The 51503-nt window shown below is 62.9% G+C and carries 49 protein-coding genes and 3 pseudogenes; 30 read left to right on the top strand and 22 right to left on the bottom strand.

What is annotated here, in order from left to right:
- Positions 1 to 96 precede the first annotated feature (96 nt).
- The 5 genes and pseudogenes from LDO29_RS26895 to LDO29_RS26875 all read right to left on the bottom strand — a co-directional run.
- Positions 97 to 1296 (bottom strand): TOTE conflict system archaeo-eukaryotic primase domain-containing protein, encoded by a 1200-nt coding sequence (locus LDO29_RS26895; RefSeq protein WP_318035535.1) that lies wholly within the window; start codon positions 1294 to 1296, stop codon positions 97 to 99.
- Positions 1289 to 1852 (bottom strand): hypothetical protein, encoded by a 564-nt coding sequence (locus LDO29_RS26890; protein WP_224082787.1) that lies wholly within the window; start codon positions 1850 to 1852, stop codon positions 1289 to 1291. The genes LDO29_RS26895 and LDO29_RS26890 overlap by 8 nt, the downstream gene beginning before the upstream one ends.
- A gap of 114 nt (positions 1853 to 1966) precedes the next feature.
- Positions 1967 to 3145, bottom strand: coding sequence for a PDDEXK nuclease domain-containing protein (locus LDO29_RS26885; RefSeq protein ID WP_224082786.1), 1179 nt, complete (start codon positions 3143 to 3145; stop codon positions 1967 to 1969).
- The gene (locus LDO29_RS26880) at positions 3142 to 3426 is read right to left on the bottom strand and encodes a hypothetical protein (protein WP_224082785.1); all 285 of its coding nucleotides are present in this window, start codon (positions 3424 to 3426) and stop codon (positions 3142 to 3144) included. The genes LDO29_RS26885 and LDO29_RS26880 overlap by 4 nt, the downstream gene beginning before the upstream one ends.
- A gap of 131 nt (positions 3427 to 3557) precedes the next feature.
- A pseudogene (locus LDO29_RS26875) lies at positions 3558 to 4379 on the bottom strand (tyrosine-type recombinase/integrase); the annotation flags it as partial.
- A gap of 814 nt (positions 4380 to 5193) precedes the next feature.
- Here LDO29_RS26875 and LDO29_RS26865 point away from each other — a divergent pair.
- The 3 genes from LDO29_RS26865 to LDO29_RS26855 are packed head-to-tail and all read left to right on the top strand — an operon-like array spanning position 5194 to position 8819.
- Positions 5194 to 7191: a transposase family protein gene (locus tag LDO29_RS26865; protein ID WP_224082783.1), complete on the top strand. Its 1998-nt coding sequence runs from the start codon at positions 5194 to 5196 to the stop codon at positions 7189 to 7191.
- 28 nt (positions 7192 to 7219) lie between these two features.
- A complete protein-coding gene (locus LDO29_RS26860; protein WP_224082782.1) occupies positions 7220 to 8197 on the top strand; it encodes an ATP-binding protein in 978 nt (325 codons plus the stop codon).
- The gene (locus LDO29_RS26855) at positions 8166 to 8819 is read left to right on the top strand and encodes a hypothetical protein (protein WP_224082781.1); all 654 of its coding nucleotides are present in this window, start codon (positions 8166 to 8168) and stop codon (positions 8817 to 8819) included. The genes LDO29_RS26860 and LDO29_RS26855 overlap by 32 nt, the downstream gene beginning before the upstream one ends.
- A gap of 90 nt (positions 8820 to 8909) precedes the next feature.
- Here the strand turns inward: LDO29_RS26855 and LDO29_RS26850 are convergent, their stop codons facing one another.
- The 3 genes from LDO29_RS26850 to LDO29_RS26840 all read right to left on the bottom strand — a co-directional run bounded on the left by LDO29_RS26850 (position 8910) and on the right by LDO29_RS26840 (position 10458).
- Positions 8910 to 9227 carry a hypothetical protein gene (locus LDO29_RS26850; RefSeq protein ID WP_224082780.1) on the bottom strand — a complete coding sequence of 106 codons (318 nt, stop codon included), beginning with the start codon at positions 9225 to 9227 and terminating at the stop codon, positions 8910 to 8912.
- Positions 9228 to 9796: 569 nt separating this feature from the next.
- Positions 9797 to 10216, bottom strand: coding sequence for a type II toxin-antitoxin system VapC family toxin (locus LDO29_RS26845; protein WP_224082779.1), 420 nt, complete (start codon positions 10214 to 10216; stop codon positions 9797 to 9799).
- Entirely contained in the window at positions 10213 to 10458 is a 246-nt protein-coding gene (locus LDO29_RS26840; RefSeq protein ID WP_224082778.1) for a FitA-like ribbon-helix-helix domain-containing protein, read from the bottom strand. The genes LDO29_RS26845 and LDO29_RS26840 overlap by 4 nt, the downstream gene beginning before the upstream one ends.
- A 417-nt stretch (positions 10459 to 10875) precedes the next feature.
- Here LDO29_RS26840 and LDO29_RS26835 point away from each other — a divergent pair, with 417 nt between their 5' ends.
- On the top strand, positions 10876 to 13812 hold the full coding sequence (locus LDO29_RS26835; RefSeq protein ID WP_224082777.1) for a Tn3 family transposase: 2937 nt from the start codon (positions 10876 to 10878) through the stop codon (positions 13810 to 13812).
- Between the two features lie 58 nt (positions 13813 to 13870).
- On the opposite strand, the gene dsbD is transcribed toward LDO29_RS26835, so the two are convergent.
- From dsbD to cueR, 10 genes are all read right to left on the bottom strand, one after another.
- On the bottom strand, positions 13871 to 15793 hold the full coding sequence (dsbD, locus tag LDO29_RS26830; RefSeq protein ID WP_396022721.1) for a protein-disulfide reductase DsbD: 1923 nt from the start codon (positions 15791 to 15793) through the stop codon (positions 13871 to 13873).
- A 202-nt stretch (positions 15794 to 15995) separates the two neighbouring features.
- Positions 15996 to 16325, bottom strand: a complete 330-nt coding sequence (locus LDO29_RS26825; protein ID WP_224082775.1) for a P-II family nitrogen regulator — start codon at positions 16323 to 16325, stop codon at positions 15996 to 15998.
- 59 nt (positions 16326 to 16384) lie between these two features.
- A complete protein-coding gene (gene petA / locus LDO29_RS26820) occupies positions 16385 to 16990 on the bottom strand; it encodes a ubiquinol-cytochrome c reductase iron-sulfur subunit (protein WP_224082774.1) in 606 nt (201 codons plus the stop codon).
- A 59-nt stretch (positions 16991 to 17049) separates the two neighbouring features.
- Positions 17050 to 17184, bottom strand: coding sequence for a hypothetical protein (locus tag LDO29_RS28260; protein WP_290369624.1), 135 nt, complete (start codon positions 17182 to 17184; stop codon positions 17050 to 17052).
- A gap of 300 nt (positions 17185 to 17484) precedes the next feature.
- Positions 17485 to 17733, bottom strand: a complete 249-nt coding sequence (locus tag LDO29_RS26815; RefSeq protein ID WP_224082773.1) for a DUF2933 domain-containing protein — start codon at positions 17731 to 17733, stop codon at positions 17485 to 17487.
- 46 nt (positions 17734 to 17779) lie between these two features.
- Positions 17780 to 18082 carry a hypothetical protein gene (locus LDO29_RS26810; protein ID WP_224082772.1) on the bottom strand — a complete coding sequence of 101 codons (303 nt, stop codon included), beginning with the start codon at positions 18080 to 18082 and terminating at the stop codon, positions 17780 to 17782.
- Between the two features lie 150 nt (positions 18083 to 18232).
- Positions 18233 to 18478, bottom strand: a complete 246-nt coding sequence (locus tag LDO29_RS26805) for a hypothetical protein (RefSeq protein WP_224082771.1) — start codon at positions 18476 to 18478, stop codon at positions 18233 to 18235.
- A gap of 121 nt (positions 18479 to 18599) precedes the next feature.
- Positions 18600 to 18986: a hypothetical protein gene (locus LDO29_RS26800; protein ID WP_224082770.1), complete on the bottom strand. Its 387-nt coding sequence runs from the start codon at positions 18984 to 18986 to the stop codon at positions 18600 to 18602.
- A gap of 99 nt (positions 18987 to 19085) precedes the next feature.
- Positions 19086 to 21476 (bottom strand): heavy metal translocating P-type ATPase, encoded by a 2391-nt coding sequence (locus LDO29_RS26795; RefSeq protein ID WP_396022722.1) that lies wholly within the window; start codon positions 21474 to 21476, stop codon positions 19086 to 19088.
- 59 nt (positions 21477 to 21535) lie between these two features.
- Entirely contained in the window at positions 21536 to 21970 is a 435-nt protein-coding gene (gene cueR, locus LDO29_RS26790; protein WP_224082768.1) for a Cu(I)-responsive transcriptional regulator, read from the bottom strand.
- Between the two features lie 359 nt (positions 21971 to 22329).
- Here cueR and LDO29_RS26785 point away from each other — a divergent pair, with 359 nt between their 5' ends.
- The 6 genes from LDO29_RS26785 to LDO29_RS26760 all read left to right on the top strand — a co-directional run bounded on the left by LDO29_RS26785 (position 22330) and on the right by LDO29_RS26760 (position 30116).
- A complete protein-coding gene (locus LDO29_RS26785; RefSeq protein ID WP_396022720.1) occupies positions 22330 to 22620 on the top strand; it encodes a hypothetical protein in 291 nt (96 codons plus the stop codon).
- 70 nt (positions 22621 to 22690) lie between these two features.
- The gene (locus LDO29_RS26780) at positions 22691 to 23992 is read left to right on the top strand and encodes a TolC family protein (protein WP_224082766.1); all 1302 of its coding nucleotides are present in this window, start codon (positions 22691 to 22693) and stop codon (positions 23990 to 23992) included.
- Positions 23989 to 25527, top strand: a complete 1539-nt coding sequence (locus LDO29_RS26775) for an efflux RND transporter periplasmic adaptor subunit (RefSeq protein ID WP_224082765.1) — start codon at positions 23989 to 23991, stop codon at positions 25525 to 25527. Before LDO29_RS26780 ends, LDO29_RS26775 begins: the two co-directional genes overlap by 4 nt.
- Positions 25524 to 28694 (top strand): efflux RND transporter permease subunit, encoded by a 3171-nt coding sequence (locus LDO29_RS26770; protein WP_224082764.1) that lies wholly within the window; start codon positions 25524 to 25526, stop codon positions 28692 to 28694. The genes LDO29_RS26775 and LDO29_RS26770 overlap by 4 nt, the downstream gene beginning before the upstream one ends.
- Positions 28691 to 29056 carry a copper-binding protein gene (locus LDO29_RS26765; protein ID WP_224082763.1) on the top strand — a complete coding sequence of 122 codons (366 nt, stop codon included), beginning with the start codon at positions 28691 to 28693 and terminating at the stop codon, positions 29054 to 29056. Before LDO29_RS26770 ends, LDO29_RS26765 begins: the two co-directional genes overlap by 4 nt.
- 385 nt (positions 29057 to 29441) lie before the next feature.
- Entirely contained in the window at positions 29442 to 30116 is a 675-nt protein-coding gene (locus LDO29_RS26760) for a c-type cytochrome (protein WP_224082762.1), read from the top strand.
- Positions 30117 to 30380: 264 nt separating this feature from the next.
- On the opposite strand, the gene LDO29_RS26755 is transcribed toward LDO29_RS26760, so the two are convergent.
- A complete protein-coding gene (locus LDO29_RS26755) occupies positions 30381 to 31877 on the bottom strand; it encodes a tyrosine-type recombinase/integrase (RefSeq protein ID WP_224082761.1) in 1497 nt (498 codons plus the stop codon).
- Positions 31874 to 32812, bottom strand: a complete 939-nt coding sequence (locus tag LDO29_RS26750; RefSeq protein WP_224082760.1) for a DNA-binding protein — start codon at positions 32810 to 32812, stop codon at positions 31874 to 31876. Before LDO29_RS26750 ends, LDO29_RS26755 begins: the two co-directional genes overlap by 4 nt.
- Before the next feature lie 442 nt (positions 32813 to 33254).
- Between LDO29_RS26750 and LDO29_RS26745 the strand changes: the two genes are divergently transcribed.
- The 11 genes from LDO29_RS26745 to LDO29_RS26695 all read left to right on the top strand — a co-directional run bounded on the left by LDO29_RS26745 (position 33255) and on the right by LDO29_RS26695 (position 42457).
- Entirely contained in the window at positions 33255 to 33851 is a 597-nt protein-coding gene (locus LDO29_RS26745) for a carboxymuconolactone decarboxylase family protein (RefSeq protein WP_224082759.1), read from the top strand.
- Between the two features lie 20 nt (positions 33852 to 33871).
- Complete coding sequence (gene arsS / locus LDO29_RS26740; protein WP_224082758.1) at positions 33872 to 34837, top strand: arsenosugar biosynthesis radical SAM (seleno)protein ArsS; 966 nt, start codon at positions 33872 to 33874, stop codon at positions 34835 to 34837.
- A 10-nt stretch (positions 34838 to 34847) separates the two neighbouring features.
- Positions 34848 to 36368 (top strand): dihydrolipoyl dehydrogenase family protein, encoded by a 1521-nt coding sequence (locus LDO29_RS26735; protein ID WP_318035534.1) that lies wholly within the window; start codon positions 34848 to 34850, stop codon positions 36366 to 36368.
- Positions 36369 to 36421: 53 nt separating this feature from the next.
- The gene (locus LDO29_RS26730; RefSeq protein ID WP_224082757.1) at positions 36422 to 37093 is read left to right on the top strand and encodes a TVP38/TMEM64 family protein; all 672 of its coding nucleotides are present in this window, start codon (positions 36422 to 36424) and stop codon (positions 37091 to 37093) included.
- Positions 37093 to 37803 carry a TIGR04283 family arsenosugar biosynthesis glycosyltransferase gene (locus tag LDO29_RS26725; RefSeq protein WP_224082756.1) on the top strand — a complete coding sequence of 237 codons (711 nt, stop codon included), beginning with the start codon at positions 37093 to 37095 and terminating at the stop codon, positions 37801 to 37803. Before LDO29_RS26730 ends, LDO29_RS26725 begins: the two co-directional genes overlap by 1 nt.
- A gap of 5 nt (positions 37804 to 37808) precedes the next feature.
- Positions 37809 to 38423 carry a TIGR04282 family arsenosugar biosynthesis glycosyltransferase gene (locus LDO29_RS26720; RefSeq protein WP_253074150.1) on the top strand — a complete coding sequence of 205 codons (615 nt, stop codon included), beginning with the start codon at positions 37809 to 37811 and terminating at the stop codon, positions 38421 to 38423.
- Between the two features lie 11 nt (positions 38424 to 38434).
- The gene (gene mtnP / locus LDO29_RS26715; RefSeq protein WP_224082754.1) at positions 38435 to 39286 is read left to right on the top strand and encodes an S-methyl-5'-thioadenosine phosphorylase; all 852 of its coding nucleotides are present in this window, start codon (positions 38435 to 38437) and stop codon (positions 39284 to 39286) included.
- 190 nt (positions 39287 to 39476) lie between these two features.
- Positions 39477 to 40757, top strand: coding sequence for a radical SAM protein (locus LDO29_RS26710; protein WP_224082753.1), 1281 nt, complete (start codon positions 39477 to 39479; stop codon positions 40755 to 40757).
- A gap of 22 nt (positions 40758 to 40779) precedes the next feature.
- Positions 40780 to 41565 carry a DUF547 domain-containing protein gene (locus tag LDO29_RS26705; RefSeq protein ID WP_224082752.1) on the top strand — a complete coding sequence of 262 codons (786 nt, stop codon included), beginning with the start codon at positions 40780 to 40782 and terminating at the stop codon, positions 41563 to 41565.
- A gap of 206 nt (positions 41566 to 41771) precedes the next feature.
- Entirely contained in the window at positions 41772 to 42035 is a 264-nt protein-coding gene (locus tag LDO29_RS26700; protein ID WP_224082751.1) for a thioredoxin family protein, read from the top strand.
- Entirely contained in the window at positions 42032 to 42457 is a 426-nt protein-coding gene (locus LDO29_RS26695; RefSeq protein WP_224082750.1) for a heavy metal-responsive transcriptional regulator, read from the top strand. Before LDO29_RS26700 ends, LDO29_RS26695 begins: the two co-directional genes overlap by 4 nt.
- A gap of 38 nt (positions 42458 to 42495) precedes the next feature.
- On the opposite strand, the gene LDO29_RS26690 is transcribed toward LDO29_RS26695, so the two are convergent.
- Complete coding sequence (locus tag LDO29_RS26690; RefSeq protein WP_224082788.1) at positions 42496 to 42810, bottom strand: hypothetical protein; 315 nt, start codon at positions 42808 to 42810, stop codon at positions 42496 to 42498.
- On the opposite strand from LDO29_RS26690, the gene LDO29_RS26685 reads away from it, so the two are divergent.
- The 6 genes and pseudogenes from LDO29_RS26685 to LDO29_RS26660 all read left to right on the top strand — a co-directional run bounded on the left by LDO29_RS26685 (position 42800) and on the right by LDO29_RS26660 (position 47164).
- A complete protein-coding gene (locus LDO29_RS26685) occupies positions 42800 to 43105 on the top strand; it encodes a mercuric transporter MerT family protein (RefSeq protein ID WP_449720084.1) in 306 nt (101 codons plus the stop codon). The two genes, LDO29_RS26690 and LDO29_RS26685, sit on opposite strands and share 11 nt — an antisense overlap.
- Before the next feature lie 12 nt (positions 43106 to 43117).
- Positions 43118 to 43393 carry a mercury resistance system periplasmic binding protein MerP gene (merP, locus tag LDO29_RS26680; protein ID WP_224082748.1) on the top strand — a complete coding sequence of 92 codons (276 nt, stop codon included), beginning with the start codon at positions 43118 to 43120 and terminating at the stop codon, positions 43391 to 43393.
- A 7-nt stretch (positions 43394 to 43400) separates the two neighbouring features.
- Positions 43401 to 43628 (top strand): GDCCVxC domain-containing (seleno)protein, encoded by a 228-nt coding sequence (locus tag LDO29_RS26675; RefSeq protein ID WP_224082747.1) that lies wholly within the window; start codon positions 43401 to 43403, stop codon positions 43626 to 43628.
- Between the two features lie 28 nt (positions 43629 to 43656).
- Entirely contained in the window at positions 43657 to 44649 is a 993-nt protein-coding gene (locus LDO29_RS26670; RefSeq protein WP_224082746.1) for a DUF3179 domain-containing protein, read from the top strand.
- Positions 44650 to 45151: 502 nt separating this feature from the next.
- Positions 45152 to 45586: pseudogene (locus tag LDO29_RS26665) on the top strand (transposase); the annotation flags it as partial.
- A 231-nt stretch (positions 45587 to 45817) separates the two neighbouring features.
- Complete coding sequence (locus LDO29_RS26660) at positions 45818 to 47164, top strand: IS110 family RNA-guided transposase (protein WP_318035533.1); 1347 nt, start codon at positions 45818 to 45820, stop codon at positions 47162 to 47164.
- Positions 47165 to 47349: 185 nt separating this feature from the next.
- Here the strand turns inward: LDO29_RS26660 and LDO29_RS26655 are convergent, their stop codons facing one another.
- Positions 47350 to 47613, bottom strand: a complete 264-nt coding sequence (locus LDO29_RS26655) for a hypothetical protein (RefSeq protein ID WP_224082744.1) — start codon at positions 47611 to 47613, stop codon at positions 47350 to 47352.
- A 1063-nt stretch (positions 47614 to 48676) separates the two neighbouring features.
- Between LDO29_RS26655 and LDO29_RS26650 the strand changes: the two are divergent.
- The 3 genes and pseudogenes from LDO29_RS26650 to LDO29_RS26640 form a co-directional block, all read left to right on the top strand.
- Positions 48677 to 48916, top strand: a pseudogene (locus LDO29_RS26650) (DUF2242 domain-containing protein); the annotation flags it as partial.
- A gap of 340 nt (positions 48917 to 49256) precedes the next feature.
- On the top strand, positions 49257 to 49649 hold the full coding sequence (locus tag LDO29_RS26645; RefSeq protein ID WP_224082743.1) for a SpoIIAA family protein: 393 nt from the start codon (positions 49257 to 49259) through the stop codon (positions 49647 to 49649).
- A 289-nt stretch (positions 49650 to 49938) separates the two neighbouring features.
- The gene (locus tag LDO29_RS26640; protein ID WP_224082742.1) at positions 49939 to 51309 is read left to right on the top strand and encodes an APC family permease; all 1371 of its coding nucleotides are present in this window, start codon (positions 49939 to 49941) and stop codon (positions 51307 to 51309) included.
- Positions 51310 to 51503 lie beyond the last annotated feature (194 nt).

Genomic DNA, 51503 nt, shown 5'->3' with positions numbered 1-51503 from the left:
AAAACTGATCTGTCGCTTCATCACAGGACCTGAACCATGAACACGCTTATGACAACGCGCTCACCCAATGCCTCGATGACTCGCGCACTGATTTAATCAGCGATTCCCTAGCGCGGCATTAAGACAGCCGCGCGGCAGGGCAATGTGCTGCGGATAGTTTTCTGCGTTGCCGATCACGCGTGGCTTGTCCCACACCGACATCCGCATCGCTTGCGCCCTATAGAACTCGGGGTTCTGGAATGCCGCCAGGCGAATCAGGCGGTTGGCTAGAGGCTGCGGCAGTTGCGCCTTCTCAAAATAGATTAGGTTGGCCAATGTCACGGTCAGCGACTCCGGCATTTTGCCTCTGAGCTTCGTTGCCGTCGAAGCTTCGTGCTTCCATGGTGTGGCCAAATCCTCATCGCCGATGAAGGTGACATCCAGCGGGTGGACGCTACCGGTGGCACGAAAGATGGTTGGCTCGATGTCGTGCGGCGCCATCGGCTGGACTGACGCCAGGAACGCCCACTGGTCGGGATAGAGATGAAAATTGGCATCGACGAACACGCTACAGCCCTGCTCACGCGGTCGCTTCTGCAGTGGCAGGGCAATCAGATTGCCGAAGCCACCTTTGGGCATCGTGTCCTGGTTGGGAAACAGACGGTCATAGGACGCCAGCTTGAGCTGTCGGGTGCGCGAGCAGGTGTGACTGATGATGGCTGTGCCCAGGCGGCGCGCATCGCGCGCCGACACCTTGCCCGCAAAGAAGACCCAGGCATGCGCGCCCTGGCCGGAACGGGAAATCTCAAGCGCAACCGGTACACCGAGTTCACCGCAGGACTGCACGAAGGCACGGGCATCGTCCCGCCACTCGGCCTCATCGAAATCGACGGCGAGGAGATAGCAGGTGTCGTCTTCGAGCAGCGGATAGATGCCCACCGTGTGCTCACCGGCCAAATGGTCGTAGATAACCTGATCCGAGAGCGGAATCAGCAATCGGTTGCCGCAGTCGCCGCACTTGATGCGCGGCTTCTCGCAAACGCCGGCGCGCCATTCGTTGGCGCAAGCCGGCGCGTAGCCAGACTTGCCTGTGGACTTGCTTTCCCAACGGATCGGGTAGGCATCCGTGCGGCCGCGAAACAACCGGCGGAACAGCGCCACCTTGTCGACCGTGGAAAAGTGCGACCGCTCCGCTTCCTGAACGCCGGGCGCGGCCTCCTTCGGTGACAAGCGCCACGCGATGCCATGCGATTCCAGTAACGCGATCAGACGGGCGTTCTCGGCTTGCAGCGCGGCGAACGCATCACGGTCAGCCATCGACTCCATACTCGGCAAGCAATGCATCCATGTCATCGCCCACCCCGTAGCCGAACTTGTCACTGATGCGGCGCACTTGGGCAAGACGTGCCCAGAGTGCCCGCCGCTGTGTATCGGGCAAGGCAGCGATCATTTGCAGCGACTGCTCGAACATCCGTACCAAGGCGTCGAAATAGCCATCGTTCTGGAATCCAATGTCGGCGCTGAAGCCGGACGCCCGTTCGCAATAGAACACCATCAGCTCGACTAACCCATCAGGCTGGCCAATGGCCTTCTTGTCCTCCGAGATCGCCTTCTTCGCCTTGGCTACCGAGGTGTCCTGGTTTCTGAACACATCCGGCCACAGCCAGCGGTCGATGGTCACTTTGTATGGCTTGAGCACATCCTGGCCTAGCGTAAACCGGGCGTGCAAGAAGGCCTGGTTGTCCTTACTCGCCACGTACAGGGCCTGTACCAGCTCGATCAGGCCGGCACTGTCGAAGTCGGCCAGCTTGGTTTTGACATCGCTCCAGGAGGGCGAGGTTTTGCGGGCGGGCTTTGGATTTACGTCCGGCATTGACATGCTCCTACTGTGGAAGAACCGTGCCAGCGTCGCCGATAGCAAGCGCGGACGCACACCGGTTCGCTTCGGATTGCGGCGCGCTCGACAGCATAGTCTCTGGCCGCGCATTCATTCGCCGCCCTCTACGTCGCTAGCCCGGCCAAGCCGTGCCTCCAACTCCCGCCTTGTCCTAGCCAGTTCCGCGGCCAGCAGATTCTCGTTAGGCAACACGGTCTGGTATTCGGCGGCCAGCACCTTATTCGGCAGGCCCTCCAGCGCGTAGTGCGCCTCGTTGCTACCCTTGCTCGCACACAGGATCAACCCGACGGGCGGGTTTTCGCCCGGCTTCATCCAGTGCTCGCGGGCGTAGTTCAGGTACATGTGCATCTGGCCGGCATCAGCATGGCTGAATTTGCCGATCTTGAGGTCGATGACCAGCAGGCATTTGAGCTGGCGGTGGAAGAACAGCAGATCGACGCGAAACCAGCTGTCGTCGATGCGTAGACGGCGCTGACGCCCGACGAAGGCGAAGTCGTCGCCCAGCTCCAAGAGGAAGTCCGCCAAGTGCTGGATCAGCGCCTCTTCCAAGTCTGATTCGGAATACTCGTCCTTCAGGTTGAGGAATTCCAGCACGAACGGGTCCTTCAAGGCCTGCTCGGGTGTAATGACATCGCCGCTTTCGGCTGCTTCAGCTTTCTGCAACATGGCGGCTTTGTTGCGTGACAGGGCAATCCGTTCGTAGAACTGACTATTGATCTGCCGGTCGAGTTGCCGTACCGACCAGCCGCAGCGCAGGGTTTCAGTTTCGTAGAATCCGCGCGCCATCTCATTGCGCACCGAGAGCAGTCGGACGTACGCCGACCAGGGCAGCGGGAAGGCTTTGGCTAGCTCCGACAGGTCGACGGAATTCCGGGACAAGGCTTTGGCAATCTCGTCACCCGTGGAAATGGCAGACGATGTCTGCGAGATGCGGGCGGTGGGCAATTTCGCAGACGCTGTCTGCGAAATGTGGTCAATGGGCCAAGCCTGGTAGAACAAGCGCATCTGTTCCAGGTTGCGCTCCGAGAAGCCACGCCCGAACCTCCGTGACAGATCAGCCGAGAGCCGCTTGAGCAAGGCTTGCCCATAGCCAGCGCGGTCCTGCCCGCCTTGCTCAAACTCAATGATGCGGCGGCCGATTTCCCAGTAGGTGGCAGTGATCAGCACGTTGACACTGCGGGCGGCGGCACGACGAGCGGCTTCCAGCAAGGTGACGATGTCGCCATGCATGCTGCCGTAGTCGCCATTGCCCGGAATAAGTTCGGTCATGCCGGCACCTCGTTCACCAGTTCGTCGTCCTTGCCAAGGAGGCGCACCTTCTCGGCCACGTGGCCGCGCATCAAAGCGATTGAGTCTTTTGGGTTGGTATCCTCGAGGCCGGCCTTGGCGTTCGGGCTCTGCAGTTCGCCGGCTTCGCGGGTGGACGTTCGTTGTTTGCCGATGGGGGACAGTGCTGTCGTCCACCCGCCCTCGACCAGTTCCCGCGTGCTGCATTCGCGGCAGGTGTCCGGTGCGGTTATCCCCCATTCGCGCGTCGCCACCTTTGCCATCGTCCTCTTAGTCGATAAGTAGATCGAGATCGATTGTATCAATGTGGGATACCTACGACCGGCATTCGTCGCCCAACGAGGATTGTCCGGTCGGATTGCTGATCGAGCAGGGCGACCGAATCTTCATTGAGTCAGGCTCCTTGCTTGTTGGCGGCGCCCCAGCCGATCCGGTGCCGCTCCTGTGTTGCTTGATGCCGCGCATCCTCCTCGCTGTGCAGGTACGCGCTGGTGATCGCAATCGAGGCATGGCCAAAATTGTCGCGCACAAAACGCAGGTCGACCTGCCGGTCGGTCATGTGCGAGCCGGCGGTGTGGCGCAGCCAGTGGGCCGAGGCGCTGGCCAGCACCGCGGCTTGCGGTGCCCACTCGGGCCCGCGCGCCCGCAGGCGCGCGGCGGCCATACCGAACACCCCTTTCAGGATCAGGTGCAGCGCGCCGCGTGACAGCGGTTTCTCGCTGCCCGCTTTTCCAATCACCGGCAGCACCAGTGGACGCGTCTCCCCGAACTGCGGGGTAGGCGGCAACTCGTGGGCGCGGCGGTAGCGCGCCAGTTCGGCAATCAGCTCGTCGGTCGCCGGCACCAGTCGGGTCTTGTTGCCTTTGCCGGTCACCTCGAGCCACCAGCGCTCGATGCCCTGGGCATCGCGCCGGCAGAAGAACGCGCCCATGGTGGTGGCGGTCAGCTCGGAGGCGCGCAGGCCGCCCAGGTAAAGCACGGTCAGCACCCACCGGCAGCGCGCCGCGTGCAGGCGCTCGCGTGCGGTGTCAGTCGGCATGGCCGCCACCGTGTCCTTCACCGTCTCCCACAGGTCGTGGCTCAGATACCGCGTGATGCGCGCCTTCGCGGGCGCGCGCCGGCGGCGGGCAAGCGCGAGCGGGTTGCCGGCCAGGTAACCCGCCTCCGTCAGCCAGGCGAACAGTGCGTTCAGGATGACCAGCGCCTGGCGCACGCTGCCGTAGAGCGAAGCCAATGTGCCACCACGGGACGCTAGACATCTCCGGCCTCTCGGCAAATCCGGTGGCGCTTTTGCTTTCGTTTGTTTCAGAAGTGAAAGTGCAATTTCTCACACAGTGCCGCTGAAGTTTGCCACCTCGCATCCTAGACTTCGAAACCTGTTCGTAAGGTCTTGATCCGATGGAACTTTCTCCGCAATTCACGGAGCCGGTTGCGCTCGCCCGCCCTGCTGGCGCCCACCGGCTTGAAGCCTTCAGCCCGAAGCTGGGAAGACGGCTGACGTTCTATCGTCGTGCTTTGCTAGATTTGTGGCTGCTACTCGAGGCGGATCCACTGGTGACTGCCTTTTGCGAACGCCCCGGCTACGTACAGTTCGGTGGAAAGGTCCGGATCGCGGACTTCTGGGTTCGATACGGGGATCGTCAAGAATTGGTGCTTCTTGCAGACGCCGGCCTGGATCTGAAGGCAGGACCTGCTGGGAATGAACTGGACGAGGGGGCGTTCTCCATCCGCAGAGTGACATCGGCCGACCTGGCTGCCGCAAGGGTTTGGATTTGCAATTGGCAGCGGATGCTGCCGTGCATTGTGGCAAATCGAGGGCTCGTTACATGGTCACTATCCCGAGCGGTCGAGCGCTGCCTGGAGAGTCCGCAACAACTAGTGACACTCGAGCGCAAGTGTTCTCACGCGGATCCCGTGTTGCTCCGCGCAGCACTCTTCGGCCTACTGCATGCCGGTCAGGTTGCTGCGCCAGACCTACACACTCACTCGCTGTCCTTGCAAACGTCGTTCGCTGTAGTAGGCAAGAACTCATGAACCGCCGCAAATCGGAGTTGCAAGCTCTCGACCTCGCGTCATGGCCGGAGGTGGCCTATACAGAGCTCGATACCGTGCAGCAGCGTGCGTTTGAGAGACGCAGGCAGGCTCTAGTGCGCTATGCCGAAGGTGATTCGCTCAGGCAGATCGAGAAGGCGACTGGGGTGAACCGGCGCGAGCTGTATCGATGGCTGGAACGAGCCATGGCACCCCACTCGGATGGACGGCCATACGGCTTTCGCGCGTTAGGGCGCTATATGCGGATCGCAGAATACGCGCGAGTTAGCTCAGTAAACTTCGGTGGAGAGCGCGGGAATTCTGGCGGAGCCGGTGCGTTGTCGCAACTTTTTGAGCGCTACCCGCCGCTTAGTGATTGGCTGCGCTTGCAGGTCAAGCGGCGCCGCCGGGGCCTGCTCGAGCAAGTCAATACCGACGGGAGATTGCAGACACGGCTGCGCGGACTACAAGCCATTCATGACGAATTCCTGCGGCAGTGCAGGGCGGTAGGCCTGAAGGCGACAGATTATCCATTCAATACGGCAGGACGTGCCATTCGCTCATTGTCTGGGTTTCTCAAATCAGAAATGTTACGCAGCTTTGGTCTGGCGGCACGCGCAGCTGGAGCCACGCATCTCAAGGGGTTGCCACATCGGGAAGCCGGAGAGGGTAGTCCAGCGGCGACGCGTCCTTACCAGATCGTCGAGTTCGACGGCCATCGGCTCGATCTTAGGCTTAAGGTGGTCGCCCGCGATCCGCTTGGATTTGAACATGAGTTTGAGATTGAACGAGTATGGCTGTTAGCAATCATTGACGTCTGCACGCGTGCGGTCCTGGGCTACAACCTTGTGCTGGCGCGAGAATATTGCCGTTACGACGTGATCAAGACAATCGAGAAGGCCTTGGAGCCCCATCCGGCCCGCGCGTTCTCTCTAGACGGACTTGGCTATGAGCCGGAATGTGGACTTCCATCGCAGAGGTGGCCAGAGCTTTCGTATGTCACCTGGGAATGGATGAAACTCGACAACGCAAAGGCAAATCTGACGAGCGAAACCCTGAGGGCGATGTGTGAATTCACAGGCTGCATTGTCGATGCCGGTCCAAGATACTCTCCGGATGAGCGTCCATATATTGAGCGCTTCTTTGGCACGATGGCGCAACGGCTGTCCTCTCGCTTACCCGGCTACACGGGTTCGCATCCCCGTGATTTGCGCCGCGCGCTTGCCGATCCGAAGGGCGATCTTCGCCTATACGTGTCGCTCGACGAATTGGAGGAGCTGGTCGAGTATGCGATCACGACGTACAACGGTACGCCGCATACCGGTTTGAACAACGTGACTCCGCTTGAGGCGATCGAGTACCACGTGAGCACGCGACAAACCGTCCTGACGCGGCTCACTGAGCAACATCGGCGTACTCTATGTTTGATGCAAGCGGCGCGTCGTTGTCGTGTACGCGCTTATCTTGAGCAGGGTGTGCGGCCGCACATCAATCTATACGGCGTGCGCTACACGAGCGGCGTACTTGCAAGAAGCACGCGATTGGTCGGCAAGGAGATTCTCGTCTACCTGAATGCAGACGATCTGCGATGCGTACGAGCCTTTCTCCCGGATGGGTCGGAGCTAGGTGTCCTCGACGCACAAGGTGCCTGGGGCGTCGTACCCCACAACCTGAAGCTGCGCCAGGAAATCCGTAAGCTGCGGGACCGGCGCCGAGGCCATCAGGACGAATCGAATCCGATAGAGGCATATCTGGAGGCAAAGCTCGCGCAGGCGAAGACGAGTCGGAAAGCGGCGACCGAATACGCGCGGACCGTGCGGACGCTTGCCAGTGCCCCGACAACGCGTACGCCTGCCAAGGCGCCGCCCACCATGCGGCAAGCCTGCGCGTCTACGGCAGCTGCACCGGGCGCCGCAGCGCCTCACAGTGTCCCGATTGCGCCTCAACCACCGGCGCAGCCGCGTAAACTTACTATCGGGACTGGACAAGTCTTCTAACCCTGTCTCTTCCATTTCGAGGTGTGCCATGGCCTCTCAGTTTCAGCGCGCGATTGACCCGTCGCTTCACCCACTTGTTACAGGCAACTATCGTATCGCCACGCCTGCGATCGAAGCCCTCTATGAATTGGTTGATCGATGTCTACGCTACCGGGTCATGGGAGCGCTGATACATGGCCCTTCCCGCGTCGGCAAGACCCGGGCGATCGAATACGTGCGGTTACTGCTTGCGCGCGATCATCCGAAGATGACGAGCTACCACGCGCAATGTGAACACAAGCCGCGGCATGCCGAAGGCCCGTTCTTTGCGAATCTGCTAGAGGCCGTTGGCGATCCGGATCCGAACGCAGGTTCCAATCCATCCAAACGTATGCGTCTTGCTCTGCGGATCCGCGAGGCCGCAGCACGGGCGGGAAGCGGAACGGTGCTGCTTTTCTGCGACGAGGCACAGCGCTACAACGATAACGAGTACGAGTGGCTGCGTGATGTCCACGACTGTCTCGATCGGCAGCAGATCAAGTTGTTTACCTTCCTCGTCGGTCAGCAGGAACTCCTCGCACAGAAGACCGCGTTGCAAGTTGCCGGGAAGACCCAGATCGTCGCGCGCCTGATGGTGGAAGAGTTGGTTTTCCATGGTATTCGCAATGCGGAAGACGTGGCGACGTGTCTTAATGGGTACGATCAGACCGCATATCCTGCGGATAGCCAATGGAGCTTTACTCGCTTCTATGTACCCGCGGCTTTCGACGCTGGTTACAGGCTGGTCAGCGACGCCGGCGTGCTGTGGCAGGCGTTCGAGAGCGCGCATAACAGAGCCAATCTCCCGGGGCAACTTTCGATCCCGATGGAGTCATTCGCGCGGGCAGTCGAGATCGTGCTCAAGGAGAGCGAACTGAAGGACGATTCCGCCTATCGTCCTGACCCCGCCTTATGGGCGCACGCGGTACGGCATTCCGGCTATGTCCAGTCACGCCATGCAACCGGACGCGTCCTTGCTGCCGCCTAGCGAAGTGTTGCTCAGCCCGCCGAGATTTCCGATTCTCACTCTCGACGAGGCTAAGCTATCGCCAGCCCTGGGTTACCTATTCCAGCGGAAATGGATCGAACCCTATGAATCGCTCGTTTCGATCCTGTGGAAGTTCCAGAAGGCGAACGCGCTGTCGGGGACGGTTGTCGCCAATCTAATGGGCCCGGACATCGATCCCTATGAGGGCATAGTGCCGGAGCTCAGTGTCGTCGACATCGATCGATTACACGGCACACTTGGCCTGCCGAAAACAACGCTGCGCGAGGCGCTTCTGGCGCCAACTGAGCGGCGACGCTTCGCGCCGGCGTTTCGCCACTGCCGTCGCTGCATCGCGCTTGGATATCACAGTGTTGTACATCAGATCGAGACCGTCTATCGGTGTCCAGCGCACCGGGACGCGCTTGAATCGGCATGTCGGAACTGCGGTTATGAAGCGCCGTACCGCGTGAACGTACAGCTTCTCGAAACACCGTACCGTTGCTCGCAGTGCCGTGAAAGCTATGGCGGAAATGGATGGAGGCCCACGGAAGCTCGGCCAATGAGAACGGGGTACCGCAAAGCGCTGTCACGGAAGTATGTCGGGAGTGCGCTGGGATTGTGATTCTTCGGGGTTGCCCGTGCCCTGACCGCCACCTCACGTTGACCATCGTGTTTGCTCGGTGGCGACGTTTTGCCGACCGTCGTATCAAAGCTAGAAGCTGGTCCAGGCTGATTGATACGAAGGGCGGTGGCACTTTCGCTTCGCTTCGATTAAGTATTTGATCGGAAAGAAGATTTTGATCTCGCCGTCAATGCTTGGACTGAGGTGACACTTTTGCTTGCGAACTGGTTGACACTCTTGCTTCGGTATACGCATGCCGTCTTCGACGCCATGGCGCAGGCCATGGCGCAGACACCCCGAAGCAGCGCCATGGTTGAAAACCTGAACTCGAGGCTGCGCAACTACTTCACGCTGCGCCGTCAGCTCGGTGGCTCGTACCTGGACCTGCTTCAGTTTTTTCTGAACCATCGGTGCTTCCTGCGCAGCCGGGTCCCGCAACGAGTCGGTAAAAGTCCGACCCAGCTCATGACTGGCCAAGAGCATCCCCACTGGCTCACGCTCCTCGGCCTGGGCCCGCTTCAACCACTGCGAGCCTGAGCTGTGGGAGGCCGCAAGCCTCCCGGTGCGACTCCCAAATCATTAAAATTCCATTGCTTCGGTGGAAGTATTTCGCTCGCCCGTGTGACCCAAAATAAGCCGTTCTTGAACCACGCCCAATTTCGACCGTTACGGACGCGTGAAAATCCTTAACGTACTATTTTTTCCGTTTCCCCTGTTCTCCCCGCACGAACGTTTTTGCTGGTCCCCGGCGGCCTGTCGCCAAACACCTGTTTTACGACACGCTTCATCAGCGTCAAAAGGTCAAAAAACCAGCGACTGGTTCAAATGGCGGCTGGTGACACGACTGCTTGCTCTACCCCGCATTGGAGTACGTGAAAAAGGGAGACCGCGGCAGCGGGCCAGTTTGGCCATCAGTTCGTCGGTAGCGATCAAGAGCCGGGGCTTGTCGCGCTTGTCGATGACTTCAGCCGCCCCGATCAATTCCCCCAAGGATTGGCCAGCATCACGCCGATCCCGTCGAAGTCCTTGCCGTTGCGCGTGGCCAAGGTGGCCGCGTGGTGCCGACAGATGGCGGCAATTTGCGCATCGGCCATGCTGATCGGACGACCCGCTCGTTCGCGCTGGGACACGAGGGCGGCGTAGTGCACGGCGGCGTTCTCGTCGAATGGCAGCACCCGGTCAGCGAATTCCTCGTCGAGCATCTGTACCGCGGCGTCCCGTAACCTGGACTTGCGGCGTCCGTCGGGCAGACGAGCAATGCCGTACAGCAGTTCAGCAACGGTCACGGCAGTAATGGTCAGGGTATCTGATGCCCGTTGATCGAGCCAGTCGATGACGGCCGGCTCCGCCTCGGCCCGCATCAACTCTGACAAGACATTGGTGTCAAGCACGATCATTCAGGCAACTCCGGGGACCGTGGTGGTTCGACCCGCGCGGGCAGTTCCAGCCCGGGATCGGCCAGCGTGGCAAAGCGCTGGCGCAGCCGGCTGCCCAGGCCACCGCGAGCGGGCGGCTTGCTGAGCGCACGCCGCAAGATTTCACGCACCTCCTCCTCCATGGAGTGGCCGTGCTGAGCGGCTTCGATCCGCAACCGGGCCTTCAATTCGTCATCCACGTTTCGAATGGTCAGCGTCGCCATCACAGTCTCCTGCTTGCATTGATTGCAATGCTAGCACGTTTCAGCCCAAGGCCCGAGGTGCAAATTGGGGCGGCAGCCGGTTGAGAAATATAGACATAAGCGCAGTTATGTCTAAAGTATTGCCAAGAAAATTGGATTTATGACGTATTACGGTGTAATATTTATCATCACTTTTCCGTTTTTCTCCCGATGGGGTGTCTCCTTGATTTCGCTGCAATTTACCGGGGTAGCCACCCCTAGCATTCACGCGGGTTCCCGGGCAGCGTCCGGGAAAATACCCCGGTAAATCAATAAGTTGCTGTCTACTGTCGCCAGTTGGGCGCGATTGCCTCATAGCGCACTTATTGTGTCGAAACGTTGCGTCCCGGTCTCATTGCCGATAACCTCGGCGGTCCGTCTTACGCTTGGGAGAGCGCGATGGATCACTGGCAACTTGCGTATCTGGGCATGCGGCAGATTCCGAGCGAACTCAGCGAGTTTGAGCTTGCCACGTTCTTCACCTTCTCCGCCAAAGAGCGGGCCCTGATCGACGCGCGGCGCAGCCATTTGTACCGCTTGGCCTGTGCCGTTCACATTGGCTTTGTCCGCATGACGGGGCGCACCCTCGATGCCTACAAGCAGGTGCCAAAATTCCTCTGGGCCTTTGTGGGCGCGCAACTCGGCATCACGCCGCCGGACATGGGCACGCTGAGCGCGCTGTATGACGGGCGCACCGATACCTTGGTGGACCATCAGATGCTGGCCTACCAAGCCCTGGGGTTCAGCCCGATGGCAGAGCATCAGCGACGTTACGTGACGCGCTGGCTCAAGGAGCGGCTGGCAGGGCAACCGAGCCGCAGTGACCTGCTGCACGAGTTGAAGCGCTGGCTCTATGAGCATCGCATCCTGATTCCGCATGACCGAGCGCTGAAGCGGCTGATCAGCCAGGCCGGAGAGGCATTCGAGTCGGCCCTGGCTGACGCGCTGGTGCAGGCCTACGGCGAGGTCTCCCTCGATGCGTGGGGTGCCCTGCTACCGCGGCCAGAAAACGACCGGCCGAGCCTACAACAATGGCTGTGGGCTGTCCCGCTACGCAATTCGACCCATCAGATGGGCGAGTTGTTCGACAAGATCGACCGCCTGTACAAGCTGGGCATCCACAGCGGTTGGCCGGCGGCCTGCAATGAGGCGGTGGTGCGGCACTATGCGCGGCGCTGTGCCAACCGCCCGGCGTCGGTCAGCAAGCGGGTCGCGCAACAGTCCCGCCGCCTGGAATCGGCTTGCTTTTTACGCTATGCCTTATGCGCGGCCACGGATCAATTGTCGTCCATGCTGCGGCACTGGATTCGCAAATGCGTCAACGATGCCGGACGCCTAATTGACGCGGGCCGACCGGACCCAGGTACCAAGTTGCGGGAATTCGCTGCCGCCGTCAAAGCGCTGGTCGCAGACGAGACGCTGACAAGGGATGCCCTCTGTCAGCAACTGAGCACTCTGGCTGACGAGGCAGCTGGTCAGCATCTATCGAGCCGTGCCAGCCTCATCCGCGCGCAACTCCTGTCGCGACACAGGCTATCCCGTGCCTTGCTGGGCAGACTGGTTCATCTGCCATTTGCGGCACAGTCGGCCCACCCGGTGATCGAGGCAATGGAGGTACTGCGCAAGCTCTATGCGCGCAGGGCCGACTGGCTCCCTGATCGGGTGATGGTTCGATTGGGACGCGCCTGGCAGCCAGCACTGGAGGGCTTGGATCGCAAGCGGGCCCTGGCCGCCTTCGAGTGGGGGACGCTGTTTGCCCTGCGGGTGGCGATGCGCAATGGCTCGGTCTTCCTGGACCACAGCTTCGCCTTCCGCAGTCAGGCGGCCCTACTCATCTCCAAAGAGGATTGGCAAGCCCGGCGTAACCATTTCTACGGTCATCTCAAGCTGCCGCAGGACGCCAAGGCATTCCTCGATCCTGTGGTGGCGCACCTGGACGCGGGGCTCGCCAGGTTGCGCGATGCAGTCCAGCGTGGGGAGCTGAACATTGATAGCGCCATCCATATCGATCCGCTCACGGCAAAGAAACCGGAAGCCTCCGTGGAGGCGCTGCGACGCGCGCTGTTCGAGCGGCACCCCGGTGGACAATTGCCCGAAATCCTGCTGGAGATTGACAGCAGCACCCACTTCAGCTGGCTCCTGCTGGGTCGGGAACCGCATTCGCGCAGCGAGCTGCTGATGGTCTACGCTGCAGTGCTGGCGCACGGCACCTCAATGTCGGCGGCGGACCTCGCACGGATGGTACCGGAGTTGTCGCCCAGCGCGATCCGGCAAATGATGCATCGCATCGCGGACGAGCGCAAACTGCGCCAGGCCGCCGATGCCGTCCTGATCTTCATGCATCAGCACCCGATCGCCCAGCACTGGGGGCGCGCCGATCTGGCGTCGTCGGACATGATGTCGCTGGAGACCACGCGCACAGTCTGGCGGGCACGGGCTGATCCGCGCCGGCGCACGGCATCGATCGGTATGTACACGCATGTCCGGGACCGTTGGGGCATCTTCTATGACCAGCCGATCCTACTGAACGAGCGGCAGGCCGGTGTCGCCATTGAGGGCGTCATCCGCCAGAGCGGATCGGAAGACGTGGCACAACTAGCGGTCGATACCCATGGCTACACCGATTTCGCCATGAGCCTGTCCCGGCTACTTGGCTTCGATCTCTGCCCGCGACTTGCCCACCTGCGCGATCGCCGCCTGCATGTGCCCAGGGATCACGAGATACCGGCGGAATTGGCTGCGGTGGCGGACGCGGATGTCCGGCTGGTCTTGATCGAACGTGCCTGGGACGAACTGGTCCGGATCGCGGCATCGGTGCAAAGCGGGCAATGTACGGCAGTGCAGGCGCTGATGCGTTTCGGTGCAGCGGCGAAAGGTCAACCCGTCTATGAGGCTGGCGTGCATCTCGGGCGGCTGTTTCGCACGATCTTCCTCATCGACTATTTCACCAATCCCGCGTTCCGCCATGAGATGCAGCATGCCTTGAACCGCGGCGAGGCGGTCCACACGGTGCAGCGGGCCATCCACTATGGCAAGATTCCGTTGGAATTGACCCGGCACGATGCGTCGCTGGCGGCGGTGTCGTCGGCTCTGACCTTGTTGTCCAATGCCGTGATGGCCTGGAACACGCTGCACATGCAGCGCGCGCTGGACGCGATTGAGGCCATCGGCGGCGAATCCATGCGTGCCGAGGATTTGCGCCAGATTGCGCCGACTCGTCTGGAAGGCATCAATTTGCGTGGTACTTTCGATTTCCCGATTGCACGTTACGCCCATCGGCTGCTGCCGAGTGCGACGAGCACGCCGGACTCACCATCGCAGTGGCGCACTGCATAGCCCATTTTTTTTCGGATTGTGCCGTTATCCTCGCGGGTTGGAGTCGGTGATGTCATCCTTAGGGCCTGCCTTCCTTACCGAACGCGCGCTCGAGGCTATCAAGGAAACGCGATGCGGATTGATAGCCGATGACCCGCACCGGGCTCTCTCGCCCATCGGCGCCGAACAAGATGATGCCGGGCGGCCCGAATAGGCCGAAGCGCTTTAGCAACGCCTTGTCGTCGGCGTTGTTTTGTGTCACATCAGCTCGAAGTACGACAACCCCGGCCAACTCCGTCTGAACTCTGGGATCGTTGAAAGTCGTCTCCATCTCCTTACAGCTGACACACCAGTCGGCATAGAAATCGAGCAGTACCGGCTTGCGGGCCGCAACGGCCTGCGCCAGACGTGCGTCGAGCTCGGCCACCGAGCGGATCCGCGCGAAGTGCACCACCGCGTGGTCGGCGGCGGTGGCTGGCGACGACTGGCGAGTGCGCAGGTGCGACAGAGGCTGCAGCAGATCCCGCCCGCCCGACGCCAGCCCGACCAACAGGATGGTTCCCGCCAGCGCGGCGATCAGGCCCAGGCCCTTGCCCAGCCGGGCCACGCCATGCGGTTTGGGGCCAAGCGAATCGAAGGCGCCCAGGAAAACTGCGGCGATCAGCAGCAGCGCGGCCCACGTTGCCATCACGGCCCAGGGTGGCAATAGCGGGGTGATCACCCAGATCGCCTCGCCCAGCAGCAGAAAGCCAAGGCAACGCTTGGTCACCTCCAGCCAGTGCCCGGCGCGCGGCGGGAGATTGCCGGCGGCGACGCCGGCCAGCACCAGCGACACCCCCATGCCGATCGCCAATGCGAATAACGCACCGCCTCCGGTCATGGCATCACCGGTTCGTGCGAGATAGGCGAGCGTGCTCGATAGCGGCGCCGGCATGATGCGCGCGACGGCCAACGCGGACATCGCCCCCAGTGCTGCGGCAGCCCGACGATCCAGCTGCCGTGCGGATGTCGTCGATCGGGGCTGCCGCAGCAGCGCGCGGAGCCCGAACATCGATAGCGCCAGGGCCACGAGCAACGTGGCGAAGGCCCCGAGCGCCCAGGGCGTCTGCAGCCCTGTCAAGACCCTCTCACCGAGCCACCCGGTGGCCATGCCGACGCCGGCATAGGCTACCGCCAAGCCGAGCACGTAGTCTAGCGAGATGATCAGCGCACGGCTGCGTGTCACGTGCTCGCCCACGACGATGGACCACAGGATCGGCACCATCGGCAGCACGCTCGACGTGACCGTCAGCAGCAGGCCGAAGCCGAGGAAGAGCAGCGCGATTGCCCCAAGCTGGTGGCTGGTCAGCGCGCGAATGATGCGGTCGCCGTCATCGCCATGTGGCACGATCTCCGGTATCGCATGCCCGCCCTGGTATTCGCCCGCTCCGGGAGAGGTTACTGCAGTCGGTGGCACAAGCATCGCCATTGGCGTGCCACCCTCGCGCTTATCAAATAGGCCGCCGAGCGGGCTGCCGCCCACCTTGTACACGCTCTCCATCGGTGGATAACAGATTCCCTTGTCGGCGCAGCCTTGCGATGTCACGACCAGCGTCCATTCGCCATCCGCAGGAGTGACCTCCACTGGCACGCGAATCTTGACGCCACCATGGTAGATCTCCATCTCCTTGCCAAACGCCTCGTCGTACTTAACCTGCCCTGGTGGAAGCACAGGTGTACCGAGCTTCACCCCTGCCGGCCGGGCAGCAAAGGCGAATCGCTCACGGTAGAGGTGATAGCCGTCCGCGATGTCGAAGTGCACCTCGATGGCGTGTTCGTCGAGTTGCCGGGCCGCAAAGCGGAAGGCCCGCTCAGGCGGCAGAAGATCTTCCTCGCCCACGGCGCGGGAAACGCCAGCGGCGCCCGCGATACAGAGCCACGTGACGAGGAGCAGCCCCAGGAGGAATTGCCCCGGAGCCAAGCGCCATACTCGCCCGGTGTCGCCCGTACGCGCCACTGCCATGCCAATTTGCATAGCCCACCTCTGGAACTGAATTACCGGCCACGCAATGCCGCGGCTCGTGCCACTTGCATTCCGACCGGTGCCACGTGCCGCCGCAACTCCGTTCAACGGGCATCGTTATCTGGCCCTGCGGCCGATCTGTGCCTCGCCGCATTCATGGGCGCTCATCCCCGCCGGCACCCAACGCACCAGCCGATTCGGGTCATTCGGCTGTATCCACTGACGCTCCCGGGGGAACGTGTAGATGCAAGAACCTCTCGACGGCGATTACCGCCACAATCCCGGCGCCTGGCACGGTGGATTGTCCTACCTCGATGATCGCTTTGGTGATGGCCTCGACGTCGCTTTCCTCCGCGAAGATCTCGATCTTGGTGTGCACGGTGGTCAGATCGCTCGAGAAGAAATTCCGATACTCGCCGTACCCCTTGACTTTCGTTGCGGTCAATCCGGGCGCGTGGACGGTTGCGAGGCGCCTCTCCAGCTTCTCCAAAAGCTCAGAGGGCACGATGGCAATAACACATTTGGTACTCATGGGCGCCTCCTTGACAACGCAGGGTTGGACGATCAGCAGTGCACTGTCGGGGTAAGTCATCATCCGGTTCCATTGCGATCCTGGCCGATCACCAGACGGGTTTCGCCTTGATACGCGTGCGGTGGGATCTCCAGATTGAGCGGCGCTGGGACGTTGCGGAACACGCGGCCGGCCAGGTCAAACTTGGAACCATGGCAAGGGCAAAAAAAGCCACCAGGCCAGTCATCCCCCAAGTCCGCCGCGCCGACGTCCGGGCGATAGGTCGGTACGCATCCCAGATGGGTACAGATGCCTACCGCCACAAAGAAGTCCGGGCGGAGCGAGCGTGTCGCATTACTCGCATACGCGGGCTGCTGGTCCTTCTGGGACAGGGGATCGCTCAACAGGCGATCGTGCCTGCCCAGACGCGCCAGCATGTCGCGGGTCCGGTGCAGTATCCAGACGGGCTTGCCGCGCCAGGCGACGGTGACGAGTCCCCCTGGCTCCACGGCGCCGAGGCTCACATCGACGGGCGCGCCCCGCGACCTTGCGGCGTCGCTTGGCGCCATGCTGGCCACGAATGGCACCATGGCGCCGACCAGGCCTACGCCTCCCATGGCGCCGGTGGCCAGCAGAAGCAATCGGCGCTGGCGTGCGTTCTGTGTGTCTGCCGTCGGATTGTTCATGGCGATTTACTCCAATCCCGGGGGCATGTGGCCAGCAACGTGACTGGCTGCCCAACCGCTCACTCCCAGAGCTTGCCGAATAGCTGCGCCCATTGGCAGCGGCCCGGCAAGAACACGGGCACCCGCTTGCGATACGCCTCATAGTCCGCCGCGAAGCGGTGGGCCAGGTCTTGCTCTTCCTGCCTTGCAAGCATCAATTTCCCACAAGGTTGCCGAGTCCCCTTGCTTCGCCATGGCAGGAGGGCACGCACTTGCCCGCCTGCTTCAGGCGCTGCTCCCCAGCTTGCACCCGGGCTAGCAAAGACTGAACCCGCCCATCATGCGTTGATGCATCACGAGCATGCCTACCGCGCCAAGGGATGCGAGCACGCCGATGATGGCGAACACGATCAAGAGGACTCTCCATATTCAACGATTTGTTCACGTGTTACCTCTCTCTTCGTTGGCGGCCCGGGTACGCGTCCGCCATGCGTGCCCATCGCTCTGCCGTCCTGTCACTCCTTGATTCGAAATGGATGGGGCTTCTGCTCTGGCGCTTGCTCGGTCATTCCGCCCACTTGATCGTCGTGCGCGCTCATGCTCTTCATCATCAGCCACATCGACAATGGGCAGATCAGGAGCAGGAGATACGGCCCAATACCCAGGACAAGCGCTCGGACCGGCGGCAATAGGGCATAGGCGGCTGCCAGCATTGCCGCCAGAGCGATGCCTGCGGTGATCATCCCTTTCGGATTGCATTTCATGGTGGTGCTACTCCTTTTTCAAATGATTCGAATCTGGACAGCGTCCTTACTTCGTCGGTGGCGTCTGGATCTTGTCCGCGTACTTGCGCATGATCTCGCCCATCGCCTGCATCATCTCCGCATGCATCTGCATCGAAAGCTTCTCGTTGCCAGGTGGCAGGCCCATCATCGGGCAGCTTCCCATCATGCCGCCGCCCATCATGTGGTCCATCATCATGTCGTGCCCTTTGTCCTGGGCACCCGTCTTGGCGTCTTCGGCGCCACGGGTTGCACCTGCCGCTGCGGACCAGCCGCTGGCGCCAAGCATGACCACGGCTAGGGTTGCGGCTACTAGTGATTTCGTATTCATGTCGATCTCCTTATCGATCGCGATTCAATGACCCCGCGCCAATCCAGCACCAGACAAGTGGGCGGACGGACAGCCAGTGCGGCTCCCTTATGCCAGAGGCCTGATCGCACGGATGCATGTGCTTAGCCTGGTCGGCCGAAGCGCCCTCAGTCACTTGGACTCGGAAGGCCCCATCGGGCTGCCGCCGCCGGTCGACTGGGAGTCCATTTGTTTCATCATTGCATCGCAGCGCGCCAACATCGCTGCCTGAGAGGCGGATGTACTGGAGGTCGCCGCAGGGTGTTGCGCTGCTGCAGTGCGCCCGCGATTGATGACATCCCAGTCCGGGCCGGCGAACGCCTGCGCGGTCGCGACGGCGAGTGAAATGAGAACGAGAGTCTTGGGAGTGGAATGCATGATGATCTTCCCCAGTATTCGGTTTTGTCTGGCTCAACCGCAACGGGGTCAGAGCACCCACGCCCGGGCAGAGCCACCAAAGTCAAGCACGTGGCCGAAGTGGGCCACGTGTGGGGATAGATCAGATTCGCAAGCGGGCCGTTGCGAGATAGACCGGACCAGGCGAGTTGTTCGCGCTGTCAGCCGTGTGGAAGATGCGGAAGGTGTATGGCGTGGGCGGCAGAACGTGTTCAAGCCCAGCCGTAGTCGGCAAGACACCGAGATCGGGTCCGTGACCGTTGCTGTCGGCCCAGTGCCGACCGTCCTGTTGATGGTCAGCGCACAAGGCCGGCTGCGCATGGTCCATCTCCAGGCAGCTTGTCATGGTGGCCATAGCCGCCGGCCCCATTGTCGCCTCGGTCTCTTGCGGGCATAGGTATCCGGCCATTGCAAGGCGCGCAAAGAGCACCGTCGCCAACAACAGCAGCGCAAGCAAGCGAGTGAAGGGGGGGCTGTGGCTATGCTTCATGAATCACGCCAAGCATTTGTCCTAGTCTAGCCCCGCCCGATCTGGGCAGCAAGGCGAGGAGACATGGGTCGGTAGAGTCGAATCCACAAATGACAATAGCTACGCCATGCGGCGTCTGAGTCGTAGCGCATTGGAGATCACTGAAACCGAACTCAGGCTCATGGCCAATGCCGCGATCATCGGCGACAGCAACCAGCCGGTGAACGGGTAAAGCAACCCCGCCGCCAGCGGGATACCCAGCGCGTTATAGATAAAGGCGAAGCCCAGGTTCTGCCGCATGTTGGCGATAGTGGCCTCGGAGAGTTCGCGTGCGCGGGCGATACCGCGCAGATCGCCCTTGACGAGGGTCATCTGGGCGCTGTGCATGGCCACATCCGTGCCGGTTCCCATAGCAACGCCCACATCGGCCTTTGCCAATGCCGGCGCGTCGTTGATGCCGTCGCCCGCCATCGCAACCACGCGGCCTTCCCCTTGCAGCTTCTCAACGAGCGCAAGCTTGTCGGCCGGCTTGACCTCGCCGTGAAACTCGTCGATGCCCAGGCGACCGGCTACTGCCCGGGCTGTGACAACGCCGTCACCCGTGGCCATGACGACGCGTATGCCAGCTTCCTTGAGCGTCGCCAGCGCCTCGGGCGTGCTGGCCTTGACGGGGTCGGAGACGGCAAGAAGACCGGCCAATTTTCGATCGGCCGCCAGATACATGACACTGGCGCCCTGCTGCCGGAGGGCATCCGCCTGAGACGCCAGTGGTGCCACGTCGACCTGTTCCTGCTGCATCAGGGCGGTATTGCCCAGCACGAGTTGGTGGCCATCGACGCGACCGCGTACCCCCATGCCCGTGTCCGAGGCGAAATCCTCCGCCTTCGCCAGGGCCAGGCCGCGTTCACGCGCGGCAGTGACGAGGGTCGCCCCCAGCGGATGCTCGCTGCCCTGGTCGAGGCTCGCGGCCAGACGGAGCACCTCGGTTTCCGTGAACGGATCGACACGATAGGCCCGTTCGAAGCTCGGACGGCCTTCAGTCAGCGTGCCGGTCTTGTCCACGATCAGGGTGTCGACCTTGCGGAATTGCTCGATGGCCGCCGCGTTCCGGAACAGAATGCCCTTGGTCGCGCCATTCCCGCTGGCCACCATGATGGACATCGGGGTAGCCAACCCCAGCGCGCAGGGACAGGCAATGATCAGTACAGCCACTGCATTGACCAGGCCAAAGACCCAGCTCGGCTCGGGGCCGAAGACGCCCCAGGCGAAGAACGTGAGCAAGGCGATGGTTACGACCACCACCACGAAGGCACCGGCGACCCGGTCCGCCATCCGTTGCATGGGCGCCTTGGAACGCTGTGCCTGGGCCACCATTTGCACGATCTGCGACAGCACCGTCTGGGCGCCGACCTTTTCCGAGCGCATCACCAGGCTGCCCGAGGTGTTGATGGTGGCGCCGATCACGTGGTCGCCGACGCGCTTGGAGACTGGCAGAGGCTCACCGGTGATCATCGATTCGTCGATGGCGCTGGCCCCTTCGGTCACGACGCCATCCGTGGGCACCTTTTCGCCGGGCCGGATCCTCAGTAGATCGCCGACATGCACGTGCGTGAGCGGGATATCGGCCTCGCTGTCGTCCGGATTGAGGCGGCGCGCCGTCTTGGGGGCCAGGCCGAGCAGCGACTTGATGGCGGCCGAGGTCTGCGAGCGCGCCCGCAACTCGAAGATCTGGCCGAGCAACGTCAGCGAAATGATGACGGACGCGGCTTCGAAGTAGACAGCAATCCGGCCGTGCATGAGAAAGGCGCGGGGAAAGAGCCCCGGCGCAACGGTGGCGGCGACGCTATAGACGAATGCCGTGCCTGTACCAAGACCGATCAGCGTCCACATGTTCGGGCTGCGGTTTCGGAACGACTGCAGGCAGCGGACGTAGATCGGGAGGCCCGCCCACAGGACCACCGGTGCGGACAAGACGAGTTCAATCCAGCTTTGCGTCGCAGGTTCGAGTGCCTCGAGACGGCCCCCAAGCATCACGAGCGACACGACGGCGATCGTCAGCGGCAAGGTCCACCAGAAGCGATGGCGAAACGCCGCGAGTTCGGGATTCTGGTCCTCTTCGAGGCTTGGCATGACCGGTTCCAGTGCCATGCCACACTTTGGGCACGTCCCGGGATGATCCTGGCGGATTTCGGGGTGCATCGGGCACGTGTAGGTCGTGCCCGGCGCCGTCTCGCCTTCATCGGGCACCGATACGCTTGGTGTCTCGACATAGCGCGTCGGCTCGGCCTCGAACCGCTTCTGGCAACCCACACTGCAGAAGAAATATTGGGCGCCGGCATAGCTTGCCTGGTATGGCACATCCCGCATGACCGTCATACCACACACAGGATCGCGTGCACTGGCCCCAGAGACGGCAGAGCCGTGACCGGTGGAATCCTGGTCTCGTCGATTCGGCGCATTTCCGCTACCGTGGCCACAGTGCGCGTGCTCATCCTCTCGCGCTGCTGTCATCGCGTGATGTGAGGCAGAGTCGAGAGATTGCCGTTGTCGATCGCTCGTGGTCATCGCGCTCAATGCCTGGTTGCACGTACTGCCGCTCGAGCTCGATGCTTCGGCGGTTCGCCGCTGATCTCATCCAGGATCGGGCATTCGGGGCGATCATCGCCTTCGCAATGCCGCGACAAGTACAGGAGCGTGTCACGCATGCCGGACAGTGAGGCAATGCGGGCGTCCAGTTCCTGGATTCGCTGTTCCGCAATCGCCTTTACCGTTGCACTCGCGCGCCGCTTGTTTTGCCACAACCCGAGCAGCTCGCGGATCTGGGCCATCGAGAAGCCCATCGCCCGCGCTCGCCCAATGAAGCGCAGGGTATGAATGTCAGCTTGACCATACACCCGGTAGTTCCCCGCGCTGCGTGCTGCTGAAGTCACAAGGCCAACGCTTTCGTAGTAGCGGATCATCTTGGCCGAGACGCCAGATGCGCCGGCGACTTGTCCAATATTCATGATGTGCTCCTTACCTTCAATCCCTGTCGTCTCGGACACGCAACTCGCGCAAGCTGCGGGTTGATGGCATTCAGGGTTCGATGACTCCACGATAGACCTTGCCCCGATGGGAAGGTCAAGGACACGATTCATCGGAAACTTGGGCCGGCGATGTCAGCCGTTGCGAGAAAGCCTGCGGCGAAAGGTCAGGTTGCATTACCCGCAAAAGACAGTATCCTTGCGACTATCACGCCCACCGCAAAGACCTCTTGCGTCACTCGGTCCGCCGGCATCCCTGGTTCGCCGGCCTCCTTCTCGTTGTGTTTCTGACAGTCCAACTGGCAGCGTCCGCGTACGCCTGTACCGGTAGCCGCTATCAGATGGAAGGTAGCGGCACGAGCGCGGCGATCACAGAATCCTGTGCCGATATGGCGGCTGGTAGTAGCGACCAGGGCACTGACCAGAGTGCGCTCTGCCTGGCGCACTGCCAGGCCGATTCCAAGAGCGCTGACCATGTTTCGCCGCAGCTTCCGGCCTTCCTGCCGGTGCTGATGAGCGTCATCGAACCCACGCGCGTGGTCACGGCCGAGGTTCGCATCGCGCTGCGCGCCGAGGTCGAGGCGCGCGGCCCGCCGCCCCTGAACATCCTTTACTGCAGTTTTCAAACGTAGCCTTCGGATCGACGTCCATTCGGTGCTGCCCAACTAGACTCGGGTAGCTGTCGTCGTTCATGGAGGCTTTATGCTCTTTCCACGTCGCCTGACGCTGGCGCTGCTTTGCGCGCCTGCCTTCGGCCTGGCGGTGTCGCATGCCGCGGCTGCGCAATCTGCCCCTTCTCTTTCCCTCGAGGAGACCGTCGCGCTCGCGACCACCCACGCCGGCGATGCCGAATCCTCGCGGGGCGCCGTCGAGGCAGCCGTGCAAATGGCCGTTTCCGCGGGCCAGTTGCCGGACCCGGTGCTCAAACTCGGACTCAACAACGTCCCCGTGACCGGGCCGGACCAGTTCTCGCTCACGCGGGATTTCATGACCATGCGGTCCATCAGCGTGATGCAGGAATTCACGCGCACGGACAAGCGCCGCGCCAAAGCGGCGCGGTTTGAAGCCGAGGCGACTGCCGCCGAGGCGCAGCGCGCGGTCGGACTGGCCAACGTGCAGCGCAATGCCGTCGGTGCCTGGCTCGATCGGTGGTATGCCGAGCAGACTGGTGTCCTGCTAGGCCATCACGGCCATCCCCTGGACCTGGCGCTGCAGGCGGCGACCGCCGCCTATCGCAGCGGGCGCGGTACGCGCGCTGATGTCCTGGCGATGGAGCTGGAAGTCCAGAAACTGCATGACCGCCTGGACGAAAACCGGGCCGCCGTAGCCACCGCCATGCTCAATCTGGAGCGCTGGGTCGGGCCTGCGGCCAACCGCCCACTGTCGGAGCGCCCGCCGCTCGACGTACCCCAGAGCGTTCAGCAACTGGCGAAAGGCGAATTCGACGCGGTTCCCGAGATCGCGGCGGCACAGCGCGACGTGGCCCTGGCCGAGTCGGAGATCCAGGTGGCAACGGAGGCCAGGAAGCCGGATGTGACGGTCGAGCTGATGTACAGCCAGCGCGGCCCAGCCTTCTCCAACATGGGGTCGCTCAACGTCAGCTTCCCGGTGCCCTGGGACCGGGGCAATCGCCAAGACCGCGACGTCGCTGCCAGGCTGGCACAGGCCAATGAGGCGCGTGCCAAGTCCGAAATCATCCGTCGCAATACCCAGGCCATGGTAGGCGCCAAGCTTGCCGAGCTGCGGCGCAACCTTGAGCGCCTCAAACGCTACGACGAGAAGACCCTACCGCTTGCCAACCAGCAGGCGGACGCGGCGCTCACGGCCTACCGGGTCAATACCGGATCGCTGCTTGCCGTCGCCGAGGCCAACCATCGCGCCATCGACACGGCGGTGGAGCGGCTGACGCTGGAGGCCAAGACAGCAAAGCTGTGGGCCGACTTGACCTTCCTGATCCCGCTGCCTACTGCACATACCGAGCCGGCCACCAAGGAACTCAAATGAAGAAACCAGTCATTGCAGCGGTGGCCGGCGTCGTTCTCGTCGGCGCCGCCCTCTATGGCGCCTACCACCTTGGCGTCACGCGCGGCACACAATCGGCGCAGTCTTCGCAATCTTCGACCTTGCCCGGCGCGACGTCTGCTCTCAAAGCAGGCGACACCGATCCGAACACTGGCAAGAAGATCCTGTACTGGCACGATCCGATGGTACCCGGCCAGCGCTTCGACAAGCCAGGCAAGTCACCTTTCATGGACATGCAGCTCGTGCCCGTTTATGCGGATGGGGATGCCGGAGGCAGCGGCGTCACGGTCGACAGCCGTGTCGCGCAGAATCTAGGCATCCGCACGACCGAGGTCAAGGCGAGCCGGTTGAGCGCGGTGCTCGAGGCACCTGGCAATGTCGCTATTGACGAGCGCAGTGTCCTGGTGATCCAGGCGCGGACGAATGCCTTCGTCCAGCACGTCGCGGTCAAAGCGACCCTCGATCCGGTCCGGCGCGGCCAAGCGCTGGTGACGCTGTACTCGCCCGATTGGGTGGCCGCGCAAGAGGAATATCTCGCCGTGTCCCGCATGGCCGCGGGTGAGCAATCCGACCTGCGCAGCGCGGCCAAGGCCCGCATGCTGCAGGCCGGCATGACGCCAGGCCAGGTCAGCGCCGTCGAGACATCCGGCAAGCTCCAGCCCAATCTTGGCATTGTGAGCCCGGTCGACGGCCTAGTGACCGAGGTTGCGGTCCGGGAGGGCATGACTGTGTCTCCTGGCATGACCCTGTTCCGCCTGGCCGACCTGAGCCAGGTCTGGGCGATTGCCGAGGTACCGGAGGGACAAGCCCGCGCCCTCGCGCCGGGCCTGGCGGTCAAGGTATCGCCGACCGGCGCAACCGAGTCAATCGTTGGCAAGGTCGATACCGTGCTGCCCGATGTCAATCCGGCCACGCGAACCATCAAGGTGCGCATTGTCCTGCCCAACAAGGGCAGGCACCTGTTGCCGGGCATGTTCGTGACAGTCCGGTTCGATAGCGGTGACCAGAAGGAGGCGCTGATGATTCCGCTGGAGTCTGTCATCCGCACCGGCCAGCGCAGCATCGTCATGGTGGATGCCGGCAAGGCCGGCTTTGTGGCAACCGATGTCAAGACCGGGCGCGAGGCTGCGGGCATGGTCGAGATCCTGGATGGGCTGAAGGCCGGCCAGAAGGTAGTCACCTCGGGACAGTTCCTCATCGATTCGGAAGCCAGCCTGCGTGGCACGGCCGAACGCATGAGCGCCACGCCAGCGGCGTCCGCGCCGGCTGCGCCCGAGCACGAGGGCGTCGGGCGCATCGAGGCCGTGACGCGCGAAGGCCTGACCATCTCGCACGGGCCGATTCCCTCGGCACAGTGGGGCGCGATGACCATGGATTTTGCCGCGCCGCCCGCGGGCCTGCCTAAAGGGCTCAAGGCCGGTGACCGCATCCACTTCCGCTTCCACCTGAACAGCGACGGCCTGGCGATCCTGTCCGCGGTCGAGCCGGCCGGCACCACCCAGGGGGCCAAGCCATGATCGCCCGGCTCATTCTTGCTTCTATCCGCAACCGTTTCCTGGTCCTGCTGGTCACGGTCATGTTGACCGCATGGGGATTGTGGGCCGTGCGCAGTACACCGCTCGACGCGTTGCCGGACCTGTCCGATGTGCAAGTCATCATCCGCACGCCGTTTCCCGGCCAGGCGCCGCAGATTGTCGAGAACCAGGTCACCTACCCGCTGACCACTACCATGCTGTCGGTGCCGGGCGCAAAGACCGTGCGCGGCTACTCGTTCTTCGGCGACTCATTCGTCTACGTGCTGTTCGAGGACGGCACCGACCTGTACTGGGCGCGCTCCCGAGTCCTGGAATATCTGAATCAGGTGCAATCCCGCCTGCCGGCCGCTGCCAAGCCGGCGCTGGGGCCGGATGCCACCGGGGTCGGCTGGATCTACGAGTACACGCTGGTGGACAAGAACGGCCAGCACGACCTGAGTCAACTGCGTGCGCTCCAGGATTGGTTCCTGCGCTTCGAGCTGAAATCGCTGCCCAATGTTGCCGAGGTCGCGTCCCTCGGCGGCATGGTGAAGCAGTTCCAGGTCGTCCTGATGCCGGACCGGCTACGTGCCTACAACCTGTCGCAGGCCAAGGTACTGGCGGCGCTCAAGGGCGCCAATCAGGAAACCGGTGGCTCGGTGCTCGAGTTGGGTGAGGCGGAGTACATGGTCCGGGCCAGCGGCTACCTGAAGACGCTCGATGATTTCCGGCAGATCCCGCTGGTGACCAGCGATGCCGGCATTCCGGTGCGGCTGGGCGATGTGGCCACGGTCCAGCTTGGCCCTGAGATGCGGCGCGGCATCGCCGAACTGGACGGCCAGGGAGAGGTCGCCGGTGGCGTCATCGTGATGCGCTCGGGCAAGAATGCCCTCGAAACCATCGAGGCGGTCAAGGCCAAGCTTGCAACGCTGCAGAAGAGCCTGCCGGCAGGCGTCCAGATCGTCACCACGTACGATCGCTCCGCCCTGATCAACCGGGCGGTGGAAAATCTGACCCACAAGCTGATCGAAGAGTTCATCGTCGTCGCGGTGGTCTGCCTGGTTTTCCTGTTCCACTTGCGCTCCGCGCTGGTGGCCATCGTCTCATTGCCGCTGGGTGTGCTGGCCGCGTTCCTGGTCATGCGATACCAGGGTGTCAATGCCAACATCATGTCGCTGGGCGGCATCGCCATTGCCATCGGCGCCATGGTCGATGCCGCGGTTGTCATGATCGAAAATGCGCACAAGCATCTCGAGCATTGGCATACGGACAACCCCGGCCGGGAACTGACCGGCCATGAACGCTGGAGCGTGATCGGCGAGTCGGCGGCTGAGGTCGGGCCCGCGCTGTTCTTCTCGCTGCTGATCATCACGCTGTCATTCATCCCCGTGTTCACGCTGGAGGCGCAGGAGGGGCGGCTGTTCTCGCCGCTGGCCTTTACCAAGACCTACTCCATGGCCGCGGCTGCGGGCCTCTCCGTCACCCTGGTTCCAGTCCTGATGGGCTACATGATCCGCGGCAGGATCCCCACGGAACAGTCCAATCCGCTCAGCCGATGGCTGATTCGTGCCTATCAGCCGGTGTTGGCCAGGGTGCTCAGCTACCCGAAGAGCACCGTGGCGATTGCGGCGGTTCTGCTGGTCGCGACCGCCTGGCCGATCGCGCGAATTGGTGGCGAGTTCATGCCGCCCCTTGACGAGGGCGACCTGCTCTACATGCCGTCGGCACTGCCGGGCCTGTCCGCCGGCAAGGCGGCGCAGTTGCTGCAGCAGACAGACCGCCTGATCAAGACCGTGCCTGAGGTAGCCACGGTGTTCGGCAAGGCCGGCCGCGCCGACACGGCGACTGATCCGGCCCCCATCGAGATGTTCGAGACGACCATCCAGTTCAAGCCGCGCGACCAGTGGCGCGCCGGCATGACAACCGACAAGCTGGTGGAGGAGCTCGACCGTGTGGTGAAAGTACCCGGTCTGTCCAACATCTGGGTGCCGCCGATCCGCAACCGCATCGACATGCTCGCCACCGGCATCAAGAGCCCGGTCGGCATCAAGGTGGCAGGCACGGACCTGAAGGAGATTGATCGGCTGGCCACGCGCGTCGAGGAAGCCGTCAAGACGGTGCCGGGCGTCACGTCGGCGCTGGCCGAGCGCCTGTCGGGCGGGCGCTATGTCGATGTCGACATCGACCGCATGGCGGCCGGCCGGTACGGGCTCAACATTGAGGATGTCCAGAGCATCGTGTCCTCGGCCATCGGCGGCGACAACGTCGGGGAAGTCGTCGACGGGCTGGCGCGCTTTCCGATCAATGTGCGTTATCCACGGGACTACCGCGACTCGGTGGAACAACTGCGCAGCCTGCCCATTGTCACCGACAAGGGCCAGCAGATCACGCTGTCCGACGTGGCGCGCCTCCAGGTGGTGCAAGGACCGCCAATGCTGCGCAGCGAAAACGCTCGCCTGTCCGGCTGGGTGTACGTAGACATTCGCGGACGTGACCTGCGTTCGGCCGTCCAGGACATGCAGGCCGTGGTAGCCAAGGCGGTGCCCATGCCGGCAGGCTACTCGCTCAGTTGGTCGGGGCAGTTCGAGTACCTGGAGCGGGCCACCGCCAAGCTGAAGGTGGTGGTGCCGTTCACGCTGCTGATCATCTTCGTGTTGCTCTACCTGGTGTTCGGCCGCCTCGATGAAGCGCTGCTCATCATGGGCACGCTGCCGCTGGCGCTGATCGGCGGCTTCTGGCTGCTCTATCTGCTGGGCTACAACCTCTCGGTGGCCGGCGTCGTCGGCTTCATCGCGCTGGCCGGCGTGGCGGCCGAGTTCGGTGTGATCATGCTGCTCTATCTGAAGCAGGCCTGGAGTGAGCGCGAGGACCGGGGCGACGCGAGCCTGTCCGCACTGCTGGAAGCCATCCAGGAAGGCGCCGTGCTGCGGGTTCGTCCCAAGGCCATGACGGTCGCGGTCATCCTCGCCGGCCTGGTTCCCATCATGTGGTCGCACGGCACTGGCTCGGAGGTCATGCAGCGCATTGCCGCCCCGATGGTCGGCGGCATGGTGACGGCGCCGTTGCTCTCCCTGTTTGTTGTACCGGCGGGGTATCTGCTGATCCGCCGGCGCCAGACAAAGGCTGTCTTACTTTCCACCCACCCCTCACTTCAAGAGGAATCCCAATGAAACCCATCAAGACCCTCGCAGTTATTCTCGCCCTCGCTGCCGCCCCGGCCGCATTCGCCGCCGGATCCATGGACGGCATGGACATGAAGGGCATGGATATGAAGCCGTCTGCGCCATCGCAAACCTCGCAGCAGTCGTCGCCGCACCCTGTCGCAGCGGAGATCAAGAAGATCGATACGCAGGCCGGCAAGGTCACGCTCAAGCACGGCCCGATCGAGAACCTCGGCATGTCCGCCATGACCATGGCGTTCCCGGTCAAGGACCGCGTTTCGCTGAAGAACTTTAAGGAGGGCGAATCGGTTTCCGTGACGTTCGACAAGGTCGACGGCAAGCCGACCGTTGTGGACATGCAGCGTAAGTAAGAAGCGCGCTCAAAGGCATGCCGCCGCGTTCGGCGGCATGCCTATGTCGCTCGAACCGAGGCATCGCCTGCCCCGGAGGCGAGCCCCCTAACTGAATGCAGGCACCATGTTCGATCTTCCAGCCAACGTCATTGCGGCGATCCTGATGTCCCTGGCGCTGACGTTCTGTGCGATATGCTTGTTCGCATGGTTTCTCAGACGTCAGTATGGCGCCCGCCGTCCGCGCGCATCTGCGCCGCCGGCTCGCCGTAGTAAGAGCCGCCGCAAGTCGGGAAAGAGTCGCAAGTAAGCCGTCCTGGAAGAGCATGGACAAGGGCGACCTACTGTTAACAAAGCAGCTTTTATTGCGCCTGAGGATGATCTGGTACGCAAACCGGAGCTATCCATGATTCAAGAACCTGCCAGAGATGCAATTGCGGCTGTATTGGTTGCGCTTGCCTTCATTACGCCAGTTCGCGCAGAAGGTGACATTGCGCGCGGGGCACAAGCCGCCCGCATGTGCATGGCGTGCCATTCGTTCGCCCCAGGGCGCCACATGACAGGGCCGAGCCTGGCTGAGGTCTGGGGGCGAAAAGCCGGCACTGCCGACGGTTTCACGCGTTACTCCGATGCCCTCAAGCACTCAGGCCTGATTTGGAACAAGCAGAACCTGGAGGCGTGGCTCACAAATCCTGCGGCGCTGGTGCCGGGGAACGCAATGGATTTTCCGGGCATTGCGGACGCGCCCACCCGAGCCGACGTGGTCGCTTACCTTGAGGCGGTCTCCACTGGTCGCGTGACGGCCCCCGATCGCGGCCTGCCGAACTTGAAAAAGGCAGATCTGGCGTCGCAGGTCACCGCGATCCGGTACTGCGGCGACGCGTACCGGCTCACTACTGCCGACCGGAAGACCCACACCTTTTGGGAGTTCAATCTGCGAATCAAAACGGATGGCAGCGCGCAGGGCCCCCTTGCCGGCAAGCCTGTGCTGATCGGCAGCGGCATGCATGGTGACCGTGCCGAAGTGGTCTTCGCGCGGCCTGACGAAATCTCGACCTTCATTCAAAGGCAGTGCCCATGACGAACGAAGCCGGTTCGTGCCGCCCACGGGGCCCTCGGCACAAAATGCCGCAGTGTCGATCTCGCCAAGGGCAGGACTAACTCATGTCTTCAGACCATCAGAGTTGAGCTCCACTTCTGACTACTCGGCCTAAACGGCCGTCAATCCGCAGGTGTTTGAGCCAGTCTTGGTCGATGACGCGTCGGTTGCCACAATGGATGTGATGGCTGCTGTGCCCCGACATCCGCCTTCTGGTTTGGATCGATAAGGCACTGCGCGCTGTCGCTACAGTCCATCATCAGTAAACGTGGCATCGACGAAGGCACGCAACTGCGTCAGGTCGGTCTTGGCATAGGCCGCCGTGGTTTGCACTGAGGCATGCCCGAGCAGCGCCTGGGCGGCCGGCAGCGGCACCTGGTGGTCGACCACCAGCGTGCGCGCATAGGCGTGGCGCAGCCAGTGCGGCGAGGCGGCGCGCAATAGGAGGGCTTGTGCCGGTTCGCGCGCCTGCAGGCCATCGGCCACGGCGGCGAAGATCGCCTTGACTTCGCGGTACAGGCCGGCTGACTGCAGGGCTTCGCCCTTGTGGCCGTGAATGACCGGCAGTGCCTCGTGCGCGGGCGGCTCGGCGGGCAGGCCACGACCTAACCGGTAGGCGCGCAGCACCGTCACGCATGGGGTCGGCAGCGGAATCGTCCGCGCCTTGCGCCCCTTGCCGCAGACATAGAGCGTCCACCGCCCGGGCGCCTCGGCCTCGAGCCGGGGCAGCGCGGTTTCGGCCGACCAGGCCAGTTCCGCCAGGCGCGCGCCGGCGTAGCGATACAGCGCCCAGATCGCGCGCCGCCGCTGTGCCGCCAGCGTGTTGGCGGCGTCAGACTCCGGCGCGTCCAGCCAGGCATCGCACGCGACCAGCAGCGCCGGCGGGATCAGCCGCGTCGGCGCGAAGCCCGCCCGCGCGCGGCTGCCGGCGGACAGGCCGGCGGCCGGGTTGGCGTGCAGGTAGCCCGTGTCGTACCAGTAGCGGTAGAGGCTCGCCACCACCGCCAGCGCGCGCGTACGGGTGGCCTCCGACCGGGGCGGCCGGGCGCCCGCTGTACGGCCCTCGTCGTGCTGCAGCGCGTGCCGGTAGGCGAGCAGCTGCTGGCGGGTCAGGTCCGACAGCGGGCCGAGCTGGCGGGCGCCGCACCAGCGCATCAGGCGGCGCAATTCGGCGCCATAGGCGCGCAGCGTGTGGGGCGAGCGCCCGGCCCGGTCGCGCAGGAAGAGCGCCAGTGCCTGCGCGTCGTCAGCGACACCGAGCGTGTTGGCGGTGGCGTGCGGCTGGGCGAAGCGGCCGGCGCGCGCGAGCCACGCGTGCTCGGCAGGCCCCTGGGTCACCAGCCACGGATTCGCTGCGACCGGCCCCGTCGTCTTCGCCGCCGCCGGCACCGCGGCTTCCTTCCCTGAGGAGGCGGCAGACCGGAAGCGGCGCCGGTGCGTGTGCAACAGCCGGGTCAGCACCGTCTCCGGGCTGGGCGCTTCGTCTGCCGGTACCGTGCGCAAGCGTCCCCGCTCCCAGTATTCGACCGCCCCATCGTGGGCCAGCAGCAGCTTGAGCACGGCTGGTTGCGCGGCCTTGGCCTCGGCCAGCGAACCGTAGTGGCGCTTGACGCGCGCCAGCGTCCAGTGCGCGTAGACCGCGTGCCCCAGCGCCTCGGCCAGGTAAGCGAGTGCCGCGTCGACGGTGGCCGGCAGCGCGCGCGGCGGTACCGCCGCCGTGTCGATCCAGTCGGCCGGCTTCATGACTTGGCGGCCCGCTTGCCGGCCGGCTTGACCGTCGACCTGGGCGCACGCGCAGTCGTCGGTCGTGGCGCGGCGGCCAGCGTCACGCGCAGCAGCTCGTCGAGCTGGGCGCGCTGGCTGGCGGTCACCGCCTTGAGCGCGCTCGCCTCGCCGACGGCGCTCTGGCGCGCCGCCCGCTCGCTGGCCAGGTCCGCGTCGAGGCGCGCGCGTTCCTGCTCCAGCGCGGCGATACGCCGCTCGGCGAACTTGAGCTGCGCGGCCAGTTGGGCTCGCTCGGCCTGCACCGCGTCGCGCTGGTGCGCAGTCTCCTGCAGGAGCTGCTTGGACAGCGCCTCGTAGCGCGCCTGGATGGTGGCGACCGCCTCGCTGTGGGCGCGCTCGCCGGCGGCAATGTGATCCTGCGCGGCCGCCAGCTCGGACTCCAGTTTGCCCGCCCGGCTGGCGAGCTGGTCGGCGCGAGCCGTGGTCGCGTCCAGCGCGGCGCGCGCCTCGGCCAGGGCGGTGTCGCGCGCGGCGAGGGCCTGGCGGGTTTCGGTGAGTTCCTGGCGCAGCAGCTCGACCCGCAGCTCGGCCTCGGCGCGGGCGGCCTGCGCGGCCTCGGCCGCCGCCTGCGCCTCGCGCCTGAGGCGCACCACGTCGTCGAGCTGCACGGCGACCGCGGCCTGCCACAGCGCGCGCATCGACTCGGCGATCTCCACCGGGAGCTCGGGCAGCGCCAGGTCGGCCAGGCCCGCGCGCACCACCTCGGCCTCGATCGCGTTGAGCGTGCGCGACAGCGTCGCCGGGTCGCCGCCGCCCAGGCGCGCACGCAGCTTGCGCACCGACACCACGCGGCGAAAGCGCGCGGCGGTCGGCGGCGCCGCGTCGCCGGCCTCGGTGAGCATGGCCAGCACGGTGGCGCGGATCTGTTCGGGGGTGGCGGCGAGGCGGGGCATGGCGACTTTCGAGCGGGATTTTTATCCTATCTTACGCACGTTGCTAACGTTAGGAAAGCTATTTAGGCATGCTTTGCTGAAAGCTAAGAGAGATAAATTCAATTATCTTGCCGAAACAGCCGCGACCTCACGTCAGATGGGTGCGCATGGTCGCGCGCAGGCCCGATCAACGTTTCAAAACCAGGGGGGAGGGACCAGTCAGCAAATGACTGATTTGATTGAGGTTTCAGGCAAGCATCGCCCGGAAACCCGCGTGGCTGCTAGGGGAGGCTACCCCGGTAAACTGCACAAGAATCAAAGGAACCCCAAGCCGCATTGCGCGCCGCCTGGCACGCACCGACCCGCATCGGAAAGCAAGCGGGCGGTGCATCGTCCTGCCGACCAGGGCGCCAGCTGCTGCGCTCCCGGTACGGAATGCTGCTGACCGAGCGAGGCTTGTGCCATGTCCATGATCTCGACGCCAGATGACGCGACCTATCCGTGGTATGTGCGCCTGATCTTATGGTTGCAACGCAGGAAATATGGCGCCGAACTCGAGCCGGCCAAGTTGTGGGGCCGCACCCCGAGAGTCTTTGTCGCATTGACAAGGCTCTATCGCGCGATCGACCGGGCGTCTTCCCCGATCGAACCTGCGCTGCGCTCGCTGGTTACGGTGCGGGTCTCGCAAATCAACTGGTGCGAGTTTTGCATCGATCTTAATTCTGCGACGGCGCTGGAGCGCAGCGTCGATGCCGCCAAGCTATCGGAGCTGGCCGACTTCGACCACTCCCCGCGCTACAGTGCCCGTGAGAAGGCGGCCCTGCGCTACGCCGAGGCCGTTACCATCACCGACCGCCGCGTGGACGCCGCGCAGATGGGTGAACTCAAGACGCATTTCAGCGACGACGCCATCATCGAACTCACTGCGCTGATCGCCTTCCAGAATTTATCGAGCAAGTTCAACGCGGCGCTGCACGTTCCGGCCCAAGGGTTCTGCCGGATGCCGCCAGGGTCGCCGGATGACGTGGCCAGGCAGGCGTCGCAAAAGATCGTCAAGTAAGGGGCCTGCGGAGAAGCGCCATGTATTCCACCTTTCCACTACTGCGCGACACCGACTTCCCGGCGATACGACGCAAGGCATTGGAGACGCTGCAGGTCAACCTCGGCTATCGCTGCAATCAGACCTGTGTGCATTGCCACGTCAACGCTGGGCCGACCCGCACGGAAATGATGGACAGTCCGACTGTCGATCTGGTGCTCGAGGTGCTGCGCGCCCGGAGGCTCCCAACCGTTGATCTCACTGGCGGCGCCCCGGAACTCAACCCGCATTTTCGCCGCCTGGTGACCGCCGCGCGTGCGTCGGACGTGCGCGTCATCGACCGCTGCAACCTCACCATCCTGTTCGAGCCGGGGCAGGAAGATCTCGCGGAATTTCTTGCCGCTGAGCGCGTGGAAGTCGTGGCCTCCCTTCCATGCTATTCGGCGGACAACGTAGACCGTCAGCGGGGCGCCGGCACGTTTGACAAGAGCGTATCGGCGTTACAGCACCTCAATGGCCTCGGCTATGGCCAGCCTGATACCGGACTCGCGCTACATCTCGTCTACAACCCGCAAGGCCCGGCTTTGCCGCCCAATCAGGAGAAACTCGAGGCGGACTATAAGCGCGAGTTGTCCGCGCATTTTGGCATTGTCTTCAACCGGCTCTTTGCGCTCGCGAACATGCCAATCCAGCGCTTTGGCAGCACGTTGGTCTCAAAGGGGCAGTTCGCGGACTACATGCGCCTGCTGAAGGAAAATTTCAGTGCTGCCAATCTTGAAGGCCTGATGTGCCGCAGCCTCGTCAGCGTTGACTGGCAAGGCTATCTCCACGACTGCGATTTCAACCAGATGCTGGGCCTGCCGCTGAAGCTCGGTGTTTCGTCGCGCGCTCACTTGCGCGATCTGCTGAGCGCCGAGTTGATCGGTCAGCCCATCGTCGTGGCCGACCATTGCTACGGCTGCACCGCAGGTCAGGGCAGCAGTTGCGGTGGCGCGTTGGCCGCCTGAGTCGCAATCCGTGAAACCGACGATGCGGCCCAACCGACCCTTCATCGCCCGCTGGCCCAAGCCCAGGACGTTCGACCGCAACCTAGTCGTCATCGGTGCCGGCGCGGCCGGCCTCGTGACGGCCTACCTCGGGGCGGCGCTGAAAGCGAAAGTCACACTCATCGAAGGCGGCAAGATGGGCGGCGACTGCCTGAATTCCGGGTGCGTACCTTCCAAAGCCCTGCTGCGTTCGGCGCGTTTTGTCAAGCAAGCAAAGCATGCGGCCGCACTGGGCATTGACAAGGCCGAGATCAGCTTCGATTTTGCCGAGGTGATGACGCGCGTGCATCGGGTGATTGCAACGGTCGCGCCGCACGATTCGGCCGAGCGGTACGCCAAGCTCGGCGTGGACGTCATCCAAGGGCGAGCTACGATTACCTCGCCCTGGACAGTCGAAGTCAACGGCCATACCCTCGCCACCCGCGCCATCGTCATCGCGGCCGGGGCGGAACCCATGGTGCCCCCGATCCCGGGCCTGGAAACGGTCGGCTATTACACCACCGAGACCATCTGGTCCCTCCGGGCGCTACCCCGACGGCTGATTGTGCTGGGCGGTGGCCCGGCCGGCTGCGAGCTCGCGCAAGCCTTTGCCCACTTTGGGGCGGAAGTCACGCAGGTGCAGCGGTCGCCGCGACTCCTCGTCCGTGAGGATCCTGAAGCCTCCGCACTGATCGCGGCGGCGCTGACGGCGGACGGCGTGCGGGTTCTGGTTTCGCACCGCGCGGTGCGCTGTGAGCAAGTCGGTGGTCTTAAGCGGTTGATTGTCAGTCGCGGTGAACAGGAAATGGCTCTGGAGTTTGACGTGCTGTTGTGCGCAGTCGGGCGTCGCCCACGCACAGCAGGTTATGGCCTGGAGGCGCTGGGACTCCCCCTGACACCGGGCCGCACCATCGAGACCAACGCCTATTTGCAAACGCTCTACCCGAACATTTACGCCTGTGGCGACGTCGCGGGCCCGTTTCAGTTCACCCACGCTGCGGCCCATCAGGCGTGGTACGCGACGGTCAACGCGCTGTTTGGCGGGGTGAAGCGCTTTCGAGCCGATTACACAGTGATGCCATGGTGCACCTTTACCGATCCGGAGGTGGCCCGCGTGGGGCGGAGCGAGCGGGACTGCATAGAGCAAGGCGTTCCCTACGAAGTGACCCGCTATGACCTGGGCGAACTGGATCGTGCGATCACCGACGAGTGCGCCCGTGGCTTCGTCAAGGTTCTGACCGTGGCGGGGCGGGACAAGCTCCTCGGGGTCACCATCGTCGGAAACCATGCCGGAGACTTGCTTGCGGAATACGTGCTGGCGATGAAGCACGGCCTGGGACTCAATCAGATTCTCGCTACCGTCCACACCTATCCGACGCTGGCCGAGGCCAACAAGTATGCGGCCGGCGCGTGGAAACAGGCGCACGCCCCGCAACAGGTGCTGAGATGGCTCGCACGCTTTCATGCCTGGCGGCGCGGTGGCATGGCGGCAATGCGTGGGGAGCCTGACTGATGAGACCGTTAGGAGCCGCCCTTCTGAAAGTCAACCGTACCCGCGTCCTGATCGTGGTGGCGATCATCGCGCTGTTCGCGGCTTACTGGGGCCTCGATCTCGGCCGTTACCTGAACCTGGCCAACCTGAAAGCCGGTCAGGCGGCATGGCAAGCCTACTATGCGGCGCATCCGGCTGTGGCAATCGCGGGCTATTTCCTGCTGTATGTCGCGGTCACCGCGCTCTCCGTGCCGGGCGCGACGATCATGACGCTGGCCGGTGGCGCGATCTTCGGTCTGTGGGCCGGCACCTTGCTGGTGTCATTTGCCTCAACCTTTGGCGCCACCCTGGCGTTTCTTACCTCGCGGTACCTGTTCGGCGAGGCGGTCCAGCGCCGCTTCGGGGATCGGCTTGTAGCAATCCATGCCGGGCTCGCGAAGGACGGCGCATTCTATCTGTTCGCGCTCCGGCTGGTCCCATTGGTACCGTTCTTCACGATCAACCTGGCCATGGGGCTGACACCGATCAAGACCAGTACCTTCTACTGGGTCAGCCAAGTTGGCATGCTCGCCGGCACGGTGGTCTATGTGAACGCCGGAGCCCAACTGGCACACGTTAGCAGCGTTGCCGATGTCTTGTCTCCAGCGCTGCTCGGTTCGTTCGCGCTGATTGGGGTGCTGCCACTTGCCGCGCGAACAGCCGTGCGCCGCATGCAAGCAAGTGGCCGTTTCCGGGGAAAACGCTAATGCGCCTGTCAATCGTGATCCCGACCTGGAACGAAGCGGACCATATCGAAGGCGCCCTTGCCGCGCTTCAGTCGCTGCGCCGCAACGGCGTGGAAATCATTGTGGTAGACGCAGATAGCGCGGACGGCACGGCTGGCCTGGCGGGGCCGTTGGCTGATCGGGTCATCATCACTGCCCGCGGTCGGGCGCACCAGATGAATGCTGGCGCCGCGGCAGCCCATGGGGCGCTGCTGATTTTCCTCCATGCCGACACACGCTTGCCGGCCGATGCTGACCGGGCTGTCCACACCGTCATGCAATCGGGACAACGGGTGTGGGGTAGGTTCGATGTCCGCATCGCGGGTCGGCTGCGGCTCTTTCGCGTTGTCGCGGCATCGATCAACCTTCGCTCGCGGCTCACCGGCATCGCCACCGGGGACCAGGCGATGTTCGTGCGGCGCGAGGCCTTCTTCGCCGTCGGCGGCTTTCCGGATCTGCCGCTGATGGAAGACATTGTGCTGTCGGCCCGCTTGAAGCGCCTTGGGCCACCGGCATGTCTGCGCGAGCGCGTGGTCACGTCCGGGCGACGGTGGGAGCAGCATGGGCTCTGGCGGACGATACTGATGATGTGGTGGCTACGCCTGCAGTTCTTTTTTGGACGCAGTGCAGTAGCGTTGGCGCAACACTATGAAGGCAAGGAGCACACATGCGCCCCCCCCGGTGCGAAGTAATTGTCTTGGCCAAAGCGCCCGAGCCGGGGTATGCCAAGACCCGGCTGATTCCGGCGCTTGGCGCCTATGGGGCTGCGGCGCTGGCCGAGCGCTTGCTGCGGCATACGCTTGCCTCAGCCTGTGCGGCCGAGATTGGTCCGGTAGAGCTCTGCTGTACCCCGGATACTGGGCATCCGGCATTCCTGGCCTGTGCGCGGGACTTCAATGTGGCGCTGTCGCGTCAATGCGATGGCGACCTCGGTCAAAGAATGGCCACGACGGCCCGCCGGGCATTGGCGCGTGCCGGCAGCGTGCTCATCATCGGCACCGACTGCCCGGCGCTGGAGCCAACGCAGCTCAACGCTGCGGCGCGAATCCTGAATGCCGGAAATGATGCGGTGCTCGTTCCCGCCGCTGATGGCGGCTACGTCCTGCTGGGTCTGCGACGCCTTGATCCCCATCTGTTCTCGGCAATACGCTGGAGCACCGCGACCGTCATGACTGAAACACGCAAGCGCCTGACTGCGCTTGGCTGGCGGTGGGCGGAACTGCCCGCATTGCCTGACGTTGACGAACCAGGCGATTTGCGACATGTCCCCATCGCGCTGCTGTCAGCAGGGCCGAAACTGAGCACTGAATAGGAGGAGTCACCATGCTAGGGATTATTGGCGGAACCGGAATCTATGCCATTGACGGGCTCAGCGTGATCCGGGAGCACCTGGTCGACACGCCATTCGGCGCGCCATCGGCGCCTGCGGTCCAGGGGCGTTTTGGTGCTATGGAAGTCATGTTCCTACCCCGCCATGGTCCGCATCACGAACTGCTGCCGCACGAGGTCAACTACCGAGCCAATATCTACGCGCTGAAATCGCTCGGTGTACGCCAGATCATCGGCCTGTCCGCCGTCGGTAGCCTGCGACAGCAGATCGCGCCCGGCGAATTCATCATCCCAACCCAATATGTGGACTGGGTGCGCGGCCACCGCGACAAGACTTTCTTTGGGGAAGGGCTGGTCGCGCACGTGTCTTCGGCTGAGCCCACTTGTGCCCGGCTCGCCTCGACACTCGAAGCAGCCGCGAGCGAGATGCGCCTGCCCGTCCATTCCGGCGTGGTTTATGGCTGTGTGGACGGCCCTCGCCTGGGCACACGCGCCGAGAGCCATTTTCTGCGCGGTGCGATGGCATGCGATGTAGTCGGCATGACGAACGTGCCGGAGGTGTTCCTCGCCCGGGAGGCCCAGATCTGCTACTGCACCTTGGGCATTGTCACCGACTATGACTGCTGGCTCGAGGATCCCGCGCAACACGCCACTGTCGCGGCGGTGATCGCCCGCTACGGGGAGAGTGTCGGCAGGGCCAGGCAGCTCTTGACCCGGATTCTGTCGACAGGCTTGTCCGACCACGACGCTTGTTCCTGTCGCCACGCGCTACGCGATGCGGTACTTACCCCTGAGGGCGCGGTTCCCACGGAAAAGCGGGCGCTGTTTCAACTCTTGAGGGCATAGCGCGACAGCAAATGATGCGCCGGGGCTCGTGCAGTGGTGCGGGCCGCATCCGGGCAAAGGGAAAAACGGGCGGATTGCTCCCAACGGGGGACGAGTCATGCGTTTCATGTCCAGAGAGGAAGTCGAGGCTTGCACGCCAGAGGCGTGGCCACGGTCCCCAGCTGACGCCTTCGGGCGCGCGCGTGCCGTCATGGCCAAGCAAGGACTCGCGCAACCTAACCAGCAGATGGGGCAGCGATGGCCGATCGGCTGTGTGGCGCTCGAGATCACGCAGCGCTGCAATCTAGACTGCACGCTGTGCTACCTCTCCGAAAATTCGGAGGCGGTGAAAGACATCCCCCTGGACGAGGTGATGGCCCGAGTGGAAAGCATCTTCAACGCCTATGGGAAAAACACCGATGTCCAGGTCACCGGTGGTGAGCCGACCCTGCGCAAGCGCGACGAGCTGCTCGCCATCGTGCGCAGGATCCATGCGTTAGGCATGCGTGCCACGCTGATGACCAATGGCATTCGGGCAACCCGGGCCCTGCTTCGCGAATTGGCTGCCGCGGGGCTGGCGGACGTCGCCTTCCATGTCGATACCACCCAGCGACGACGGGGTTACCAGACGGAAGCTGAGCTGAATGTGCTGCGCCAGCGCTATCTGGAGCGAGCCGCCGGACTGCCCCTGTCGGTGATGTTCAACACGACGGTGCATGATGGAAACTTCGATGAGATTCCCGCCGTCGTCGCGTTTTTCCGGGCGCGCGCGGGACGGATCCGTACCGCGTCGTTCCAGTTGCAAGCCAACATTGGCCGGGGCATGCAGGGCGCGCGTGGTCCGGTCATCACACCCGATACGACGGCGGCTCAGATTGAGCGCGGGGCAGGAACGGCGCTCCAATTTTCGAGTTCCCTGATCGGGCATCCTTCGTGTAGCCGCTATGTGATGTGCCTGGCTGCGAATGGCAACCTCTACGACGCCTTTGACGACCGGCTCTTCGTGGCAACTCTCCAGACTGCTACGGCCGGCATGGCGTTTGACCGGACTTGCCCGACTGCGACCGCCCGAAGCTTGGCGCTTCGGCTTTTTGCTCACCCGACGTTGTGGGCGCCGGTCTTGTCGTGGCTGACAAGAAAAGCCTGGACGATGAGGGGGGACCTCATCAGGAGCCGGGGGCACGTGCATACCCTCTCGTTTCTCATCCACAACTTCATGGATGCGAACAGACTGGAAGCGGACCGGATCGAAGCCTGTGCGTTCAAGGTCATCACCGCCGACGGCCCGATTTCCATGTGCTTGCATAACGCCAGGCGCGACGCCTTTATTCTGCGACCCATTCGAATCCATCGAGCCGCGTCGTCGCTGTTCTGGGATCCGCTGACAGGCACCGAGACAAGCGAAGCCGCTGTGAGCAACGGCCTTGCTATCCAGCCTCGACCGTTGAAGCGTCGCGCGCGCGACCGCGCGCCCCGACGCTCATTTCAATAGGCGGATTGCCGGCGAAATTGCGATGTCCTCCAGGAAACTCCGCTTTTCACTACTTTTCATGTGCATCGCGCTGACTGCAGCTATGGGTGCAGCCATGGCGCAGGCCGCCGTCCCTGACACCAACGCGCACTGGGCGCGCGTGCTTCACCAGTATGTGAACGATCACGGGCAGGTGGACTTCTGCGGACTCGCCAAAGATCCGACCGATTTGCGCGCCTACCTCGACTATGTCGAGCGTGTGAGTCCGCAGAACATGCCGGATGCATTTCCGACGCGCGGCGCAGCGCTTGCTTACTACATCAATTCCTACAATGCGCTCGCGATGTACAACGTCATCGTCTCAGGCACGCCGAAAGAGTTGGGATGGCTGACGCGGTTACGATTCTTTGGTGGCAGACACTTCACGATCGGTGGCAAGGCCATGACGCTCTACACCTATGAAAACAGCGTGATCCGTCCCATGGGGGATGAGCGCGTCCATTTTGCGCTGAACTGCATGGTGATCGGCTGTCCGCACTTACCCAACCAGCCATTCTCCGGCGAACACCTCGATGCGCAGCTTGATGAGGCCGCACGGCGCTTCTTCAACGAACCGCGAAACCTTCAGGTCAATCTGGCAAGAGGCACCGTCCGAGTTTCATCGATCCTCAATTTCTATCAAGACGACTTTCTGAGGGCGAGCCCCACGTTGCTTGCCTACATCAACCGCTATGCGCCGGCGAGGCTGCCTCCAGGCATGGAAATCGAATTCATCCCCTACGACTGGACCATCAACACACAAAGCCGCAGTTGTCAGGCTATTGATTGACGTCCCGGGACCCGCTGCGGCGGGAGTGGCGCGACACGGCCGCTGGATCCTCCGGCTGCCTGTGCTCCTGTGAAGACGGCGCGTCACAGGGTTCAAGTTGAGGCTTGACTCTGGAGCATACTCCAAGGTTTATCTTTAGATTGTGACGGGGCGGCCCGCTCATTCGGTGTCTGCCCTCGTTCACGACTATGAGAAGGAGACCGAACATGACTGCCAAACGCAAAGTCGAAGTCTTCAGCGCAGGCTGTCCCGTCTGTGCCGATGCGGTAGCTCTAGTGAGAAGCCTGGCTTGCGCGTCGTGCGAAGTCGATGTGCTCGACATGCGCGATAGCGCCGTGGCGCAGCGCGCCAAGGCGCTCGGCGTGCGCTCGGTGCCAGCCGTGGCAATCGACGGCCAGCTCGCCAGCTGCTGCGCAGGACGTGGCGTCGATGAAGCCAGTCTGCGCGCCGCCGGACTCGGCCAGCCATGATGCTGACCATCGGCAAGCTTGCACGAGCAGGTGATGTCAGCCCCGACGCGCTGCGCTACTACGAGCGCGAGGGGCTGCTGATTCCCGCTGGCAAGACTGCAGTCGGCTACCGGCTCTATGGAGATGACGCCGTACGCCGCGTGCGCTTCATCCAGCACGCCCAGGCTTGCGGCTTCACGCTGGCGGAAATTCGCGAGTTGTTGCAGCTGCGCCAGACCGACCGCGCCTGCTGCAACGATGTGCGGCAGCGTGCTATCGCGAAGCAACTCCAGCTTGCCGCCAAGATTCGCGCCATGCGGGCGATGTTTGCCGCGTTGGATCGGCTGATCGCCGCTTGTGCTGACGGCACACAGCCGGTCGATGACTGCCCGATCTTGGCCGCGCTGGAGCAAGTCGATGGCGATTCGGAGGGCACGCCATGAGAATCGAGAGTTTCATGTGCCGGGCTGAGTCCGTTGCGTCACCCCCACAGGCCGCCGGGGTCGCATGGCGTGAAATCAATGTGCTCGATGCGCTCGACCGCGCTGTGGAGCTGATAGCTAAGCGTGTTGATACCGCCCGCGCTCGCTGTTGACGGCCAACTGGTTTGTTGGATGCGCTGTCTCAGGAACTGGCTCGCAGGATGAGAGGTGGCCCGTTGCTGGTCGCCCTGGGTCTGCTCTGGCCCTGCTGCTGGGTCAGGCAGGCCCGGTCGGAAGAAAGGAGAAAGGAGGGCATAAAGAATGACGGCGAACACCGGAAGCCGGGCCTTGATCGCGAGTGTCTTGGCGGCCATCGGCGCATCGGTGTGCTGTGTCGGCCCACTCGTGCTAATCGCGCTCGGTATCGGCGGCACTTGGGTCGGCAGTCTGACCGTGATGGAGCCGTACCGGCCGCTCTTCATCGGACTGACGCTGCTGTTCCTCGGTCTGGCTTTCCGCAAGCTCTATGTGGTGCCACCGGTCTGCGCACCCGGCATGCGCTGTGCCGAACCGCGCGCGATCCGCCGGCAGCGCCTCACGTTCTGGATTGTCGCGGTTCTGCTGCTCAGTCTGCTGACTGTGCCCTGGCTTGCGCCGCTGTTCTACTGAAGGGGTTTCCCCATGCGCAAACTGCTGATCGCCGTGCTCGCCGCTACCCCACTTGCGGCCCTGGCCGCCGCACCGAAAGCCGTCACGCTCACCGTCCAGAACATGACGTGCCCGCTATGCCCACTCACCGTCAAGAAATCGCTGGAGAAGGTTGATGGCGTCAGTAGTGTCAAGATCGACTTCGAGCGCAAGACCGCGATCGTCACTTATGCCCCGGAAAAGACGCAGCCGGAGGCGCTGATCCGTGCCACGACGAACGCCGGCTATCCGTCAACCATTCAGAAGTGATGCCGCGATGAGCACGACACTCCTGGAGTCCGTACTGACCTGCCCGCAATGCGGCTTCATGTGGCAGGAAACCATGCCGACCGACGCCTGCCAGTTCTACGCTGAGTGTCCGACCTGCCATGCGCTATTGCGCCCGAAGCCAGGCGACTGCTGCGTGTTCTGCTCCTATGGATCGGTGCCGTGTCCACCGATCCAACTCCAGCGAGGCTGCCGTCCACCGGTGACTCAGCCCTAGCGTACGATTTGGCTGGAGGTTGTCGCAAATGAATATTCCAATCGCCTGGAACCTCGCCGCTGTTTCCCGCGTCTCACGCTGGCTGCTGACGTTGGCTTACCTCATCGCACTTGTGTGGAGCAGCCCCGTCTGGTGTGGCGACCGCAATGCCAATGGTTTTGACCTGCAAGGCGCCTTGGTCTCGCGAGACGAAATCGTCAACGGCGGTCCGCCACGCGACGGGATCCCGGCGCTAATCGCGCCACCCTTCGTGGCCGCCTCCGAAGCGACGTTCTTGAGGTCCGATGACCGCGTCCTCGGAGTACTGCTGAACGGCATGGCCAAGGCTTATCCCGAGCGCATTCTGATCTGGCATGAAATCGTTAACGACGAGTTCAATGGTGAGCCGCTAGTCATTAGCTTTTGCCCCCTATGCGGCACGGGCGCTGCGTACTCGGCAAGAGTCGATGGCAAGCGCTTGACTTTCGGCGTGTCCGGCCTGCTCTATAACAGCAATCTGCTGCTATATGACAAACAGACGGAATCCCTGTGGTCGCAAATGCTCGGCAAAGCGATATCGGGCCCACTCAAGGGCGCCGCCTTAAAGGATTTCCCGATCACCCATACCACTTGGCAGGCGTGGCAGAAGGAACACCCGCACACCGTGGTGCTATCCGAGCGCACCGGCTACCAGCGCGACTACGGCTTCAATCCTTACTCGGACTACCTGACCAACGCGGTGGTAATGTTCCGCACTCGCCAGGAAAGCCACCGCTTCCACCCCAAGGAATGGGTGCTCGGCGTGGAGGCGAACGGCGCCTACAAGGCCTATCCGTTCACCGAGCTCGCCAAGGCTGGCAACGTCGTGCGTGACCGGGTGGGCGGCAGACTCATAGAAATTCGGCTTGACCCGGCAACCCGGTCGGCGCAAGCCATCTCCAACGACGAGCCCTACCGGTCGCAGACGGCCTATTGGTTCGCCTGGTTCGCCTTCCACCCGCGCACCGAGGCTTACCAAGCTCCGTCGACCACCCGAAGGTAGTGACCAGGTATATGCGCTAGCCCGCATTCCCCGCCCGCTGACGTCAAGCGAGGCTAAACTGCTCGCGCACGAGCGCGTGGGTGCCGCGTGCTGAGGTTCGCGAGTGCGCCGTCGACACGGAGTTGGATTGACATTGCGGCCACTTATAGGATCGGCTCAACGGAGGGACTGCTGCGTGACATCTAAACATCAGCGCGGGGGTATGCCGCGGATGTGATGATGCTATTGGTACAGATTGGAGCCGATCTGCTGCATCGTCTGCTGGCTCGGGGAGCCGTTCTGGCATTAGGCTCGGCCGCACACGACGATCGGACGGGCAAGGGTGGCTGGCTTATTCAACGGCCGTCGGGCCATCCTCCCGCGGCACAGTAGTTGTCGCCCCGATAGGAACTTGAATCTTTCCTGATTTCAAGTCTCTTAGCGGCGCTGGAAGGCCGGGCCGAAGGCGCCGGCCCCCTTGCCGCCAGTTTCCACAGTAAGGGGGCGATGATGAGAGAACAAGTTGGCGCGATACGGACAAGTCTTTAAGAACAGAGCGGTGGCGCGGTTGCTGCCGCCGGAGAGCGCCCCGCTGGAGTTGGTGGCTCGGGAGATCGGAGTGAGCGCAGATACGCTGGAGCGCTGGCGCCGTGAGGAACTGGCCAAGCCCGCACGCGAGCGCGGCTGGACGGCTGCCGCTCGCCTGGAGGCCGTGATCATCACGGCAGCCATGGACGAGTCAGCCCGCAGCGCCTGGTGTCGCGAACACGGCGTGTACCCACAGCAGCTGCAGCAATGGCGCGACAGCGCAACGCAAGCGCTTGCCGAGCCCGCGGAGAGGCACGCCAGTCCGCAGCAGACCAAGGAAGGCCGCGGGCGCATCAAGGAGCTCGAGCGCGAACTGCGGCGCAAGGACAAGGCCCTGGCTGAGACAGCAGCGTTGCTGGTGTTGTCAAAAAACTACCTTCGCGCCGCGCCGCGCCCCTGTGAGTAGAAACAGACAGGTGCCTACACTAAGGAGGCGCTCAGACTGTGGCCGTCAGCTTTTTGGAGGCGCAAGTCCCCGTCAAAAAACCTGGCCCAGGGGAAGCTGCGGACCCGGCTGTGGTGGCACTTCGTGTGACCCCGTTTAGGAAAGTGATCTAATCCGAGTCCCCGTCCGGGCGTAATCAACCGACTGGAGGTGACTATGCCCAGGCAACGCAAGGTCACGGGACTACCCGTGATCAACGAAAAGGCCGCAGGTATCGATATCGGGGCACGCATTCAGGTTGCTGCGGTACCTCCTGAGCTGTCCGATGAGCCAGTGCAGACCTTCCAGGCCTTCACTGCAGACATCGACCGGATGGCAGACTGGCTCGTTTCCCTCGGGATAAGGACCGTCGCGATGGAATCGACCGGTGTGTACTGGGTGCCGGTGTACGAGATCCTTGAAGACCGAGGGCTTGAGGTCATTCTGACCAACGCTCGTGAATGCAAAGCCGTGCCGGGTCGCAAGAGCGACGTCAACGACGCGCAGTGGCTGCAACGACTGCACGCTTGCGGGCTGCTACGCGCCAGCTTTCGACCGGGGCGTGATATCGCTGCGCTTCGGGCCTATATGCGGGTGCGCGATCGCCATCTGGAATACGCCGCAGCACACATCCAGCATATGCAGAAGGCGCTGACCTTCATGAACTTGCAGCTTCACCATGTCGTCAGCGATCTGACGGGCGTTACGGGGATGAAGATCATCCGCGCCATCGTCGATGGCGAGCGCGATCCCGATGTCTTGGCAAGGATGCGTGACGGTCGGTGCAAGCACAGTGTGCAGACGATACGCGCTGCCCTGGTGGGCAACTACCAGCCGGAGCACGTCTTCGCGCTGACTCAGGCCCTGGCGCTGTATGACTCGTACCAGGCCCGCATAGCTGAATGCGATGCCCAGATCGAGAAGACGCTTGCGCAACTGGTGATCGACAAGGCGCCGCCCAAAGACCCACTCGGCGCGGCAAGGGCGCATGCTTGGCAGACCAACTCAGTCAACTTCGACGTGCGGCCACTTTTGCATCAACTCACTGGCGTCGACCTCACGCAGATCCATGGGATCGGCCCGAGCTTGGCCCTGGAGCTGGTTGCCGAGTGCGGAACGGACCTCAGCCGCTGGCCCACTGAAAAGCACTTTACGTCCTGGCTCACGCTGTCGCCAGGATGCAAGATCAGCGGAGGAAAGGTGCTCTCTTCGCACACTCGAAAGACGACCAATCGCGTCGCTGCAAGACTGCGCTTGGTGGCGACTTCTGTTGGACGGACCGACACCGCGCTTGGAGCGTTCTACCGCCGCTTGGCAGCTCGCATAGGCAAAGCCAAGGCTCTCACTGCGACGGCGCGCAAGATTGCGATCCTCTTTTACAGAGCCATGCGCTTCGGCATGCGATATGAGGACCCTGGAGCTGACCAGTATGAACGCCGATACAGGGAGCGCGTGGTCAAGCAACTCCACCGTCGAGCGGCCCAGTTCGGCTTCTCGCTGCAACCGGCGGAGGCTGTTTCTTAGGAAGTCTCGGCGATCTTCAACAAGGACAAAGGCGAGGACGAATGATCGGGCTCGAAGATCGCCAGACGCTGGAACCTTCAAAAGAAGCTCCCTCGCAAGGAGGTCCCTCGAGGGAGCAGGCGGCTCGCAGACTGACGCAGCACCAAGTGCTTATACACGAGAGTATTTCTCCACGAAATCAGTACTTACTTTTGTGGGCCGTCGTCAATATATCCATCGCGGTTGGTAATTCTCGCTCCGTCCGTGAACACATCACGCTTGTCCGTGACTCTCGCACCATCAGTATAAACGTCGAACCTGGACGATTTCGCTGCACCGGCGTACACCTCGAACGTTCCAGCTTTCCCCCCATCGGTATAGGTGTCACGCGGACCTAGAATGCCGGCAAGTGCCGACCCTGCGCAAAGGGCGGTGCCCGCCGCAACGAGCAGTAAGACTTTCTTGACCATTTTCCGACTCCTCTTCAGGTGGTTACTCAACCCCGCAGCGGCAGGACATCACCGCAGGGCACCGTGGCACGACTGAGGTTTGTGGCCTAGCACCCTAGCCGTGTACCTAAAGTTCGGCAGACTGCCGCCAAAGGTTACAGCCAGCGCGAACTCTCCTTGACTGTCGAGTACATCCTACGGCACATGACGCGCTTATGTACCTTGTTGGAGCCTCAGCTTCGCAGTGGAGGTCGCAGCGGAAAAAGGGGGGCCGATGATAGAGACATGAATGAGGTAACTGCCCACCGGAAGCGGTCTACGTGAATCCGCGCTTGGACATCAACGGCGAGGTGCCTGCAATCGTGGCGTCAAGCGAGCGCTGCGGCCGAGCGCCTCGTTCAAAGTGGGCACGACCGGCACAGCAGGGTCGCGCTTTGGCGTGGAGTGGCATCTGGGCGTCAGTTTAGTCGGCTGACCGGCGTGAGTGGCTTGGCAGCTTGGCAGCCACACGCGTGCGCGTGCCGTGTGATCCGTTCAGGCGTAAATTTGTAACTAGCAAAAAAAACCGCGCGAGACACCCGCGAAGCTATTGTCCAGGGATGCCGAAGTACACGAAGCGCGCCGCGCTTGCCCAAATCCGCGCCCGAGCGCTCACCTGCCTCGACCCCGATCGGGAGCGATCGGTGTTGAGGGGCAGCGCAGTGGCTAGCCACTTGCAGAGATCGCCGAGATCAATCACAAGTACGTGCGTGACTATGGCGCCAGCAGTCTGGGTGCCGTCGTCGCCGATTTGCAGCTCTCTCCGTTGATGCGCTTGCTGCGGATTCTGGCCAGGGTTGAATCGATGGAGACGGCGTTGAGCGACGCCCAGTAGGGCCGGCCGATGGAGCGTCGACATCGTTGACAATCGCCGCGCGAAACATCAATGGCAATGTAATGCTTCCACCTCGCGATTGGCACGGCGTTCCGAGAATGGCGCCGGCCCATGTAACCCCCCTGCTCACGTCCCTCACCGCCGCTGCGATGGCCGCCATCGCGATAGGCACGGTCACCCCGGCGCAGCCGCAGCGAGCGCGCATTGCTGCTGTCAATGCCGAGCGGATCCTGCGCGACTCGGCGCCCGCGCGCTCCCGCAGCTGGTGAGCGCTTCTTCAATCTGGTCGAACATTTTCTGAGGGTCGATCCGGTGCGGAGCGACCGCGCGACGGTGAAGGCCGCGAAGAAGGAGCATGTTGTGCCGCTGCCCGAGCCCGCGCCGACACATCCGCGCGAGCCGATGAAGATGACGACGCCCGCCGTGCCGACGCCGCCCGCCCCGCCCGTATGTGGGAGTCTGGGTCTTTGCCGCTATATCAACTGAACCGCTGTCACACTCGTCCGGGCGTTAGTCCCGAAGCATGTTGAATAAGCCGAAGGCAAGCAGGGCAGGGACGGGATCTGCCAGCAAACTGCGCACGAATCACATATCACGTCGTGAGACAAAGTGGATAAGATAGCAGATGACCCTGTGGTACAGGACGTGCATACAGATGTTGTAAGCTGTCTTGCCGCTACCGGACCCTGCATATACGGTGAGAGAAGGACGGGAAAGACAAACGAGGGGGGCTGGAACGGGCACCGCAGGTAGTTACAAATCCTGCGGCCACTGGCAGGAGGAAGCAGTCATGATCGAGATCCTGAACGGCTTTCCGGACAACGTCGTCGCGGTCAGCGCCAGCGGCGAGGTTACGCGGGAGGACTACGAGAAGGTGCTGGTGCCCGCCGTCGACGCGGCTATCGCACGGCACGACAAGGTACGCATTTACTACGAACTCGGACCCGGCTTCGCCAGGATGGCGGTCGGCGCCATGTGGGATGACTTCAGGCTGGGCGTGACGCGTTACCTGCACTGGGAGGGCATCGCGGTGGTAACGGACCTCGACTGGATCCGACACGCTGCAGATATATTTCGATTCCTGGTGCCCGGCCATGTCAGGAGCTTCCAGATGGCCCAGTCCCGCGAGGCACGGGACTGGATCTCCGGTTCGCTCGATACGGCGGGCACGCGCGCTCGCTGAGCGGGGGCGCATTTCACCTCTAGGATGCTTTTGAACTTGTCCTCCTGGGTCAGGTGGCCGGTGTCCGGGGGGCACGAGAACGTTGCCGTGAAGTCATTCGTGGCTCTAATTGCCGGCCTTAGAGGCGACCGGAGGTGTCTTTCCGGCAACGCAATCTCTACTGCCAGTTCGCATTGACCGGTTTGCGAGCTGAAGAAATGGCAGCACTTGGAGTGCAATGAAGCTTGCGAGCACATCCCGCACCGAGCAAAAGTTGGGGCCATCAATGGCGCCCGAGAGTAGCACGCCCATGGACCAACCCGCCACGCTCAACGCCGATTCGCTGGGCATCGTCGAATCGGTGATCATGGGCATCGCCGGCACCGCGCCCGCCTACAGCATCGAGATCACGACGTCCACAATCATCGGGACGGCTGGCACGTTATCACCGGCAAGTATCCTGGTGTGCGGGCTCATCATGTTCGGCATCGCGTACGCGTTCATCAACATGAATCGTGCCATGGCGAGCGCCGGTACCTCCTATTCGTGGGTGAGCATGGTATTCGGGCGTGCGCTCGGCTTTTTTGCCGGCTGGGCGCTTCTGGTGCTGTGCTGCGTATTCATGGTTTCCGCCATGATCCCGGCGGCAAATGCCACGCTGCTCATCTTTGACCGGCCAAAGATGAATAACGTGCACTATGTGACGCTGATCGCGGCCGCGTGGCTCACGTTTGTCAGCGCAGTGGTCGTCAAGGGCATCAAGCTCACCAGCTATGTGCAGGTGCTGATGACGATCATCGAGGGAATCATCCTGCTCGCGATCATCGTTGCGAGCTTCTTCATGTTCCCGCGTGCGCCGCAACACCCGTTCTCGCTGCTCTGGTTCTCGCCCTTCGCGTTCTCGCCGACGCTGTTCGCCAACGGCGCATTGGTGGCGATCTTCTTCTTCTACGGCTGGGACGTGACCATGAACCTCAGCGAGGAGACACGCGACTCGAACCATATCCCGGGCCGTGCCGCGTTCTGGTCGATGGTGTTCCTGATGGCGTTCTTCCTCATCTTCATCGTCATCACGCTGCTCGGACTGTCGGATGCCGAGATCCAGCACTACAACACGAACATCATCTTCGCCATCGCGGAGAAGCTGTTCGGGCCGACCTGGGGCTACGTCTCGATCATCGCGGTACTGCTGAGCACGGTGGGAACGGTCGAGACGCAGATGCTGCAGTTCACGCGAACACTCTTTGCCAAGAGCCGCGACGGCACACTTCACCCTCGCTATGCGCGTCTGCATCCGCGTTGGCGGACGCCACACATCGCCATCTTTTTCATCTGGATCACGGGGCTCGCGCTGCTGTTCGTGTCGTCTTACCTGCCAACCATCAACGTCATCCTGCAGGATTCGATTACTGCCATAGGCTTCCAGATCTGCTTCTACCTTGGGCTAACCGGGCTCGCCTGCGGCTGGTACTACCGCAAGATGCTGGCGCATGGACTGTGGCTTGCCGTGAGTCACGTTATCTGGCCGGCGGCAAGCGGACTTTTCCTCTTCTTCATCGCGCTTTACAGCATTCCGACCTTCGACTGGGTCACCAATTTCGTCGGTATAGGAGGCATTGCCATCGGTGCCATTCCGCTGCTGCTGAACCGCAAGAAGATCTGGGTGAAGCCAGCAGCCTGATCCAGCTCGGTGCAGCGCATTGACCGCAATGGTCTCCGTTTGAGCCATCAAGCGGGCAATGCGCCACGCCACCACCATAGACAGGGGTAGTCGTCCTTTTTGTGCAAAATCTTACGGTTTCCTCCGGATTTTCCTTGTGAATCAATGGGTTGAAAATCCGCCGATTTCGCAAGTGCCGTCCTTTTTGTGCAAAA

This window comes from Cupriavidus laharis, from assembly GCF_914271435.1.
Classification (GTDB): domain Bacteria; phylum Pseudomonadota; class Gammaproteobacteria; order Burkholderiales; family Burkholderiaceae; genus Cupriavidus; species Cupriavidus laharis.
The sequence above is the reverse complement of the archived record's forward strand: the minus strand, read 5'-3'. Positions and strand labels throughout refer to the sequence as shown.

Excerpts from the sequence above, each read along its gene's own strand:
- LDO29_RS26855 (WP_224082781.1), top strand. The coding sequence starts at position 8,166 with ATGCAACCGGACGCGTCCTTGCTGCCGCCTAGCGAAGTGTTGCTCAGC.
- LDO29_RS26725 (WP_224082756.1), top strand. The coding sequence starts at position 37,093 with ATGCGCCTGTCAATCGTGATCCCGACCTGGAACGAAGCGGACCATATC.
- LDO29_RS26780 (WP_224082766.1), top strand. The coding sequence starts at position 22,691 with ATGCTCTTTCCACGTCGCCTGACGCTGGCGCTGCTTTGCGCGCCTGCC.
- LDO29_RS26690 (WP_224082788.1), bottom strand. The coding sequence starts at position 42,810 with ATGGCCGCCAAGACACTCGCGATCAAGGCCCGGCTTCCGGTGTTCGCC.
- LDO29_RS26860 (WP_224082782.1), top strand. The coding sequence starts at position 7,220 with ATGGCCTCTCAGTTTCAGCGCGCGATTGACCCGTCGCTTCACCCACTT.
- LDO29_RS26765 (WP_224082763.1), top strand. The coding sequence starts at position 28,691 with ATGAAACCCATCAAGACCCTCGCAGTTATTCTCGCCCTCGCTGCCGCC.
- LDO29_RS26660 (WP_318035533.1), top strand. The coding sequence starts at position 45,818 with ATGCCCAGGCAACGCAAGGTCACGGGACTACCCGTGATCAACGAAAAG.
- dsbD (WP_396022721.1), bottom strand. The coding sequence starts at position 15,793 with ATGGCAGTGGCGCGTACGGGCGACACCGGGCGAGTATGGCGCTTGGCT.
- LDO29_RS26770 (WP_224082764.1), top strand. The coding sequence starts at position 25,524 with ATGATCGCCCGGCTCATTCTTGCTTCTATCCGCAACCGTTTCCTGGTC.
- LDO29_RS28260 (WP_290369624.1), bottom strand. The coding sequence starts at position 17,184 with ATGCTTGCAAGGCAGGAAGAGCAAGACCTGGCCCACCGCTTCGCGGCG.
- LDO29_RS26850 (WP_224082780.1), bottom strand. The coding sequence starts at position 9,227 with ATGGTTCAGAAAAAACTGAAGCAGGTCCAGGTACGAGCCACCGAGCTG.
- LDO29_RS26890 (WP_224082787.1), bottom strand. The coding sequence starts at position 1,852 with ATGCCGGACGTAAATCCAAAGCCCGCCCGCAAAACCTCGCCCTCCTGG.
- LDO29_RS26755 (WP_224082761.1), bottom strand. The coding sequence starts at position 31,877 with ATGAAGCCGGCCGACTGGATCGACACGGCGGCGGTACCGCCGCGCGCG.
- LDO29_RS26865 (WP_224082783.1), top strand. The coding sequence starts at position 5,194 with ATGAACCGCCGCAAATCGGAGTTGCAAGCTCTCGACCTCGCGTCATGG.
- LDO29_RS26795 (WP_396022722.1), bottom strand. The coding sequence starts at position 21,476 with ATGACAGCAGCGCGAGAGGATGAGCACGCGCACTGTGGCCACGGTAGC.
- LDO29_RS26700 (WP_224082751.1), top strand. The coding sequence starts at position 41,772 with ATGACTGCCAAACGCAAAGTCGAAGTCTTCAGCGCAGGCTGTCCCGTC.
- LDO29_RS26880 (WP_224082785.1), bottom strand. The coding sequence starts at position 3,426 with ATGGCAAAGGTGGCGACGCGCGAATGGGGGATAACCGCACCGGACACC.
- LDO29_RS26895 (WP_318035535.1), bottom strand. The coding sequence starts at position 1,296 with ATGGCTGACCGTGATGCGTTCGCCGCGCTGCAAGCCGAGAACGCCCGT.
- LDO29_RS26775 (WP_224082765.1), top strand. The coding sequence starts at position 23,989 with ATGAAGAAACCAGTCATTGCAGCGGTGGCCGGCGTCGTTCTCGTCGGC.
- LDO29_RS26670 (WP_224082746.1), top strand. The coding sequence starts at position 43,657 with ATGAATATTCCAATCGCCTGGAACCTCGCCGCTGTTTCCCGCGTCTCA.
- LDO29_RS26785 (WP_396022720.1), top strand. The coding sequence starts at position 22,330 with ATGGAAGGTAGCGGCACGAGCGCGGCGATCACAGAATCCTGTGCCGAT.
- LDO29_RS26825 (WP_224082775.1), bottom strand. The coding sequence starts at position 16,325 with ATGAGTACCAAATGTGTTATTGCCATCGTGCCCTCTGAGCTTTTGGAG.
- cueR (WP_224082768.1), bottom strand. The coding sequence starts at position 21,970 with ATGAATATTGGACAAGTCGCCGGCGCATCTGGCGTCTCGGCCAAGATG.
- LDO29_RS26695 (WP_224082750.1), top strand. The coding sequence starts at position 42,032 with ATGATGCTGACCATCGGCAAGCTTGCACGAGCAGGTGATGTCAGCCCC.
- mtnP (WP_224082754.1), top strand. The coding sequence starts at position 38,435 with ATGCTAGGGATTATTGGCGGAACCGGAATCTATGCCATTGACGGGCTC.
- petA (WP_224082774.1), bottom strand. The coding sequence starts at position 16,990 with ATGAACAATCCGACGGCAGACACACAGAACGCACGCCAGCGCCGATTG.
- LDO29_RS26640 (WP_224082742.1), top strand. The coding sequence starts at position 49,939 with ATGGACCAACCCGCCACGCTCAACGCCGATTCGCTGGGCATCGTCGAA.
- merP (WP_224082748.1), top strand. The coding sequence starts at position 43,118 with ATGCGCAAACTGCTGATCGCCGTGCTCGCCGCTACCCCACTTGCGGCC.
- LDO29_RS26705 (WP_224082752.1), top strand. The coding sequence starts at position 40,780 with ATGTCCTCCAGGAAACTCCGCTTTTCACTACTTTTCATGTGCATCGCG.
- LDO29_RS26810 (WP_224082772.1), bottom strand. The coding sequence starts at position 18,082 with ATGAATACGAAATCACTAGTAGCCGCAACCCTAGCCGTGGTCATGCTT.
- LDO29_RS26645 (WP_224082743.1), top strand. The coding sequence starts at position 49,257 with ATGATCGAGATCCTGAACGGCTTTCCGGACAACGTCGTCGCGGTCAGC.
- LDO29_RS26750 (WP_224082760.1), bottom strand. The coding sequence starts at position 32,812 with ATGCCCCGCCTCGCCGCCACCCCCGAACAGATCCGCGCCACCGTGCTG.
- LDO29_RS26805 (WP_224082771.1), bottom strand. The coding sequence starts at position 18,478 with ATGCATTCCACTCCCAAGACTCTCGTTCTCATTTCACTCGCCGTCGCG.
- LDO29_RS26655 (WP_224082744.1), bottom strand. The coding sequence starts at position 47,613 with ATGGTCAAGAAAGTCTTACTGCTCGTTGCGGCGGGCACCGCCCTTTGC.
- LDO29_RS26745 (WP_224082759.1), top strand. The coding sequence starts at position 33,255 with ATGTCCATGATCTCGACGCCAGATGACGCGACCTATCCGTGGTATGTG.
- LDO29_RS26835 (WP_224082777.1), top strand. The coding sequence starts at position 10,876 with ATGGATCACTGGCAACTTGCGTATCTGGGCATGCGGCAGATTCCGAGC.
- LDO29_RS26840 (WP_224082778.1), bottom strand. The coding sequence starts at position 10,458 with ATGGCGACGCTGACCATTCGAAACGTGGATGACGAATTGAAGGCCCGG.
- LDO29_RS26845 (WP_224082779.1), bottom strand. The coding sequence starts at position 10,216 with ATGATCGTGCTTGACACCAATGTCTTGTCAGAGTTGATGCGGGCCGAG.
- LDO29_RS26885 (WP_224082786.1), bottom strand. The coding sequence starts at position 3,145 with ATGACCGAACTTATTCCGGGCAATGGCGACTACGGCAGCATGCATGGC.
- LDO29_RS26815 (WP_224082773.1), bottom strand. The coding sequence starts at position 17,733 with ATGAAATGCAATCCGAAAGGGATGATCACCGCAGGCATCGCTCTGGCG.
- LDO29_RS26800 (WP_224082770.1), bottom strand. The coding sequence starts at position 18,986 with ATGAAGCATAGCCACAGCCCCCCCTTCACTCGCTTGCTTGCGCTGCTG.
- LDO29_RS26710 (WP_224082753.1), top strand. The coding sequence starts at position 39,477 with ATGGCCAAGCAAGGACTCGCGCAACCTAACCAGCAGATGGGGCAGCGA.
- LDO29_RS26675 (WP_224082747.1), top strand. The coding sequence starts at position 43,401 with ATGAGCACGACACTCCTGGAGTCCGTACTGACCTGCCCGCAATGCGGC.
- arsS (WP_224082758.1), top strand. The coding sequence starts at position 33,872 with ATGTATTCCACCTTTCCACTACTGCGCGACACCGACTTCCCGGCGATA.
- LDO29_RS26760 (WP_224082762.1), top strand. The coding sequence starts at position 29,442 with ATGATTCAAGAACCTGCCAGAGATGCAATTGCGGCTGTATTGGTTGCG.